This window comes from Pseudomonas sp. HP_12 (assembly GCF_055283955.1).
Window position 1 is genome coordinate 1 of sequence record NZ_JBTOQG010000002.1, and the last position, 56907, is coordinate 56907.

At 58.9% G+C, this 56907-nt stretch carries 53 protein-coding genes (1 of these 53 only partly in view); 20 read left to right on the forward strand and 33 right to left on the reverse strand.

The genetic code is table 11. The features are described from left to right. Positions 1-74: 74 nt before the first annotated feature. Genes fhuF through ACYASU_RS02385 form a run of 3 tightly spaced genes read right to left on the reverse strand, consistent with a single transcriptional unit; the run spans position 75 to position 3163 of the window. Positions 75-824: a siderophore-iron reductase FhuF gene (gene fhuF, locus ACYASU_RS02375; RefSeq protein ID WP_463581838.1), complete on the reverse strand. Its 750-nt coding sequence runs from the start codon at positions 822-824 to the stop codon at positions 75-77. Then, on the reverse strand, positions 782-2422 hold the full coding sequence (locus ACYASU_RS02380) for an ATP-binding protein (protein WP_463581839.1): 1641 nt from the start codon (positions 2420-2422) through the stop codon (positions 782-784). The genes fhuF and ACYASU_RS02380 overlap by 43 nt, the downstream gene beginning before the upstream one ends. A 3-nt stretch (positions 2423-2425) precedes the next feature. Next, complete coding sequence (locus tag ACYASU_RS02385) at positions 2426-3163, reverse strand: response regulator (RefSeq protein ID WP_463581840.1); 738 nt, start codon at positions 3161-3163, stop codon at positions 2426-2428. A 630-nt stretch (positions 3164-3793) separates the two neighbouring features. Between ACYASU_RS02385 and ACYASU_RS02390 the strand changes: the two genes are divergently transcribed. The 4 genes from ACYASU_RS02390 (at position 3794) to ACYASU_RS02405 (ending at position 9617) form a co-directional block, all read left to right on the forward strand. After that, complete coding sequence (locus tag ACYASU_RS02390; protein ID WP_463581841.1) at positions 3794-6709, forward strand: ribonucleoside-diphosphate reductase subunit alpha; 2916 nt, start codon at positions 3794-3796, stop codon at positions 6707-6709. Positions 6710-6897: 188 nt separating this feature from the next. Then, on the forward strand, positions 6898-7068 hold the full coding sequence (locus tag ACYASU_RS02395) for a YhfG family protein (RefSeq protein WP_282366739.1): 171 nt from the start codon (positions 6898-6900) through the stop codon (positions 7066-7068). Further along, the gene (locus ACYASU_RS02400; protein WP_463581842.1) at positions 7068-7676 is read left to right on the forward strand and encodes a putative adenosine monophosphate-protein transferase Fic; all 609 of its coding nucleotides are present in this window, start codon (positions 7068-7070) and stop codon (positions 7674-7676) included. The genes ACYASU_RS02395 and ACYASU_RS02400 overlap by 1 nt, the downstream gene beginning before the upstream one ends. Positions 7677-8369: 693 nt before the next feature. Further along, a complete protein-coding gene (locus ACYASU_RS02405) occupies positions 8370-9617 on the forward strand; it encodes a ribonucleotide-diphosphate reductase subunit beta (protein WP_037012114.1) in 1248 nt (415 codons plus the stop codon). A 343-nt stretch (positions 9618-9960) separates the two neighbouring features. Here the strand turns inward: ACYASU_RS02405 and ACYASU_RS02410 are convergent, their stop codons facing one another. From ACYASU_RS02410 to ACYASU_RS02430, 5 genes are all read right to left on the reverse strand, one after another. After that, positions 9961-11757 (reverse strand): hypothetical protein, encoded by a 1797-nt coding sequence (locus ACYASU_RS02410; RefSeq protein WP_463581843.1) that lies wholly within the window; start codon positions 11755-11757, stop codon positions 9961-9963. A gap of 11 nt (positions 11758-11768) precedes the next feature. Further along, on the reverse strand, positions 11769-12245 hold the full coding sequence (locus tag ACYASU_RS02415; protein WP_463581844.1) for an ABC-three component system middle component 2: 477 nt from the start codon (positions 12243-12245) through the stop codon (positions 11769-11771). Next, complete coding sequence (locus ACYASU_RS02420) at positions 12233-13264, reverse strand: ABC-three component system protein (RefSeq protein ID WP_463581845.1); 1032 nt, start codon at positions 13262-13264, stop codon at positions 12233-12235. The genes ACYASU_RS02415 and ACYASU_RS02420 overlap by 13 nt, the downstream gene beginning before the upstream one ends. Before the next feature lie 131 nt (positions 13265-13395). After that, positions 13396-14664, reverse strand: a complete 1269-nt coding sequence (locus tag ACYASU_RS02425; protein ID WP_463581846.1) for an McrC family protein — start codon at positions 14662-14664, stop codon at positions 13396-13398. Beyond that, positions 14661-16757, reverse strand: a complete 2097-nt coding sequence (locus ACYASU_RS02430) for an AAA family ATPase (protein WP_463581847.1) — start codon at positions 16755-16757, stop codon at positions 14661-14663. Before ACYASU_RS02430 ends, ACYASU_RS02425 begins: the two co-directional genes overlap by 4 nt. Positions 16758-17113: 356 nt before the next feature. Here ACYASU_RS02430 and ACYASU_RS02435 point away from each other — a divergent pair, with 356 nt between their 5' ends. Next, positions 17114-18088 (forward strand): restriction endonuclease, encoded by a 975-nt coding sequence (locus ACYASU_RS02435; RefSeq protein WP_463581848.1) that lies wholly within the window; start codon positions 17114-17116, stop codon positions 18086-18088. A gap of 388 nt (positions 18089-18476) precedes the next feature. Here ACYASU_RS02435 and ACYASU_RS02440 read toward each other — a convergent pair whose 3' ends face one another. Next, positions 18477-19730 carry a glycine hydroxymethyltransferase gene (locus ACYASU_RS02440; RefSeq protein ID WP_463581849.1) on the reverse strand — a complete coding sequence of 418 codons (1254 nt, stop codon included), beginning with the start codon at positions 19728-19730 and terminating at the stop codon, positions 18477-18479. 36 nt (positions 19731-19766) lie between these two features. Then, the gene (locus tag ACYASU_RS02445; RefSeq protein WP_463581850.1) at positions 19767-20492 is read right to left on the reverse strand and encodes a GntR family transcriptional regulator; all 726 of its coding nucleotides are present in this window, start codon (positions 20490-20492) and stop codon (positions 19767-19769) included. Positions 20493-20656: 164 nt separating this feature from the next. Between ACYASU_RS02445 and ACYASU_RS02450 the strand changes: the two genes are divergently transcribed. From ACYASU_RS02450 to ACYASU_RS02460, 3 genes are all read left to right on the forward strand, one after another. Then, the gene (locus ACYASU_RS02450; protein ID WP_463581851.1) at positions 20657-21868 is read left to right on the forward strand and encodes a pyridoxal-phosphate-dependent aminotransferase family protein; all 1212 of its coding nucleotides are present in this window, start codon (positions 20657-20659) and stop codon (positions 21866-21868) included. Positions 21869-21969: 101 nt separating this feature from the next. After that, positions 21970-23268 carry an MFS transporter gene (locus tag ACYASU_RS02455; protein WP_463581852.1) on the forward strand — a complete coding sequence of 433 codons (1299 nt, stop codon included), beginning with the start codon at positions 21970-21972 and terminating at the stop codon, positions 23266-23268. A 92-nt stretch (positions 23269-23360) separates the two neighbouring features. Beyond that, positions 23361-24125, forward strand: coding sequence for a 2-keto-4-pentenoate hydratase (locus ACYASU_RS02460; RefSeq protein ID WP_463581853.1), 765 nt, complete (start codon positions 23361-23363; stop codon positions 24123-24125). Positions 24126-24187: 62 nt separating this feature from the next. Here ACYASU_RS02460 and ACYASU_RS02465 read toward each other — a convergent pair whose 3' ends face one another. Beyond that, positions 24188-25864, reverse strand: coding sequence for an NAD-dependent malic enzyme (locus ACYASU_RS02465; protein ID WP_463581854.1), 1677 nt, complete (start codon positions 25862-25864; stop codon positions 24188-24190). A 670-nt stretch (positions 25865-26534) separates the two neighbouring features. Here ACYASU_RS02465 and ACYASU_RS02470 point away from each other — a divergent pair. Beyond that, positions 26535-27119, forward strand: coding sequence for a DcrB/PsbP domain-containing protein (locus ACYASU_RS02470; protein ID WP_463581855.1), 585 nt, complete (start codon positions 26535-26537; stop codon positions 27117-27119). A gap of 78 nt (positions 27120-27197) precedes the next feature. Here ACYASU_RS02470 and ACYASU_RS02475 read toward each other — a convergent pair whose 3' ends face one another. Both ACYASU_RS02475 and ACYASU_RS02480 read right to left on the reverse strand, forming a co-directional pair. Next, positions 27198-28367 (reverse strand): RsiV family protein, encoded by a 1170-nt coding sequence (locus ACYASU_RS02475; protein ID WP_463581856.1) that lies wholly within the window; start codon positions 28365-28367, stop codon positions 27198-27200. Positions 28368-28472: 105 nt separating this feature from the next. Next, the gene (locus ACYASU_RS02480) at positions 28473-29108 is read right to left on the reverse strand and encodes a LysE family translocator (protein WP_463581857.1); all 636 of its coding nucleotides are present in this window, start codon (positions 29106-29108) and stop codon (positions 28473-28475) included. 305 nt (positions 29109-29413) lie between these two features. Between ACYASU_RS02480 and ACYASU_RS02485 the strand changes: the two genes are divergently transcribed. Next, positions 29414-30493 carry a diguanylate cyclase gene (locus ACYASU_RS02485; protein WP_423574682.1) on the forward strand — a complete coding sequence of 360 codons (1080 nt, stop codon included), beginning with the start codon at positions 29414-29416 and terminating at the stop codon, positions 30491-30493. Between the two features lie 2 nt (positions 30494-30495). Here the strand turns inward: ACYASU_RS02485 and ACYASU_RS02490 are convergent, their stop codons facing one another. From ACYASU_RS02490 to ACYASU_RS02530, 9 genes are all read right to left on the reverse strand, one after another. After that, complete coding sequence (locus tag ACYASU_RS02490; protein WP_463581858.1) at positions 30496-31386, reverse strand: hypothetical protein; 891 nt, start codon at positions 31384-31386, stop codon at positions 30496-30498. Between the two features lie 536 nt (positions 31387-31922). Continuing rightward, complete coding sequence (locus ACYASU_RS02495) at positions 31923-32633, reverse strand: hypothetical protein (RefSeq protein WP_463581859.1); 711 nt, start codon at positions 32631-32633, stop codon at positions 31923-31925. Positions 32634-32822: 189 nt separating this feature from the next. Further along, positions 32823-33095 (reverse strand): LuxR C-terminal-related transcriptional regulator, encoded by a 273-nt coding sequence (locus ACYASU_RS02500; RefSeq protein ID WP_346627547.1) that lies wholly within the window; start codon positions 33093-33095, stop codon positions 32823-32825. A gap of 393 nt (positions 33096-33488) precedes the next feature. Continuing rightward, positions 33489-34808: an MFS transporter gene (locus ACYASU_RS02505; RefSeq protein ID WP_463581860.1), complete on the reverse strand. Its 1320-nt coding sequence runs from the start codon at positions 34806-34808 to the stop codon at positions 33489-33491. Between the two features lie 115 nt (positions 34809-34923). Beyond that, the gene (locus tag ACYASU_RS02510) at positions 34924-37095 is read right to left on the reverse strand and encodes a TonB-dependent siderophore receptor (protein WP_463581861.1); all 2172 of its coding nucleotides are present in this window, start codon (positions 37093-37095) and stop codon (positions 34924-34926) included. Positions 37096-37237: 142 nt separating this feature from the next. Continuing rightward, positions 37238-38503: a type II toxin-antitoxin system HipA family toxin gene (locus tag ACYASU_RS02515; protein ID WP_463581862.1), complete on the reverse strand. Its 1266-nt coding sequence runs from the start codon at positions 38501-38503 to the stop codon at positions 37238-37240. Further along, entirely contained in the window at positions 38503-38838 is a 336-nt protein-coding gene (locus ACYASU_RS02520; RefSeq protein ID WP_463581863.1) for a helix-turn-helix transcriptional regulator, read from the reverse strand. The genes ACYASU_RS02515 and ACYASU_RS02520 overlap by 1 nt, the downstream gene beginning before the upstream one ends. 169 nt (positions 38839-39007) lie before the next feature. Next, positions 39008-40174 carry a PQQ-dependent sugar dehydrogenase gene (locus ACYASU_RS02525; protein ID WP_463581864.1) on the reverse strand — a complete coding sequence of 389 codons (1167 nt, stop codon included), beginning with the start codon at positions 40172-40174 and terminating at the stop codon, positions 39008-39010. Between the two features lie 40 nt (positions 40175-40214). After that, positions 40215-40556 carry a hypothetical protein gene (locus ACYASU_RS02530; protein WP_463581966.1) on the reverse strand — a complete coding sequence of 114 codons (342 nt, stop codon included), beginning with the start codon at positions 40554-40556 and terminating at the stop codon, positions 40215-40217. 260 nt (positions 40557-40816) lie between these two features. On the opposite strand from ACYASU_RS02530, the gene ACYASU_RS02535 reads away from it, so the two are divergent. The 3 genes from ACYASU_RS02535 to ACYASU_RS02545 all read left to right on the forward strand — a co-directional run bounded on the left by ACYASU_RS02535 (position 40817) and on the right by ACYASU_RS02545 (position 43378). After that, complete coding sequence (locus ACYASU_RS02535) at positions 40817-41653, forward strand: AraC family ligand binding domain-containing protein (RefSeq protein ID WP_463581865.1); 837 nt, start codon at positions 40817-40819, stop codon at positions 41651-41653. Positions 41654-41707: 54 nt separating this feature from the next. Beyond that, positions 41708-42310 carry a LysE family translocator gene (locus tag ACYASU_RS02540; RefSeq protein ID WP_463581866.1) on the forward strand — a complete coding sequence of 201 codons (603 nt, stop codon included), beginning with the start codon at positions 41708-41710 and terminating at the stop codon, positions 42308-42310. 66 nt (positions 42311-42376) lie between these two features. Then, a complete protein-coding gene (locus ACYASU_RS02545) occupies positions 42377-43378 on the forward strand; it encodes a diaminopimelate epimerase (protein ID WP_463581867.1) in 1002 nt (333 codons plus the stop codon). Positions 43379-43384: 6 nt separating this feature from the next. On the opposite strand, the gene ACYASU_RS02550 is transcribed toward ACYASU_RS02545, so the two are convergent. The 7 genes from ACYASU_RS02550 to ACYASU_RS02580 all read right to left on the reverse strand — a co-directional run bounded on the left by ACYASU_RS02550 (position 43385) and on the right by ACYASU_RS02580 (position 48749). Further along, positions 43385-43822 (reverse strand): nucleoside deaminase, encoded by a 438-nt coding sequence (locus tag ACYASU_RS02550; protein ID WP_192171511.1) that lies wholly within the window; start codon positions 43820-43822, stop codon positions 43385-43387. 61 nt (positions 43823-43883) lie between these two features. After that, positions 43884-44378 carry a hypothetical protein gene (locus ACYASU_RS02555; RefSeq protein WP_463581868.1) on the reverse strand — a complete coding sequence of 165 codons (495 nt, stop codon included), beginning with the start codon at positions 44376-44378 and terminating at the stop codon, positions 43884-43886. Between the two features lie 288 nt (positions 44379-44666). Then, positions 44667-45218, reverse strand: a complete 552-nt coding sequence (locus ACYASU_RS02560) for a GNAT family N-acetyltransferase (protein WP_463581869.1) — start codon at positions 45216-45218, stop codon at positions 44667-44669. An 80-nt stretch (positions 45219-45298) separates the two neighbouring features. Continuing rightward, the gene (locus ACYASU_RS02565; protein ID WP_463581870.1) at positions 45299-46312 is read right to left on the reverse strand and encodes an ABC transporter substrate-binding protein; all 1014 of its coding nucleotides are present in this window, start codon (positions 46310-46312) and stop codon (positions 45299-45301) included. Positions 46313-46385: 73 nt separating this feature from the next. Further along, a complete protein-coding gene (locus ACYASU_RS02570) occupies positions 46386-46895 on the reverse strand; it encodes a sigma-70 family RNA polymerase sigma factor (RefSeq protein ID WP_463581871.1) in 510 nt (169 codons plus the stop codon). 117 nt (positions 46896-47012) lie between these two features. Continuing rightward, entirely contained in the window at positions 47013-47792 is a 780-nt protein-coding gene (locus ACYASU_RS02575) for a phosphate/phosphite/phosphonate ABC transporter substrate-binding protein (RefSeq protein WP_463581872.1), read from the reverse strand. A gap of 15 nt (positions 47793-47807) precedes the next feature. Continuing rightward, entirely contained in the window at positions 47808-48749 is a 942-nt protein-coding gene (locus ACYASU_RS02580) for a fatty acid desaturase (RefSeq protein WP_463581873.1), read from the reverse strand. A gap of 123 nt (positions 48750-48872) precedes the next feature. Between ACYASU_RS02580 and ACYASU_RS02585 the strand changes: the two genes are divergently transcribed. After that, positions 48873-49289 (forward strand): GNAT family N-acetyltransferase, encoded by a 417-nt coding sequence (locus tag ACYASU_RS02585; RefSeq protein ID WP_463581874.1) that lies wholly within the window; start codon positions 48873-48875, stop codon positions 49287-49289. Positions 49290-49400: 111 nt separating this feature from the next. Next, positions 49401-50231: a class I SAM-dependent methyltransferase gene (locus tag ACYASU_RS02590; protein WP_463581875.1), complete on the forward strand. Its 831-nt coding sequence runs from the start codon at positions 49401-49403 to the stop codon at positions 50229-50231. A 3-nt stretch (positions 50232-50234) separates the two neighbouring features. On the opposite strand, the gene def is transcribed toward ACYASU_RS02590, so the two are convergent. The 3 genes from def to ACYASU_RS02605 form a co-directional block, all read right to left on the reverse strand. After that, positions 50235-50774: a peptide deformylase gene (gene def / locus ACYASU_RS02595; protein ID WP_192171520.1), complete on the reverse strand. Its 540-nt coding sequence runs from the start codon at positions 50772-50774 to the stop codon at positions 50235-50237. A gap of 60 nt (positions 50775-50834) precedes the next feature. Then, a complete protein-coding gene (locus ACYASU_RS02600) occupies positions 50835-51833 on the reverse strand; it encodes a YihY/virulence factor BrkB family protein (protein WP_192171521.1) in 999 nt (332 codons plus the stop codon). A gap of 267 nt (positions 51834-52100) precedes the next feature. Continuing rightward, positions 52101-52292, reverse strand: a complete 192-nt coding sequence (locus tag ACYASU_RS02605; protein WP_192171522.1) for a CsbD family protein — start codon at positions 52290-52292, stop codon at positions 52101-52103. A 476-nt stretch (positions 52293-52768) separates the two neighbouring features. Between ACYASU_RS02605 and ACYASU_RS02610 the strand changes: the two genes are divergently transcribed. Then, positions 52769-53149, forward strand: coding sequence for a hypothetical protein (locus tag ACYASU_RS02610; protein WP_065992698.1), 381 nt, complete (start codon positions 52769-52771; stop codon positions 53147-53149). 62 nt (positions 53150-53211) lie between these two features. Here ACYASU_RS02610 and ACYASU_RS02615 read toward each other — a convergent pair whose 3' ends face one another. Next, on the reverse strand, positions 53212-54048 hold the full coding sequence (locus ACYASU_RS02615) for a CvfB family protein (RefSeq protein ID WP_192171524.1): 837 nt from the start codon (positions 54046-54048) through the stop codon (positions 53212-53214). Positions 54049-54431: 383 nt separating this feature from the next. On the opposite strand from ACYASU_RS02615, the gene ACYASU_RS02620 reads away from it, so the two are divergent. The 4 genes from ACYASU_RS02620 to ACYASU_RS02635 form a co-directional block, all read left to right on the forward strand. Continuing rightward, on the forward strand, positions 54432-54611 hold the full coding sequence (locus tag ACYASU_RS02620; RefSeq protein WP_037012170.1) for a hypothetical protein: 180 nt from the start codon (positions 54432-54434) through the stop codon (positions 54609-54611). Between the two features lie 186 nt (positions 54612-54797). Next, complete coding sequence (locus ACYASU_RS02625) at positions 54798-55283, forward strand: hypothetical protein (RefSeq protein ID WP_463581876.1); 486 nt, start codon at positions 54798-54800, stop codon at positions 55281-55283. 161 nt (positions 55284-55444) lie between these two features. Next, entirely contained in the window at positions 55445-56188 is a 744-nt protein-coding gene (locus tag ACYASU_RS02630; protein WP_192171527.1) for a TorF family putative porin, read from the forward strand. A gap of 63 nt (positions 56189-56251) precedes the next feature. After that, a protein-coding gene (locus ACYASU_RS02635) for a DUF6279 family lipoprotein (RefSeq protein ID WP_346627531.1) crosses the window boundary here: on the forward strand, positions 56252-56907 show its 5' portion. The gene runs 217 nt beyond the window's last position; the window shows 656 of its 873 coding nt (coding positions 1-656); it begins with the start codon at positions 56252-56254; the stop codon falls past the right edge of the window.

Sequence of the window (56907 nt, forward strand, 5' to 3'; positions counted from 1 at the left end):
AGCAGCTCTTTAGGGATTTTGGGTAGCTCGCGTAACGCAGGTTTCTTTTTGGTTGGCATACATGCACCTCTTACTCATGTTATGCCCGAACACAAAATTTCTGACACCCCCAATGGACAATGCTCACACCGCCCCACCCATTCCACCCGATAACTCCAGCAGCACGTGCGCCGCTGCCGAACCGTCTGCCCATCCCTTTCTATATAACTAACGGATTGGAACAACGGATTGCGCCGCCCATCCGGCCTCAGCCTTTCACGCAACAAGCCATACCCAGCACCAAGAGCAACGTCGCTCGCCGCGGACAGCTGCCGCAAGCAGGTTTCCAGATAATCCCCGGCGTTGCCCCACAGCACGGCCGCCGGGACATCGCCGTAGGCACTCAAGCGGTCGATCACCTGCTGCAGATTCTCCAGCAGCGGCGTGAAACGCTCGAACGGGTTATCCGAAGACGGCACCTGCGTCACGGCCCCGTCGAACCTCACCCCGTCCAGAAACCCCCGTTCATGCAGGGCGAAACTCAGCCGGTCCAGCCCCAGCGGCCACCCCATGCCATGGGCCAGACTCGCCACCATCACCGGCGGAATCAGCTGCATCGCGTAATACTTCATCCACTGCGACACCAGCACCGGCAACTGCTCCCTCACCAACTCCGGCCCATACACCTTCAGCAGCAAACGATCCAGAGCCTCATCCCGCAACAGCTCGGTCAACGGCAACACATCCCGTGTTTCATCGACCACGACCGTTCGGGCAAACCCGGCCAGCGCCCCGTCGAACATCACGTCTCCCCCTGCTGCCGGGGCCAGGCCAGGCTGAAACACGCGCCGCCGAGGTTCTGGCTGCGCCCGATCAGCGCGCGCCCGCCGTGCCAATGAATGATGCGGCGCACAATCGACAACCCCAGACCGTGCCCGCCCGACGCCCGGGTGCGGCTGTCGTCCAGGCGCATGAACGGCGTGAAGATCCGCTCCCAGGCACTTTCCGGCACGCCGGGGCCGTCATCCTCGACGTCGATGCGACAGCGCTCCTCACCCAGTTCATAACCAATCCGCACCTCCGACTCGGCATGGCGCATGGCGTTGCTCAGCAGATTCTGCAGCGCCCGGTGCAAGTAACGCGGCTCGGCCTCCACCCAATGCTCGCCGTCCGATCCGACACGATGCAGCGCATCAACGCACTCCCCACGCGTGACACTGATGTGCGGCCGCAGCGGCGCCAGTTCGGCAATCACCTGCTCGATCAGAGCGTCGAGGTCGATGCGCTGGAAATTCAGGGTCGGCGCGCCCTGCTCCAGGCGCGCGTAGGTGAGCATCTCGTCGACCAGCTTGTCGAGGTCCTGGATATCGCTGTCCATGCCGACCATGTATTTTTGCCGCGCTTCCGGGGTCGTGGCGTCGTTGATCATTTCCAGCCCGAAACGCAACCGCGCCACCGGCGTGCGCAGCTCGTGGGACACCGCACGGACCAGTTCGCGCTGGATCATCAGCGAACGCTGCAGGTGCTCGGCCATGCCGTTGAACGCCGACGCCAGCCGTCCGACCGAGTCCGCGCCCGCGGCGGGCACGCGGGTTTCCAGGCTGCCCTGGGCGATCTGCGTGGCCGCCGCTTCCAGCCCGCGCAGCCGATGCTCGAGCCGGCGCACCAGCAAATAAACCACCAGACCGATCAGGCACAAACCGAGAAAGGCGATGAGGATCAGCAGCTCCGGCGGATAGGGGTTCATCTGAAACAGCGGGCCGATCTCCAGCACCCACGGGGTTTCGCCGACGCCGGACAGCACGCGGATCGAATCGCCGCCCTTGCCCAGCGCCATCACCGTGTCACCCTCGTCGATGCGCCGACGCTGGTCATCGTCGACATCCAGCTTCTCCAGCCGGATCAGCTGCATGTCGAAGCCGAAACCCTTGCTCTGGCGCAACGCTTCCAGCCGCGCCGGCTGCTCATCGACCGGCAGACGCACCAGTTCGTCGAGCAACAGAAAGATAGTGGCGCGCGCCAGTTGCTCGCTGATCTGCCGCACCTCGCCGGTCAGCAGCAAGCCGCTGGACGGATTGCCCGACATCGCCGGCTCGACCTCCCGAAACACCTGAGCGGCATGGGGTCCGGTCTGTTCGACCACCACCTGCCCGCGACTCAACCGGCTACGGGCGCTGCCGTCCAGATGCGCGTGCTCGGCGGTTTCCAGTGTCAGCGGGATGCCCAGTAAGCGCTCCCACACCGCGAGGGCTCGGGTGCGTTCGATGCTGTCCATGCCGCGCAGGTTGTCGGCCATCAACGTAAAGGTGCCGTGGGCCAACTGCTCGCGGTACTGCTCGGCGCGCACGGCGTTGACCAGGTGCAGGGTCAGCACTCCAAGCAACGCCACCAGCACCAGAACGCCGAGCATGCCGCCATAAATGCGCAGGAAGATGGAATTCATCGGTCAGCCGTCGCACTTGGGGGATGGCAGTTGCTCGGCCGCGTGGGGGACGAACAGGTAACCCTTGTTGCGCACGGTTTTGATCAGGCGCGGGTGATCGGGGTCGTCGCCGATGCGCGGGCGGATTTTCGAGATGCGCACGTCGATGGAGCGGTCCTGGCCGTCATAACCGACGCCGCGCAGGGCCGTGAAAATTTCCTCGCGGGAGAGAATGCGCCCGGCATTGGCGACCAACAGCCACAACAGGTCGAATTCGGCGCTGGTCAGCTCGACGCTCTGGTCGTTGAGCCAGGCTTCGCGCAGTGTGTTGTCCACCACCAGCGCGCCGAATTCCAGCCGGTGCGGTTCCTCGGCGGGGCTTTCGGGCGCCTCGCTGCGCCGCAACAACGCATGAATGCGCGCGAGCAGCACCCGGGGATGCACCGGCTTACCCACGTAATCGTCGGCGCCCATGTCCAGGCCCTGGATCTGGTCACTGTCGTCGGTGCGCGCGGTGAGCATAAGGATAGGGCCATCGTAGTGACTGCGGACCTTGCGACAGATGCTCAGGCCGTCTTCGCCGGGGAGCATGAGGTCGAGGATCACCAGATCCGGCTGCTCGTCGATGATGCGCCGGGCCGCCCGCGCGCCGTCCCCTTCCAGGCTCACGCGCAGGCCGTTGTTTTCGAGGTAGTCGCGGGTGAGCTCGGCCAGCCGCTGGTCATCCTCGACGATCAGCACCTGCCAGGGTTGTGGCTGCACGGTGAGGCTCCTTGTTTTTTCTTGTTGATAGTGCTTGCGCATCGGGCTTTTGCGACAGCGTTAACGCCCGCTGAAATCCGCAAAAAATGATTTTGGCCGCCGACAAAGCGCTCATGCCAGACGCCATGCGGCCTACACGGGATTTCCCTGTTTCACACACAAATTACACACAGCTTTATCCACAGGTCATGCGTTGCAGTAAGTGTCCGAAACGCATATCTTGTAGCCCTTCGACGGCGGAGACCCTACATGTAGCGTTTTCGCCGAAATCACAAACACAAGTCGTGGCGCGATTTCAAGGTTTTTTTCTCGCGCGTTACCTGTGTACGAAGGGCTGAATAACCCCCGAATCTACCGCTCTGCCCCGCCAGCGCGAATGGCAGACCACCCAGCCTTGGGATCTGCGCGCAGCGGTACACGAGTTGCAACATCACATGCGCATTCTGCAACAGTTTTTGGGGTGACGGGCTCAAGTCCGGCACCCTTTTCGACTTCAACGCCAGGGAGGGTAAATCCACCTTCCCATTCGTCCTGAAGTCATGGCCTGACGTTTGTCAGTTCACTGCCGCAAGACGAAACGGTGGGCGTGCACTTGGCGCCCAAACAAACTTAGAGAACGTGGAGACACCCATGCAAACCGACACAACTCGCGAGAATCCGCAGGCCACCGCGCCGCAGACAGGTGCGACCCAGCAGGACCTGTCCGCCACCGCGCCGGGTCAGCTGCGTGTGATCAAGCGTAACGGCACTGTCGTTGCGTACACCGATGACAAGATCACCGTCGCCATCACCAAGGCCTTTCTCGCAGTTGAAGGCGGCACCGCTGCCGCTTCGTCGCGTATCCACGACACCGTTGCGCGCCTGACCGAACAGGTCTCCGCGACCTTCAAGCGCCGCATGCCGTCGGGCGGCACCATCCACATCGAAGAAATCCAGGATCAGGTCGAACTGGCGCTGATGCGCGCCGGCGAGCAGAAAGTTGCCCGCGACTACGTGATCTACCGCAACGAGCGCTCCAAGGAGCGTGCCGGTCGCACCGCTGGCGAAACCCCAGTGCAAGCGCACCCGTCGATTCGCATCACCGCCAAAGACGGCAGCCTCGCGCCGCTGGACATGGGCCGCCTGAACACCATCGTCACCGAAGCGTGCGAAGGCCTGGCCGAGGTCGATGCCGACCTGATCCAGAGCGAAACCCTGAAGAACCTGTACGATGGCGTTGCGCTGACCGACGTCAACACCGCACTGGTAATGACCGCGCGTACCCTGGTCGAGCGTGAGCCGAACTACTCGTTCGTCACCGCGCGCCTGCTGATGGACACCCTGCGTGCCGAAGGCCTGGGTTTCCTCGGTGTCGCCGAAAGCGCCACTCACCACGAAATGGTCGACCTGTACGCCAAAGCGCTGCCGGCCTACGTCGAGAAAGGCATCCAGTTCGAACTGCTGAACCCTGTGCTGGCCGAATTTGACCTGGAAAAACTGGGCAAGGCGATCAACCACGAGCGCGATCAGCAGTTCACCTACCTGGGCCTGCAAACCCTGTACGACCGTTACTTCATCCACAAGGACGGTATCCGTTTCGAACTGCCGCAGATCTTCTTCATGCGTGTGGCCATGGGCCTGGCGATCGAAGAGAAAGCCCGTGAAGACCGCGCCATCGAGTTCTACAACCTGTTGTCGTCCTTTGACTACATGGCCTCGACCCCGACACTGTTCAACGCCGGCACCCTGCGTCCACAGCTGTCGAGCTGCTACCTGACCACCGTTCCGGATGACCTGTCGGGCATTTACCACGCCATCCACGACAACGCCATGCTGTCCAAATTCGCAGGCGGTCTGGGCAACGACTGGACCCCGGTTCGCGCGCTGGGCTCTTACATCAAGGGCACCAACGGCAAATCCCAGGGCGTCGTGCCTTTCTTGAAAGTGGTCAACGACACGGCCGTGGCCGTAAACCAGGGCGGCAAACGCAAAGGCGCTGTCTGTGCGTACCTGGAAACCTGGCACATGGACATCGAAGAGTTCATCGAGCTGCGCAAGAACACCGGTGATGATCGTCGTCGTACCCACGACATGAACACCGCCAACTGGATCCCTGACCTGTTCATGAAGCGTGTCTTCGACGACGGCAAGTGGACCCTGTTCTCGCCGTCCGAAGTGCCGGATCTGCACGACCTGACCGGTAAAGCCTTCGAAGAGCGCTACGAGTACTACGAAGCGCTGACCGAGTACCCGGGCAAGGTCAAGCTGTTCAAGACCATTCAGGCCAAAGACCTGTGGCGCAAAATGCTGTCCATGCTGTTCGAAACCGGCCACCCATGGCTGACGTTCAAGGACCCGTGCAACCTGCGCAGCCCGCAGCAGCACGTCGGCGTGGTTCACAGCTCGAACCTGTGCACCGAGATCACCCTGAACACCAACAAGGACGAGATCGCGGTCTGCAACCTGGGCTCGATCAACCTGCCGAACCACATCGTCGACGGCAAGCTGGACACCGACAAGCTCAAGCGCACCATCGACGTTGCCGTGCGCATGCTCGATAACGTGATCGACATCAACTACTACTCGGTGCCGCAAGCGAAGAACTCCAACTTCCGTCACCGTCCGGTCGGTCTGGGCATCATGGGCTTCCAGGACGCGCTGTACCTGCAGCACATTCCTTACGGTTCCGATGCTGCCGTCCAATTCGCCGACCGCTCGATGGAAGCCGTCAGCTACTACGCGATCCAGGCCTCCTGCGATCTGGCGGACGAGCGCGGTGCCTACGAGACGTTCCAGGGTTCGCTGTGGTCCAAGGGCATCCTGCCGCTGGATTCGCAACAGATCCTGATCGAGCAACGTGGCCAGAAGTACATCGACGTCGACCTGAACGAAAGCCTGGACTGGGCGCCTGTGCGTGCTCGCGTTCAGAAAGGCATTCGTAACTCGAACATCATGGCCATCGCGCCGACCGCGACCATCGCCAACATCACCGGCGTGTCGCAGTCGATCGAACCGACTTACCAGAACCTGTACGTGAAATCGAACCTCTCGGGCGAATTCACCGTGATCAACCCGTACCTGGTTCGCGACCTGAAAGCCCGCGACCTGTGGGACTCGGTCATGATCAACGACCTGAAGTACTACGACGGTTCGGTGCAGCAGATCGAGCGCATCCCGCAGGAGTTGAAAGACCTCTACGCGACCGCCTTCGAAGTGGACACCAAGTGGATCGTTGACGCGGCCAGCCGTCGTCAGAAGTGGATCGACCAGGCGCAGTCGCTGAACCTGTACATCGCCGGCGCATCGGGCAAGAAGCTGGACGTGACCTACCGCATGGCTTGGTACCGTGGTCTGAAAACCACTTACTACCTCCGTGCCCTGGCCGCGACCAGCACCGAGAAGTCGACCATCAACACCGGCAAGCTGAACGCCGTTTCCAGCGGTGGCCACGGCCCGGACGACTCGGCGATCACCGCCCCGCGTCCAGCCGAAGCCGCACCGGCCGGTCCAGCACCAGTGCCGAAAGCCTGCGCGATCGACGAGCCGGACTGCGAAGCCTGCCAGTAACACCCGCTGGCAAGCGCACCTCTCTGTAGGCGCGCTTGCCCGCGAACAGCTCGCTCAATTGTAGGAGTGAGCTTGCTCGCGAAGCGGTTCTAGCAACACCGCGACCCGGGAGCCCAAACGCTCCCGGCCCTCGCTGCCCCTCCCCGGTTTCAGCTACACTCCCCTCTTGCCAAGCCAGGAGATCGCCCATGCCAGCTGCCTCGCTAGAGTCCAAAAAAGCCTACTGCGCCAGAACGCGCCGCTCCAACTACGCGGCCAGCCTGCGTTTGGAAGGTTTCGAGAGCTCGCCCGCCGACTCCGAACGCCGCCTGCCTTCCCGGGAAGAGCTGCTCAACAGCTACCGCAAAAAACAGGCCTGATGGTCGACAAATACGGCGTCGGACAAGACCCTTACTGTCCGCCCGGCAGCACCGTGCTGCGCAACCGTCTCGACCTCACCGATGCAAAAACCCTTGCCCAAGCCGAACGCGACCTGTCCGAAGTCGCCGCCGAAGCCATCGACTTCTCCCCTCCTCCCTACGACCTGCCCTACCTGCAAGCCATCCACCGCCAGCTGTTCGCCGATCTCTATGACTGGGCGGGCGAACTGCGCACCGTCGACATCTCCAAAGACCAGACCCACTTCTGCGTGACCCACCGCATCGAGCCCGAGGCCAATAAGCTGTTCAAGGTGCTGGCCGACGCGAACTGGTTTCAGGAGCTGGATCGGGGGAGTTTGATTGCGGCGAGTGCGGAGCTGTTTGGGGATCTGAACGTGATTCACCCGTTTCGGGAAGGGAACGGGCGGGCTCAGCGGATTTTGTTCGAGCACATCATTGTGAATGCGGGGTTCGAGATCAGTTGGTGGCCGGTGGAGGCGGAGGAATGGATACGGGCGAATGTGGATGCGGTGGGGTGTGATTACGAGGGGATGGTGCGGGTGTTTGAGCGGTGTGTTGGGGGGACGATTGGGGCTGATTGCAATTGATTGCAAAGAAGCTCGATTGGCGTGAACGAGCACGTGCGGAACGCCACTCGTCGCGATTAGGCCCCAATTTTTGCATCAACATTGCAGGCCGTTAAATGCCGATGCAATGGCGGCTGAAGCTGCGGCCCTTTGAATCCGCAACGATTACCGTCTGAAAGCAAAACAACCGCTTCTTTCGCCGCATTCGTAGCGACACATTGACGCCTGTCAACCGATTGCCGAGCGATCTGACGCACTATATGATGTGTCTCGCAACACGAAGACACACTAGATACGTGATCCAACCTGATTCAGTGGCCGTTTTCTCCAACGCACGAATCGGGAGTTAACGCAAAGGAAAATGACGGCAAATCGTCCCTCAAATTCCGTCACGGACGAACCTGCGCCGGGCAAAATCTGTATAATCCCGCGCTCATCCAGGGTACTCAAAATGACCGCTTGCACTCGCAAAACCGTCACTCTGAAATCAGCTTCCGTTGACTTGTTTCGCAGGCGCATCGCAGGCAACCCTCGCACTATGTTCGTCGATCGATCCGAAGCAGCGTTTAGCGCCTTTGTCGATCAATCACAGTAAGCACTAAGAACCGCCCAACCTATTCCCGTTGCCAGCCCCGCTATCAGCAACGCTGGCAACGCATACTTTGAAATCCACAGGCCGCGTAAAACCGGTCCTCTAGCAGGAGCCTCCTCACCATGCTGAGCTGGGACGAATTCGACAAAGAAGACGCCGCTGAACCCGCCAAAGGCGCCAACGCCGGCCACGCTTCCGAAGCCGCGATGGACAAACTCGACAGCGCCGGTGGTGCTGCTGCGCTTGAAGCCCGCGCCGTCAGCGCAAACGACTCCGACGCCATTGCCCGCGCCAAAGCCGCGCTGGACAAGCTGGACGTCGCTGAAGGTCTTGCCGAACTCGAAGGCTCCGCCGCCCGCGTCGCGGTCGACGAAAAACGCATGATCAACTGCCGCGCCGACCTTAACCAACTCGTGCCTTTCAAGTACGACTGGGCCTGGCAGAAATACCTCGACGGCTGCGCCAACCACTGGATGCCGCAAGAGGTCAACATGACCACGGACATCGCTCTCTGGAAAGATCCGGAAGGCCTGACCGACGACGAGCGCCGCATCGTCCTGCGCAACCTGGGCTTTTTCTCCACCGCCGACTCCCTGGTTGCCAACAACCTCGTGCTGGCCGTGTATCGCCTGATCACCAACCCTGAATGCCGCCAGTACATCCTGCGCCAGGCCTTCGAGGAAGCGATCCACACCCACGCCTACCAGTACTGCATCGAATCGCTGGGCATGGACGAAGGCGAGATCTTCAACATGTACCACGAGATCCCGTCGGTCGCCAAAAAGGCAGCCTGGGGCCTGAAGTACACCCGTTCGATCTCCGATCCGAAGTTTGAAACCGGCACCGTCGAAACCGACAAAGAACTGCTGCGCAACCTGATCGCCTACTACTGCGTCCTGGAAGGCATCTTCTTCTACTGCGGCTTCACCCAGATCCTCTCCATGGGTCGCCGCAACAAAATGACCGGCGTCGCAGAACAGTTCCAGTACATCCTGCGTGACGAGTCCATGCACCTGAACTTCGGCATCGACGTGATCAACCAGATCAAAATCGAAAACCCACACCTGTGGGATGCCGAAATGAAGGAAGAAGCAACCCAGATGATCCTGCAAGGGACCCAACTGGAAATCGAATACGCCCGCGACACCATGCCCCGCGGCGTACTTGGCATGAACGCCGCGATGATGGAGGACTACCTCAAGTTCATCGCGAACCGTCGTTTGAGCCAGATTGGGTTGAAGGAAGAGTATCCAGGGACCACTAACCCGTTCCCATGGATGAGCGAGATCATGGACTTGAAGAAAGAGAAGAACTTCTTTGAGACGCGGGTTATTGAGTATCAGACGGGTGGGGCTTTGAGCTGGGATTGATTTGATCTCGACTTAGTGAGCTGCATACGAAAGGGCTGCCAGAAATGGTGGCCCTTCCTCTATAAGATTGAGAAATAAATCACTGACAACGGACGACAATAAAAACGGCTAATGACTGACCCTTTAACTAGATTTTGTATATTCAATCGCACTACTGAGCAGTATAAATACCGCCGTGCATGACTCAAGCGTTCACGCGACATAGAAACTTATGTCATGTGTACAATACAACAGCGACGGCGGGGGTTTCTCCTAACCCCGACTACCGATACAGCTGGCTTCTGAATATTAAAATTCCGGAGTCATACGACTTTGATAAAATTTCATTCTACTCACGTTGATGTCAACCTGTGTAAAACCCCTTCCTCCCTACCCCTAAAACTCCGGAAAATTCGATTGGTCGAAGTACTTTTGCCGTCGCAGCATTAACAGGTTCGTTCTCCAGAACAATAACCTGACCGGGCCCATTCCAACTGGATAACCAACTGTAGAATGAGTCTTTAACTATGCTAGGCGCGATAGTGAGATCTTTGTTGTGGTTAGGGTCTGAATATGACTTGACCGGCGAGTCCAGCACCACGACGCCAAGATGAGGGTACCCAGCGTCTAATGCACAACTCATCAAACCCACAGAAAGCGCACTCAAGAATATAGCTCTCTTGCCCGCACCGTAACTCAGCCTTGCCCTGCCGTTGATCTTTATGTCGCAAGCAACGCTATCATAATCTACATTTGAAATATCTAAGAACCCCCACTCACGTAAAAGCTGATGTATTACGTTGTTGAGAACAGCCGCAAATGTTCCAGTGTGCCTGACCAATGCAGTCTTTTTCTTTGCTGGCACAAGCGACTTTAACCGACCAAGTTCAATGGTAAGCCTATCTAAATCTGAGAAAAGTTTTATTTGCTCGGTGTACTCTGATCTTTTCTCCGCGAGCTCTTTTGGGTTAACACTGAACTCAACCGCATTATCGCGAAGCGCTTTGCGCTCACGTGTCGAAATCTCTTCCAGACTCACCTTCAACTCATCAAGCTGAAGCAGACAATCGTCGACTATAACATCTTCACGTAGTTTTGCTTCAGCTAAGCCAAACCTCAAATCTAATATTTTTCTTACCTCCGCGACAATCGCAGCGTGCTGCCTTGCCGAGGCGTTAGGAGCAAGGATTTCAGCATCTAAATCGCCGCCAATATTAGAGCCACAAAGTACGCACGGGCAAACGGGCAATATCGAAAAGATAGCCACACCCTCGCTCACGACATGCAATCGTTCCAAATCATTAACGTACTTCTGATCTAACAGCTCAAATCGTGAGGACATTAGTTTCGAGTTGGCCAAGCGAGCCTCTGCATATCGGAGCTTTTTGAATGCGATGTTAAATTCTTCGCGAATACCTTTAAGATAAACTGATCGTTCTTTTTGCTGGGATGACAGCACATCGAAGGCTGCATCAACCTTATGTAGTGCGTTAACGAGCTCATCTGAAGTCAAGTCTGTTGGCAACTCTTTACTTATGCGATCAATGTCACGCTGGGCAGCTTCGATTAACGCTTGCGCCCTAATTTTTACGTCTTTTGACACCGCAAGAACTACTGACGAGTCATCCTGCCCCGTCAAGAAGAGATAAAATGCCGATTTCCTCTGAGTTTGTTCAGTGAAACCGCCTAAGTGTGGCTCCTCGCTAATCATCGCCGGTTGGGAAATCAACGACCAATGTCTTAAGTCTCCTCCAGTGACTGCGCCTTTCTTTGAGGCACTCCGCAGAATTTGCTTTTCCTGTGCTCCAGCCAACATCACCAGCAGGGCGCCGAGATCATCTTTTACCTCTGCTTCGACTGTATCTATAAATTCTAGAGCAACCGGCCACACTGATGTGGCCCCTCCGAATACCGAACGCCCGAAAGTGAAAACATCTGCTAGCCCGGTCTTGACTTCAAGGAAGATGGTGTCATACCCCGTGCCTTCAGGAAGTTCCTTGGGAACTTTATCCCCTCCCAACATATACCAAAGACAATCTCGAATATAGGACTTCCCAGTATCACTTGGCCCCCGTATGAGAGTAGCAAAATGCAAGAAATCCAACTCAGCATCCTGCTTTCCATCACCACGCACTAGCAATTTACTTAAAGATAAACTCATACATGCGCTCCTTAGCTAAATAAGTCCATTTCCGCGCTCCACCGCTTATTTGAATTAACTAGTAAATCAGCCAACTCAGCCCCGCCTAGTGATCCGTATTGCATTGCCGCCCAGCTACATCTATCCGCTAACATCAACGCGTAGTTGCTTCCAAGCGAGCCAACTATCGACCTTGAATTGTCACCAGCACTATAGGTCACCCCATCGGCTGAAAGCACGACATCTACAAGTCCTCTAGTGCTCATCAAATGGAGACCCGCTCGGATCAGCTCTCGTCGATTTAGAAACTCAGCATTTCGTTGGGGTACCGGGGTATGTAGGCTTCGCGGACCTTCAAAATCGCCAGAATATATCACCAGAAAGTCCAACATCACCAGCTTCTGCAAGTCAGCACCACGCGGATACAATCCGCTTAGAATATATACCATCCTTATACCTAGCTCAAATGGCGAATTGAAGACTGTGGGACTTAATTTTATTTTAGCCACTTTAGCTTCTCCTCATTCACAAGGTGGTGACACGCTCCTGGCAAGTCAGCCGGTAGGAGCTTATTGGATAAAGGATTATTAGCAACTTGTAGCACTGCCGCTGCTTGTAGAACCTTTTCCACTTTCTCAAAAGCTACCAACTCCTTAGGGCTTGAATTCAGCCGCCGCACACCATCGTGAACAGCGATTAATAAATTTTCAAACTCGCCCGGCATCACATCACGACTAAATCGCCTAAGACCTTCAGCGCTGTAGAATTCGCCACGGCAGCTTTCGAGATGATCACCGTAGGTGCTTGACGCCAAGACATCACCCATCGACATCAACTCACCCGCATCCTCTGAATAAACCATTACCAGCTGCGCTATATACATGAGCTCATCTTTAGCAGGATGCGGAGGCATCACTGGATTAGCCCCTCTAAGTGCCTCGATTCCGAAAAGACATTCATGAGCACTTGAGTTAAGCGAATGATAGGCAATTAAATCTTTTACGGGCATTTCCTTAATATTGCCAAAATCAAATTTTGCAACGGCGCTTACTACATCTTGCGTTAACGGAAAATCCTTGAGCTTGATCCCATTTTTACCTTCCTGCCAAGATTTCATGAATGCAGTTTTAAGTTTTTCGGGCGCAGCTATTAGGTCATGTAGCTTTGGAGAGGTGTTTTTAGGTGCACATACGAAGTAGTACTTGGGAGCAGGATAGGTACCTAACGATAAATGATGAAAAAACTTTGCCAGCTCTGGATAAAGTACAGACTCTCCAATTGCGCTGTTGTAGTGCTTAGCCTGATACAAATCCCAGCAACCCTCTGAGAGAGTCGGGGTATATCTGGCCTCTACATCTCTGCCAGCATCCCCTGCACCACCTATACGAGCGACAAAACAATACAGGTCACCATGATTCATCCTCGCTCGGCAGCTTTCCTCGATAAAGTCTTCCCAGTCTTCTGGGCTGAAGATTTGAACCAACGATGAAGGCGGATACTTTAGGTTGTTTATCTTTTTACCGGTCAATCCGATTTCTCCCTGAAATTCAAACGGCCCAAGCGAACTTAAAAATTACCCTAGGGCTGCCGCCGACTAGCAAGATTAACAATTATCTTCGCACTTGCATCACGGCCCTTTTCAGATCGGTTGCGAGAAATTCAGAAGGTCAAATGCATGGGACGCGCGGAGTGCAGTTTGCCACTATTGAGGTCAAATGGCACTACCCACATCCTGAGGCCCACAGAATATTGGAACACCGGTAACGGTTCCTCAAACGCTGCACGCATGGGATAAATCAGCAACAAGTCCCCTTGCCCTCCGAGGTATTTGTGCCCGTACGCAAACAGCTGATAACAATCCGGTTGACTCAGGCCATAGTTTTTCTGGCTGGCGTCGGCATATAGCCGCTTCCATTTCGTGTCCAAAACCCAGCTCTTATCGCCCTGAGTAATCATCAGATCCGGCCGCAGCTGAAAAACCTTCCTCCCCTCGTGCTCACAAAGGTATTCGCTCCGACGCTCAACATGCAGAGTCGCATCCGGCGGAAGGGAATCGCGAAGACACGCTGCCACATATCGCTCGAACAGCTTTTCCATAGGAAAAAGCAAGCTCATACCCTGCCAATCACCAGCAATCGCTAAAGGCGTCTTTTGCTGAATGATCAACTCACACCAAGGCTTTATGGGCTGGTAATGGGCCATAAGCCGATCGTTGCGCCACTGTTTGAAGTCCTGCTCGGTGTCACGACTGACGGGGATTCCCAGCAGCATTGAGCGCAGTTCGTGGGACAAGCGCCAGTTGCTTGGGTTTCGAGTCGCCTTGCACACGATGTCCAAAGCGGTTTTTAACAAACGGTTCTCAGCGCGGTCAGGGTGGAACAGGTCATGCCGAATCTGAAAGTGATGCTGACGCCCAGGTGGCTGACGCATCTGGCGAGCGGTATTGAGTTGGCCTCGTAGGTAACGCTGTTCCTCCTCGACACGTTGGTAATCGAAACGCAGGCCGCGCTTGATCAAATGGTCGAGGGTTTGCAGAAAGCTGCTCATCACCCACTCCGTTAACCGGGTATCAAAGCGCTGCAATGCAGTGGCGCCGACTTCCCGCGTGGGCAGCGTTAACGACTTTTGGATCATCCGCCTCAGCAATGCGCGGCTTTGCTGAATGCAATCTCCTTCCTCGAAATGCTTGGGGAGGATTTCGATACGAGTGCCGCAAGGGGTCTCCAGCACACCAACGTAATTATCGAGCTTTAGCCATCGCCGATCCTCGACCTGTACCAATGCTGCGCCAGCTTTGCTAAAGCGCGAGCTCAATTCACACAGCCAGTCGAACGCTGAAGCCGAGACATGTGCCCTGTCCAAACTTGGGTTCGGAACAGGACTGGTAGTCAGCCGGGCATATTCTCTAACTGTCACATCGACCTTCACGCTGATTGTTCGCTCAGCGATTTGATGACTTTACGACCGAGCATCCGGGTGTTCAGCGGCGTACCACTGCTTGTCAGCGTCGTAATTTTAAGCGTTTCAGCCAGATCGCGAAGAACAGGCTTTGAAGGTTTTACCAATACGCCGTTTCGCAGAATCTCAATAGTGCCGGAGTCTAATTGTCGGACCGTCAAATCGCCGGTACTCGCTTCCATCGCGTCGTAACGCGGCTGATCTGTTGCCTTGAGCGTGTGATCAATGATGCCGAGGTAGGCATCGATATTTTTGAACGCACCAGGATTTAGCTCCCAGCGTTCGCCGTGCTGACTGACCGTAACGCTGTCGCCAAACAGCTCGCTAATCTTCTGATCAGGCTGCAGCAGAAAACGATTTGTGGGCTCCTTACGATGGTCGTTCAGCACCCACTGAATCCGCTGCCAATCCTCGAAGAAATATTCCTGAAGCAACGGGATAAGCTGTTCCCGAAAAATTCCCTCCAACCGCTCAACAGTCGGCTCTGATTTCAGTGGCAAGAAGTACGCGTGCCCCAAGCAATGATCGCGATCAAGCAAAACCGAAATGCGTTCATTCATCACGCTGAGGAGCTCATCGATGTGTATGCCTTCAACCTCGACCTCATCCAGTAAATCTGGGTTGGGGGCTACCTCAATGAACGTGAAGCGTCGACGAAGGGCAATATCAAGTGCGGCCAACGAGCGGTCCGCGGTATTCATAGTCCCTATGAGGTGTACATCAGCCGGAACGCTGAAACGCTCCTTTGAGTAAGGCAATGTCACTTCCAATGCTTCCGGTGCGCCTGCTCGCTTGGAGGGTTCGATCAAAGTAATCAGTTCGCCGAAGATGCGAGAAATGTTGCCTCGGTTGATCTCATCAATGATGAGCACACGTTTGCTATCTGAAGGTGTGCCGGCCTCGCTTACTGGCGCCCCTTTCAGAACGCGGTCCACAAGCGCAGGCATGATGTTGTTGTAACCGTTGACGAGGTTAGGTTCGAGTGTCGTCCCGATCGCAGCGAGCTTCGGAAATACCCGCTTCTCGGCAATGTCCTCGAGCGTCAACTCACCTCGCCTTACATGCTCGGCCAGTTTCCGCAGCATGCTCATTCCGATTGGAAGCTCATTACCTTTTGGCTTTTTCAGCTCAAGCACATCCCCTGAGCAATAGGTCACAACGTAACCGCCGATCTTCTCGCCAGTGCGGAATAGGTTTTTGCCCAATGACCCTTGCGCGCCCAAATCTGCGTTTAGCAATTGGCTAAGCTTGGTTTTATCAATCGCAGCTTGCGCTAACTCATAAAGAGTCCGTTGGGTGAACTTCACGTTTGTGAGCTGCTGGTAAGGTAATGAAGTGCTATAGGTGCGGAGCCATTTAACAGGTCGGCATTGTGCGTAGTCGGCGTCGCGTTCCTCGGCAGAGAGACAACGATAATCGCCGATGACCTCACCGATTGCTCGGAACTTGGCGTTCCCGTCAGTGATTACTAACAGGTCTCCCGTTTTCATGCGAACCACGAAATCGGTCACGGCTTTCACAGCGTAAGCACCGCTTTGCATCGGCTGCCCAGCCGCTGCAAAACGGTCAGCGACGTCCTCGCGGCTTTTGCATCCGGCGAAATCAATTCTGTCGCCATAACCTAGCAAGGCGAAATTGGACGCTATGCAGTCGTCGTAGACGTAGGCGTCGCTCCCTTGCGTGTTGCCCAGTGACATCTTCCAGATTCTAGACTTGGAGATATCAGCAGATGCGGACTCCTCATGGGTCACCTTCGCGGTGGCCGGGGTACTGCACAAGCTTTTGAATATTCCATCAATCACGTCGTAAGTGATATGGCCGTCTTCATCGGTATCAGCCCGCAACCCCTCCACAAAGTCTTCGTAGCTGAAGCTTTGGTGGAAGGTGACAAATTTAACGTGTTCGGCGGCGACCAGCGCATCGAAACGCGCCTTTAAGGCCTCCCTGTTGCCGCGATTAGATTGCAGAAACGCAGGATCAAGGATCTGCAATGCGGCTTCCACGGTCGCGTAGGTTTTCCCTGTGCCAGGAGGACCAAAGAAAATTTGATTGAGCGAAGCCATGGGAGAACATCCTTGTAGGAGAATTCCTCAATCTTTGTCCATAAGGCCACTATCGGTAAAGCGCTAACCACCTTGATGCGGAAATAACTTTGTGATCACGACTGCGGTTTTGGGTTTGCTGCCGCTTCGCGCCAGATGGCGGGACAAGCCACGCTCCCACGGATGGCCTCAATCAAATCCTATAGCGTGGTCCCGGTTACTCACTTGAGTAAGACAAGATGAACTCTCTATCGCAACGAGCCAACTAGCCGATACCCTTTCATCAGCGTCACCCCATCGCGAGCAAGCTCACTCCTACAGGTCCAGCAGCGCTCACCAAACTTCCACCACAACGGACTCAATAAAAGACCACGGATATGGCCAAGAAAACCTCCAATCTAGAAGCCCTCATTTTTCTCGCCAGCAAGCTCCCATGGTGGATCAGCGCTGTTCTCGCCGTGGCGTCTGCGGTCTGGCTGCACTCGGTGGCCATTGCTCCGCTCCCTACGAACCTAGATCCGCGCCATTTCGACAAGATGGTTTCCGCGTCGGCCTTTAGAGGCATGGCCACGTTCGGGCAATTCTTTGTTCCCCTGATACTCAGCGCCGGCGCCATCGCCTCAATCATGGGCCGCCGCAAACGCCGCCATCTCCTCGAATCCGCCGCGACCACCAAAGGCAACCCACTGCTGAGCATCACCTGGCACGAGTTCGAATTACTGGTAGGCGAAGCCTTACGCCGGCGCGGCTATTCAGTACGAGAAACAGGCAAGAACGGCCCGGACGGCGGCATTGATCTGATCGCGCGCAAGGACGGCGAGACGTACGTGGTGCAGTGCAAGCAATGGCGTTCAGTGCAGGTCGGTGTGCCGGTGGTGCGGGAGTTGTATGGCGCGATGGCGGCTGAGGGCGCTGTCGGCGGTTTCGTGGTCACCAGTGGGACGTTCACCAAACCAGCGCGGGATTTCGCAGCAGGCCGTAACGTGCAACTGATCGATGGCACAGTGCTGAAGCAGTGGATCGCCGAGGCGAAGAAGCCCGGTCCACGGCCGACGGTCGAGGTGGTGCCAGAGCGCGTCGAGCCAGCCATCGTTGAGCCGGAGGTGGTGGTTACGCCAAGTCCCGCTCCATCTCCAGCTCCGGTTCAAGCGCCAACTCCAACAGCGACGCAACCCGCCACACGAGAAGCCGAGCCTGAAGCCACTGCGCCCCCCTGCCCGCACTGCCGCAAAACCATGGTGATACGTGTCGCCAGAACCGGCGCCAACGCTGGCGGGAATTTCTGGGGTTGTGTGGCTTATCCAAAATGCCGTGGGATCCGGCCGATTTTCGCGCCGATGACGGTGAAGTAAAAACCGCTGAATAGGACGTCAGCCCAAGCCTGACGTCTTGCCCACAAAGCCTACGCCCACAGCCAACTGATCAACGACCAGCGCACCGCAGTGCCGCCGCACCAGCAAAAGGCCAACAAATAACCCCGCCTGGCAAACCCAGAAAGTTCCCGCCCAACCCCCTCCCCGCACATAACATTTTCGCTAACAAATAGTTACCCGGGTTTCATTTGCCCCCGCCGCCCATCGTTCCTAAAGTGGCTTCACCCCATCGAACCCGCCCAGCGCAGGAACGATGGAAATCCACACCCAAGCCGGAGAACGTCAAACGCCTGATCAGCTTTTAGCATTTTGTTTCTGTCGTTCGCTGCGTCGTTGCTCCCGACGTGGTGCCTCCAAGCTCCAAACTTCAGCCGCTCCCCAGCGGCTTTTTTTTGCTCAGCATTTGCTGAATCCGACCTGCTATCTGCGCCGTATCAGCAACCGGCCGAGCATGCAGCCGACCGCAAGCGCCAACGTGCAAAACATCACCCAGCAGTCGCGCCACATCCACCATATCCAGCGCGTCCATCCCTTGCCGCGTGATGAATTGCGTCCCCAGCCGCAAAGCCTGATGCCCTGCGCGGGAAGGATCGACGCAGGTGCCGATGAGAATCCCCTGAGCTTGCAGCGCGAGCATCACAGCACGCGGATCAGCATCAAGTGACAGCGGCAGTAAGAGTTGATGGGTGTGCACCTCGCCGTCATTCGCCCCTATGACAGGCAAGCCCGCATCGACCAGCGCGCGATGCAGCGCCGCGCTGTTGCCGACAATGCTGGCGGCATATCCGCGGCCAGTGGCCTGGGCTTCGGTAAGGGTGACCGCCAAGGGAGGCAGCCGGCCAGCGTCGTAGTTGGCGAGCATCCGGGTGTCGAGCAGTTCGCGCAGAGCGATTGCATCGTCCGGGTCGCGGCCAAGCACCAGCCCTTGGGGTCGACCGGGCAGGGTTTTGTAGGTGGAGCTGCTGATGAGGTCGACGCCGGCGTCAAACGGATTGGGGTACGTGCCGCCAGCGATCAGGCCCAGCACGTGGGAGGCGTCGAAGAGTGTTTTGGCGCCGACCGCGCGGGCCGCGCTGACCACCGGGGCGATGTCGTCGGCCTTGATCATGACGCTGCGTCCGAGCACGACGAGCCTGGGGCGGGTGTGGGTGATCATCTCTGCCGCGCGCACTGCGTCGAGCTGGCAGTTGCGGCGGTCGAACGGCAGGTCTTCAACCACCAGACCTGCCAATTCTGCAGTGCCGCCACGGCGTTGGCTCAGATGCCCGCCGTGCTCGGCAGCGGGTGCCAGCACTTTGTCGCCCGGTCGGCAGTAGGCGTGGAAGATGGCCAGGTTGGCCAGGGTGCAGCTGGCCAGGCGGACTTCGGCCCATGCGGCGCCGAACAGGGTCATGGCGGCCTGACGGGTGAAGGTTTCAAGCTCGCTGACCAGCTCGGTGTCGGGCTGTTCTTTGTGACGGGTCGGGCCCATAGCCGGGTAGGCGCTGAGCGCGGGGGTGTAGGCGGCCATGGCGCGAGCGCTGGGGAGGTTGGCGCCGGCGTAGAGCATCAGGCGCTGGGTTTCCAGTTGCGGCAACCGGTCGGCGCAGGCGGCGAGCAAGGCATCGAGATCACGGGGCATGGTCGGCAGCTCCCTGAATGGCTAATCAACAATCAGTCAACGGCGAATGGAGTCCGGGTGCTCGGATTCATCCCTGACCAGCAGCATCAGGGCATCGCGTTTCTCCAGCAGGTGGTGGCGCAGGATGCTGCTCAGGCGCTTGCCGTCCCGGGCTTGCAGGGCCTCGATCATTTCTTCGTGATCGTGCAACGCGCGGTCCCATTTCGGGGCTTGGTGATTGGACAGAAAGCGTAAGGCGTGGATGCGCCGGTTCAGCGACAGGTAGACCTGACGCAGCGACGAGTTGCGCGCGGCCAGGTTGATCAGGTCGTGGATGGCGCGGTTGCGCTGGTAGTAACCCGGCAGGTCGTTCTGATTTTTGCTGACGACCATGGCGTAGTGCAGCGCCTTGATGTCTTCGATTTCCTGAGCAGTAATCCGCTCACAGGCCAGCTCCCCGGCGAAGGCTTCGATGCCGCTCATCAGTTCGAAGGTTTCGCGAATCTCCAGCTCCGACATGCGGGCGACGCTGGCGCCCCGGTTGGGGTTGATTTCGATCAGCCCCTCCACGGCCAGCACTTTCAGCGCTTCGCGCAACGGCGTGCGGGAGATGCCGAGGGTTTCGCACAGCTCGCGCTCGTTGAGCTTGGTGCCTGGGGCGAGCACGCCTTCGGTGATAAAGCCGCGCAGGTGATCGATGACGATGTCGTGCAGGCGCTGGCGTTCGACTTTGGGCATTGGCCGGGCGTCGGGCTGTGCGCTCATTTCTTCAGTATTTTGCATTCAAAAATCCTTCCTGGACCCGCTCTAGCGCCGAGTCCTTATTCGAAAATGCTCCAGTTCGCTGGGAAGATTAGCGTAATTAGGCCGTTTGACACAGCATCACCCTGTGCTAGGTTAATTTTGAATTCAAAATACAAAATTACAAAAAAAAAAAGGAGACACCGATGCTCAAGCTCGATTTCCACCCTGCCGGTCGCCACTTCCTTCAGATTCCGGGGCCTAGCCCGGTGCCGGATCGCATCCTGCGCGCGATGAGTTACCCCACCATTGATCACCGCGGCCCGGAGTTCGGCGCGCTGGGGCTCAAGGTGCTGGAAGGCATCAAGAAGATTTTCAAGACCGTGCATCCCGTGGTGATTTATCCCGCGTCGGGCACCGGTGCCTGGGAAGCGGCGCTGTGCAACACCCTGAGTTCGGGCGACGAAGTGTTGATGTTCGAGACCGGCCATTTCGCGACGCTGTGGCAGAAGATGGCGCTGAGCCTCGGCCTCAAGCCGCAGTTCATCGGTCGGCCCGGGATTGAAGGCTGGCGCGGTGGCGTCGATGCGCAAATGATCGAAGACCACCTGCGCGCTGACGGCGGGCATCGCATCAAGGCCGTCTGCGTCGTGCACAACGAAACCAGCACCGGCGTGACTTCGGATATCGCTTCCGTGCGCAAGGCCATTGATGCGGCGGGCCACCCTGCCCTGCTGCTGGTCGACACCATCTCCGGCTTGGCGTCCGCCGACTATCGTCATGACGAGTGGGGCGTGGACGTGACCGTTTCCGGCTCGCAGAAGGGCCTGATGCTGCCGCCGGGCATCAGCTTCAACGCCCTGTCGCCCAAAGCCATCGAGGCCAGTAAAAGTGCTGGCCTGCCGCGCAGTTTCTGGGCGTGGGACGAGATCATCGAGATGAACAAGACCGGTTACTGGCCGTACACGCCGAACACCAACTTGTTGTACGGATTATCGGAAGCGCTGGACATGATCCTCGGCGAAGGCCTGGACAACGTGTTCATCCGTCACAACCGTCTGGCAAAAGCCTGCCGCACCGCCGTAACCGCCTGGGGCCTGGAAATCCAGTGCGCCGACCCGAGCGTTTACAGCCCCGTGCTCACCGGCGTGATGACGCCTGAAGGCATCGACGCCGACCAGGTGCGCAAGACCATCTATGAGCGTTTCGACATGTCCCTGGGCACCGGCCTGGGCAAGATGAAAGGCCGCATGTTCCGCATCGGCCACTTGGGCGACTGCAACGACCTGATGCTGATGGCGACCCTCACCGGCTGCGAAATGGGCCTGCAAATCGCCGGCGTAAAACTGCAGTCCAGCGGCGTTCTGGCCGCCATGGATTACCTGGGAGGGCAATCGGTGCCGCTGCGACGCGACTGACGCCACACCTGGCTGCGGCACACCCGCAGCTTTTTTGACACATCTCACTATCCCGAATCATCGCGTTGTCAGCGAACACAATAAGAAACTGGAGATAGCACATGAAGTTTTTACGTCTGCGCCCCACTACGGTGGTGCTGTTCATGCTGTGCGCCATGTATTTCATTACGTACCTGGACCGCGTCAATGTCAGCACCGCCGCGGTCGGTTTCGGTAAAGAATTCAATCTGAGCAAAACCGAGATCGGCATCGTCTTCTCGGCCTTCGCGTACCCCTACCTGATCTTCCAAATCATCGGCGGCTGGGTCAGCGACCGCTTCGGCGCCAAGCGAACGCTGGTGGTGTGCGGCCTGATCTGGGCCAGCGCCACGGTGCTGACCGGCCTGGCCGGCGGTTTCGTCTCGCTGATCGTCGCGCGGATACTCCTCGGCCTCGGCGAAGGCGCGACGTTCCCCGCAGCAACGGCGGCAATGTCCCGCTGGATCCCCAAGGAAAAACGCGGCTTCGCCCAGGGCATCACCCACGCCTTCGCCCGCCTCGGTAATGCGCTGGCACCAGCAGCAATGATCGCGGTGATGGCCACCTATGGCTGGCGCGAATCGTTTTATGTCTGCGCGGCCACCAGCTTCGTCTGGGTCATCCTGTGGATGGCGGTGTTCACCGAGCATCCGAAAGACCACCCGCGCATCTCCAAACAGGAACTGGACACCCTGCCGCCGCCGAAAGTGAAGTCCAACATCGTGCTGCCGTGGGGTCGCCTGTTCAAGCGTATGGCCCCGGTCACGATCGTTTACTTCTGCTACGGCTGGACGCTGTGGCTGCTGCTCAGCTGGGTGCCGATGTACTTCATGAACATGGGCCTGGATTTGAAGGCCACGGCGATTTTTGCCTCAACTGTGTTCTTCGGCGGCGTGGTTGGCGACACCCTGGGCGGTATCGTCAGCGACCGCATTTATACGCGGACCAAGGACCTGAACAAGGCGCGCAGCCTGATGGTCGCCGTGTGCCTTGGCCTGACGCTGCTGTCGCTGGTGCCGTTGATGTTCACCAAGGACATGCACATTTCCCTGGCCTGCCTGGCCATCGGGTTTTTCTTCTCGGAGATGACGATCGGCCCGATGTGGGCAATTCCGATGGACATCGCGCCGGACCATTGCGGCACCGCGAGCGGCATGATGAACACCGGGTCGGCCATGGCCGCCATCGTCAGCCCGGTGGCCGCCGGTCTGTTGATCGACAAGTTTGGCAACTGGCAGCTGCCCTTTCTGGTCAGCATTGTTCTGCTGGCGATTGGCGTCGTGCTGTCGTTCCGCATGAAGCCGCAGAACCGGTTTGAATATGGGCAGCCGGCCGCGCCTCTGACACCGAGTGCGGAACCGGCGCCGGTGGTCAGTAAATAAAGCCACAACGGAAGCCGCCTTCGGGCGGCGATCTGATCCATGAAGCTTCAGCCCCGCACGCTGCAATCGAACCCCTTCACTGGAGAACCCTTTTGGACACTGACACCCAACCTTCGCGCCTGGCGCAGCTGATCGTCGATGCGCAGAACAAGCGCAGCCTGTTAGGCGAGCTGGAATTCGACCTGAACCCGACAGACCGCGACGCGGCGTACCTCACGCAACAGAAAATCCTGCGCTTGCGTGGCGTTGAAGCGGGCGGCTGGAAGATCGGTTCGAAATCCGCTGACGGGCCGATTCAGGGCTCTCCCCTGCCCCGCGACTGCCTGTTCCCGTCGACCGGCACGCTGGACCGCAGCGTCTATCCGCCGGTGGGTCTGGAGCTGGAAATCGCCTTCCGCTTCAACCGCACCTTCAGCCCTCGGGATGAGGCGTACAGCGACGAGGAGGTCATGGCCGGCATTGGCGAGATGGCGGCGTCCATCGAGGTGGTCTCCAGCCGGTTCGCGGCGTGGCCGAAGATCGAGCCACTGACGCAACTCGCCGATCTGCTTAACCACGGTGCCTTGGTGGTGGGTGATTTCGTACCCTACGACGCGTCCTTTCCCTTCGTTGAACCGACGCTTTCATTCACGCTGAATGGCGAGAGCGTTGTGCCGTCGAAGGTCGCCAATCCTGCGGGCGACCCGCGCCGGTTGTTGCCGTGGCTGGTCAACCATCACACCCTGAACGGTCTGCCGTTGCCCGAGGATTTCGTGATCACCACGGGTTCTTATACCGGCATGCACTTCGCCCAGGGCATGGGTGAGGTGCTGGGACAGATCGACGGGTTGCCACCGGTTTCATTGACGCTGGCCTGACGCTTTACCTCGCTGCCATAAAAAACCCGCCGATGTGGCGGGTTCTTTTTGCTGTGAAGCGTTTAGTCAGGGCGGCGAACATACGACCGGTAAACCGGCTGCCAGAAGTCCTTCTCGATGGCCGCTGTCAATTCCTCTTCCGATTGCGGTGGCGCCACACTGTCGCGCTGGGCCGCCATGCCGACGGCAAACGCGATGCGTTTGCTGACCGCTTGAACATCCCGCAACGGCGGCAGCATCTGTCCTGCCGCTGCGCATTCAGCCAGTGCCTGGGCCGACGCCATCAGCATGCCGTCGGTGACGCGTGTGGCCTTGCTCGCGATGGCGCCGAGGCCGATGCCGGGGAAGATGTAGGAGTTATTGCACTGGGCGATGGGAAAGGTTTTGCCCAGCACCTCGATGGGCAGAAACGGACTGCCCGTCGCCACCAGCGCCTGCCCGTCGGTCCATTGCAGGATGTCCTTGGGGTGCGCCTCGATCTGCGAGGTCGGGTTGGACAACGGCATGATGATCGGCTGCGGGCAGTGGCTGTGCATGGTCTCGACGATCTGCTGGGTGAACAGTCCGGCCTTGCCCGACACGCCAATCAGCACGGTGGGTTTGGCGTTGCTGACCACCTCAAGCAGCGAGGGCCAGTCAGCGCTGAAATCCCAGTCGCTGAGTGAATCGCTGGAGTGGGCGAGTCGCTGTTGGAAGTCGTAGAGGTCCGGCTGGCGATCGGTCAGCAGGCCTTTGCTGTTCAGCAGAAAGACCTGACTGCGGGCCTGGGCTTCGGACAAGCCTTCGAGCTGCATGGCGGCGATGATCTGCTCGGCGATCCCACAACCCGCTGACCCGGCGCCGACAAAGGCGACGGTCTGATCGGACAAGCGCTGGCCCTTCATCTTGCAGGCGGCCAGCAAGGTGCCGACGGTGACGGCGGCAGTGCCCTGAATGTCATCGTTGAAGCAGCAGAGTTGATCGCGAAAGCGCGCGAGCAACGGCATGGCATTGGTCAGCGCGAAGTCTTCGAACTGCAGAATGACTTCCGGCCAGCGACGCTGGACGCCTTCGACGAATGCCTGCACGAACGCGTCATATTCGGCGCCGCGAACACGCTCCTGGCCACGGCCGAAATACAGCGGATCCGCCAGCAGCGCCGGGTTGTTGGTGCCGACGTCGAGCACCACCGGCAGCGTGTAGGCCGGGCTGATACCGCCGCACGCCGTGTACAGCGACAACTTGCCGATGGGGATGCCCATGCCGCCGACGCCCTGATCGCCAAGGCCGAGAATGCGCTCGCAATCACTGACAACGATGACTTTGACGTTGTCTTTGGTGACGTTGTTGAGGATCTCGTCGATGCGGTCCTTGTCGGCGATGCTGATGAACAGGCCGCGATGGCTGCGGTAGATGCGGGAAAATTCCTGGCAGACCTTGCCGACGGTGGGGGTGTAGATGATCGGCAGCATCTCGTCGAGGTGGTCGTCGACGACGCGGTAGAAGAGTGTTTCGTTGGAATCCTGGATCGAGCGCAGGAGGATGTGTTTGTCCAGATCGGTCGCGCAGGCCTGATATTGATGATAGGCGCGGCTCGCCTGTTGTTCGATGGTTTCGACGCGTTCCGGCAGCAGACCCTGCAGGGCCAGCGCTTCACGCTCGTCGAGACTGAACGCGGTGCCTTTGTTGAGAAGTGGGGTGCCCAACAACGTGGGACCGGCTAAAGGGACTTGCAAGGTGCGATCAGTGGCATGGGTCATGTCTGTCTCCTGTGCTTATTGTATTTTGAATTCAATGTACACCTTTGGTTTGGAAAGCCAATGCGCGAATGGAAATCTGCGGTGCTTGAACTGGCCTCTTCCCGGCTGAAGCCGGTCCCACTAAACACCGCGTACACCCATTGAATTGGCTCATACCACATACCCTGTGGGACCGGCTTTAGCCGGGAAGGCGTCGGGTGTCTCGCTGCAAGTCGTGTGTTGTACATACCGGCCTCTTCCCGGCTGAAGCCGGTCCCACTAAATAACGCATACACCCCGGGAATTGGCTTATGTCGCACACCCTGTGGGACCGGCTTTAGCCGGGAAGGCGTCAGGCGTCACGCTGCACATCTTGTGTTGTACATACCGGCCTCTTCCCGGCTGAAGCCGGTCCCACTAAACACCGCGTACACCCAAGGAATTGGCTCATGCCGCATACCTTGTGGGACCGGCTTTAGCCGGGAAGGCGTCAGTCGTCACGCTGCAAATCGTGTGTTGTACATACCGGCCTCTTCCCGGCTGAAGCCAGTCCTACGTAGATACCCGTTCGCCCCATCGGACCGGCATTAACGATTGCCGCTGACACCCTCACCCTCACGACTATCAACCTGCCATCACCCTCAGGCAAAATGCCGGACCTATGTAGGAATTATCCCCAGGAGTGGTCGGAATGCGCTTGTTCAGTTTAAGAACCCTGCTGGTCTGCACCGCGTTGGCTTCATGCCTGGGCATAGTCGGCGCGCAGGCCGCGACCAAAGCCAAACCTGCGCCGAAACCTTCTGGCCAAAAAGTCGCGATGCTCGGCGGCAAATTTGCCTTCACCCTGCCGAAGGACTACGTCAAAGGCCCCATGGAAGAGATCGACGCCAAGGCCAGGGCTGCAGGCGTCACCGGCTCGCTGTACATTAACAAGCCGGCCAAGCGCGTGGTGATCATCACCGAAGCACCGCTGCCCAATGACCAGAAGGTCGGCGCCAACGACAAGCCAACCCTCGACGGCATCATCGCCGACACGCTGCAACAGCAGCAGTCCAGCTACAAGGACTTCAAGAAGCTGGGCGAGAAGAAAATCGTACGAAAAGGCCTCGGCATGCGGCAGCTGGATATCTCAGGCAGCGTAGACGGCGGTCGGGTGCTGAGCACGACGATTACCGCGGCCTACGGCAAACGCACGGCGATGGTGAACGTGATCTCCCTGGCGAAGGATGCCAAGGCCCACGCCGAGGTGGTCAAGGGTGTGACCGGCGGGAAGTGAGGGTTGCTGCTTTTCCGGCAGCGGTTGCAGCCGAAAAAGCAGCGATGTCAGATCATCAATCTGATCACGTGGGCCTGATCATTCCGGCAACGTCAGTTTGGTCCCGCCCGGATGCGCCTTGATCACGCTGTAAGGCACGGTCGACCATTCGGGACTTTCACACGCGCGCATGACGCGAGCGAAAGAGGGGCCGAACACGATGCCTTTCTCAGTCAAATACCACGACGGAAATTCCCAGACCGACGGATCCGTGTAGTCGCAGTCGTCCTCGGTAGCAGGCTTCACCATGTCTGCAGGGTGCGCCGCTTTTAACTGCTCAACGAGCCAGGGGGCGAAGGCTTTGCCGCGGTAGTCCGAATACGTGTCGAAACTCACACCACCTTCTTCATCACGTTCGTAATGAAACGGCGCGCCTTTGCCGACCCACACCACGTCTTCCAGCGTCAACTCTTTCCCCGTGCTGGCATCCAGATTCAGCGGCGAGTCGCCGAAGTCCGGGTGCGCGCCGCCGCAATCATAATCGGTGAAGACGCTTAGGCTCACGATGCCAGGCGTCAGCAAGCGCGGCGTGACCGTCTGCGCAAAATCACCACCGTTGCGACTGGCATTGAGCATGCACTGGTTGTAGCTGACAACCTCCTGCCACAAGCGCGAGCGCAGCTGCTGATTGATACGTGCGGCCCGTTCCGGCGCGTAACCCGACGTGATTTCAAACATCGAGACGCCCGACTCCGGCTCGACCCACCATTGCAGCCCGTGGCCCATGAACGTGGCTTTTTTGTCTGCCTTGAGCGGCAGGTGTGTGAGCCGCAGGTAGTCATAGGTCGACTGTTTGTAAATATCCTGCCAACCCGGTTCGGCGGAAGCATCCGGTGCGGTGACGGCGCGCTCGGCCAGTTGCACCTTGTAGGACTTGCCCTTGCTGCTCCAATCCCCGGTCCAGGTCGCGTCCGAATTCTTGTGAAGAACCAGCTTCGGCAACTTGGCTTCGTCGTCGTAGCTCAAGCCCTCAGTGAGCGTCAGATCATTGCCCATTGAGGTGCCGGAAAGCGGCAGGTCCTTGTGGTACTTCTCGTAGAAATAGCGGCCCGTCACGTCTTCAGCGCTGGTGAGATCCAGCTCGACGACGATGGGCGATTTACCCAAGGTGCCTGTCAGCACATGGACCGCATTCTCGGCGTGCAGGGTAAATGGCGCGATCAGCGCGGCGAGGCAGGTGATTCGCAAAACGGAGAGAGAAACAGGCATCAGACGTCCCTTGTGATGATGCTAACGAGTCGGGCCAGTAATCTCCCGAATCGCGGAGCGTCTGGCAAGGGCCAGCCGTGATTTCCTCGAAGCGTGACAGCGCGGTTACCGCCTGCCCTCGGCTGCCATCCGCACCGCGAACCCGAACAACACCGTGCCCATCAGCCAGCGCTGGACCGCCGCCCAACCGGGCTTCCGGGTCAGAAACACGGCGATGGAGCCCGCCGCCATGGCGACCATCGCATTCACACTCAGGCTCACCAGAATCTGCGCGCTGCCCAAGATCAGCGACTGGCTGAGCACGCTGGTGCCGTTGTCGACGGTGATGAACTGCGGCAGCAGCGACAGGTAAAGCACCGCCACTTTGGGGTTGAACAGGTTGGTCATCAGGCCCATCAGGAACAGCTGTCGGTTGCTATCCTGAGGCAAATCCCTCACTTGAAAAGGCGAGCGACCGCCCGGTTTCACAGCCTGCCAGGCGAGGTACAGCAAATACACGACACCCGCCATGCGCAGTGTGTCGTAGGCATACGGGACCGCCATGACCAGACCGGTGATGCCAAATGCCGCGCAGAGCATGTAGAAGAAAAAGCCGACTGCCACGCCGCCGAGGGAGATCAGCCCCGCCCTGCGCCCTTGTGAGATGGATCGCGAAATGACGTAAATCATGTTCGGCCCTGGCGTCAGCACCATACCGAGGGCTATCAGGGAAAAAGCGATGAGGTTCGAGAGTTCGGGCATCGTGGGCTCCTGCCGGCGTGACGGAATATGCATCCGGACCGCGCCGAATTGCCGCCCCATTTCAGCCAACCTTTGTAGAACGGTCTATACACAGATGCCCGGAAAACACGCCATGACAGACGACACCCAACGCTGAGCCAAACGACACATGCATCACCTCACCCTGTGGCGACAGCCGGCGTGAATTATTTGCTCAATAGTGGCAAAGGGCTCTTCCCAGCGTCCCGTTGGCGAGGGACACTCGGAGTCGTTGGTCGTGACCGATGTGGCAGTCGGGATGCAGCGCCACAACCCGGTGAAGCGCTATGAACACTTCGGTCCCAAAAGGTCTCTCCTTCGCCAGACGCATGTACCTGCCGCGCAGTATCGGTCTGGGTATTGGGTTCTTCGCGGTGGCTGCAGCGCTGTACCCTTCCCATCCGCCGGCTTGGGTGTGGATCGCCATGATCGCCCACGGTTACGGCTGGCCGCACCTGGCTTACCTGCTCGCCAAGCGTTCACGTCACCCGTACGCCGCCGAGCGCCGCAACATGATTTATGACTCGCTGGGCGGCGGCTTCTGGGCGGGGGCGATGGGGATCAGTCCGCTGCCCACCGTGACGGTGCTGTCAATGATGGCGATGAACAACATCGCGTCCGGTGGTTTGCGTCTGTTTGTATTGGGTTCGCTGGCGCAGGTAGCAGGCGCACTGGTGGCGTACAAGATATTCCTGCCGGCGTTGTTTCCGCATGTTACTCAGCTGCAAGTCTTCGCCTGCCTGCCCATGCTGGTGATCTACCCGATGGCCATCGGGCTGGTCTGTTATCGCGTGGCCGTGCAGCTGTCCAGAAGCAAGAAAGCGCTGGAAAAGCTCAGCACCACCGACAGCCTCACAGGCCTCATGAACCACGGCGCGTGGAAGGATCGACTGGCGCTGGAGTTCGATAAATGCCAGACGCTCAATCGCCAGCACAGCGTGGCACTGATCGACATCGACCACTTCAAGACCATCAACGACACCTACGGCCATATCACCGGCGACAACGTGCTCAAGCAACTGAGCAACGCGCTGTCCGCCAGCCTGCGGCAGACCGATCTGGCCGGCCGTTACGGCGGCGACGAGTTCTGCGTCATCCTGCCCGACACCACCCTGACCCAGGCGATCGAGATACTCGAACGCCTGCGGCGCACGGTCCATGAGCACGCCCACTCGGCCCTGCCCGATCTCAAGCTGAGCCTGAGTATCGGCGTCGCGGCGTACGGCGCGCACCAGACCGACGCCGGCATGTGGCTCCACGAAGCCGACATGGCGCTGTACGACGCAAAAAGCGCCGGGCGCAATCGGGTCACGCCAGCGCAGCCGTCCAGCAAAGCGGGGGCGCGCGAGGGTGCTGCGCTGGGGTGAGTTCAGCGCTTCATGCGCATCAACGTTTCGAACAACGTAGGGACATCCGTTTCCTTCAGGTAGGCGGCAATGATCTCGCGAAGGGAGCGTGAAGGCTCTCGATTAATAGGGGCCGTTTCAGCCGCTGATTCGCGCGTCGCAAGCGCGGCGCCACTATCAGGCGGCGTACCTTTTAGGAAAGGTACGCCGGTAGAAAGATCGTATGTTTGCTCTGAAACGTTCTTGATCCAGTTCTTGTGATCAAGGGCAAAATGATCAAACTGCCGGCCGAAGTCGGAAACAACTTCCCCTTTATCAGAGAACTTGCTGACGATCTGCTCCAGGAAACGAAAATTCAGACTGCTCATCGGGCTGTAATCGACGTCCAGTGCAAAACGCAGGAAGCCGCGATCTACGACTGTCGTACTGACTGCACTTCCATTCAATATTCGATGGGCCGTCCTGGCGCTTTCCTCATTGAAGGAATAAGACACTTCGTGCCCTTCAGTATCAAACCGTTTGAGAGGCCGCTGCGGGATGATTTCGCGTCCATTGTCCGATTTCCGGTAATAAGCAATGGACCAAGCCAGATCGTCTACGTAGGCAAGGTCGGCGCCTTCTACATTTGCGAATTCATAAACCGCAGAAAGTAGATCCCGATCTTCGGGCAACAGGAACAGTGTGGGGAATAACGTCGATAAGTTAGGATCGTATGCCACTGTGGCGGGCTCAACCGCATGCCCTTTGAAGAGTCGGGACATCATGAGTCCCCTTCCACTGAGAAAGACAGGCGACTCGGATTTTAGCTGCACATCACTAAGCGAGGCGCCTGCAGCCACCTTGATTTCGGGTTGGGCCACCCTCGGCAAATAAGCGGGGTGAACATTGATTTTTTCTGGGATTGAAATATTCATTGGAATACTCCCGGAGAGACCGTCCTCGCCTTGGCGAAGACGGTCTGCGTGTTATTCAATTACATTGAATGTGATCCTGTCTTGGCCGGAGGGGCGACTATTTCTTTGCCCTCCTTCCTTTGTCTTGTGACGGATGTTTACTCCCGCGCCTGGAAAAAAGCTTTCGCCTTGAAACTCATAACTTATGCCAGACGTTCCAGGCGCGATAGGAACACAAGGGGTCTCACCTTTATACACACGAAAACACAACTCTACTTCTTCGCCGACGCTTTCGGGATAGGATGTTGTACTCCACTCAATGGATACAACTTTTCCAGACAGCTGCCTCCGTGTCTCACGACTACCAATTGAGTATACGGAAAGACCCACCCCTCCCGGCACAGTGATTCGGTTTGGCGTATCCACCATTGTCACCGAATACTCCCCTGCCAAGGCTGACATTGATGCAAACATCAATCCCAGCGACAAATACCGTACATCCATATCAAATATCCTTATTATCTTTTCGCGTTAGCCCGGGACCAGGTGCCCGGAAATCATGGGAGCATTTCTGCCGAATTGTGAATCTGGTTGAGCAGTTCTTTAGGTGTGACTGTTTCAAATATCGCAACAAGGCTGTCGCCCAATATCAGCGGCCCATACAGCCCTTCTTCCCGATCCAGATGCGTTTGCTGCACGTCGCGATAGGCCTCGGGGTAGATGCTTTTTTCGATCGGCAGCAGGCGGTCGTAATGTTCGAGCAAGCCGCGAAAGACGATGCGCCGCTCGGTGACGCCGCGGGTGGTGGCGATGAGTTTGATGAAGAAATCCGAGTCGCTCTGGCGCATGGCTTCGTACGCGGCGTATCGCTCCGCCAAGGTGTACGCGTCGGTCTCGTTGAACACCACGCAGCACAGGTCCTGACGCGAGCGTGAGCCGAACGGGTTGTTCACCGCACGCCGGCGATTGCTCTGCGCCAGCGCGAAGGCCACCGCCCGTTCGGCCTCGTTCATACGCTCTGCGCTGCCAAGGCTGGAGAGATCATCCAGCGCAGGAGCCTGACGCCCCAGTCGCTCGACCTCTGCGCTGAAGGTGGCAAACACGCCATGGGGCCCGAGCCATTGCTTGTGCAGCTCGCTCAGTTGGTCTCTGGACAGCCGGCTTTGCTCATCGACCAATTGCTGAAACGCGGACGAGGCGTCCACATTAAAGTCTGCATCGATGCACGGTTGCTTCAAGGGCTCAGAGGTTGCGATTTGAAGGGTCATCGATTCCATCCTTATTATTGGTTGTTATTTTGGGTGCGCCATGGCGAGCACTTTTATTGAAAAAACAAAAAAGCACTGACAGCGAAGTAGTAACGCCGAAAACCGCGCATCGCGAAATCAACTTCACCGTAGCAAATCACGCTGCCGACGGATTGGAAGTTTGGTTATCAAATTGGGTTAATTATGCACTTACCGTTCAACGGAACAATCCGTCAGATGTAGGGGTGGGAGCAGTTTTTTCTTTCGCGGCGCCGTGATGTGCAGTGCAATGAGCTGTGCGCGGTTCTTCACCTCGTTCTTTCGCAGCAACGCTGAAACGTGGTCGCGGGCCGTGTAATCACTGATCCCCAGCCGCTGCGCGATGTCCTTGTTGGTATGCCCCTGCAGCAATAGAAGCAAGACTTCTTGCTCTCGGGGAGTGGCTTTATTCAACCGTTTGCGCTTGCGTTCTTCTTCCAACATTGGCCCTCAACCGTCTCCGCGACTTGCCGGCCATGGCATTACATCTGCCAGGGCCGTGACATTGTTTTTATTGATATTCAGGTTTTTAACGCTTTAATCATTTACACGGTCAAGCCCGGTTAATAACCGAACAATAACAAGTAAATTTTCCTACAGATATTTGCGAAGCATCCCTACTTAAACACGCAGACAAGGTATTCGAACACGCCCCAAGTGCAGGCCGTGTGGATATATAAAAGCGGGTCAGTTGTATAGACGGGGACAATAAACGCTGCAAATGATAATTACAATCATCTGTTACAAATCAGCGTACCAATCTCGTTTTGAAATGGCACGGATTTGAAACCCGCACCATTGACTCGACACGGGCGCCATTGCGACGCCCTCGCCCTTTCAGTTTCCAGCCTGCGCCACCCGTGGGTCATCGACCTGCATGCCCTTGCGCAGGCCGAAGAACATGGCCGTCACCAGACCGACCGCGCCCATGATCACGCAATAGCCGACGCACACCCACGGACTCCACGGCATCAAGGCGATCAGCGCCAGCGGCGTGGTGCTTGCCCACAGCGCGTAGCTGATGTTGTAGGTCAGCGAGATGCCGGAGACGCGAATATTCGCAGGGAACAGTCCGACCATGACCGAAGGGACGACGCCGACAATGCCGCAGGCCAGACCGGCCACTGCGTAGGCGAGACTCAACGGCAGCCAGTGACTGACCAGACTGGCATAGAGCACGCCAACACCGATGGGCAGCAACAGGCTGTACAGCACCACGCCGCGCCAGGCGCCAATGCGATCGACCAGCATGCCGGCCAACACGCAGCCGATGTTGAGGAACACGATGCCGACGCTGCTCAGGGCGAAGGTGTCGCTGGGGCTCATGCCGAAGCGCTGCTGCATCACCGTAGGCGTGATCACCACCAAGGTAACGACGGCGGAGGTCAGTACGCAGGTCAGCAACGCTGCCGGCAGCAGAGATTGCCGGTGCTGGCGTAGGACGGCGCGCAGCGGCAGTTCAGTCATGCCCTCGCGCTGGGCGTGCATCGCCATGAACACCGGCGTCTCGCTGAGCCAGCGTCGCAGCCACACACCAATGACGCCGAAGACGCCGCCCAGCAGAAACGGGATGCGCCAGGCGTAATCGAGGATTTCCGCGTGGCTGAACACTTTCGCCAGCCAGGTCGCCGTCAGCGCACCGATCAGGTAACCGAAAGTCAAACCGGCTTGCAGAACACCCAGCGCATAACCGCGATGGCCCTTCGGTGCGTGCTCGGCGACGAACACCCAGGCGCTCGGCACTTCGCCGCCAACGGCCGCGCCCTGAAGGATGCGCAGCGCCAGCAGGATCAGCGGTGCCCAGTAGCCGATTTCAGCGTACGTCGGCATCACGCCGATCAGCAGACAGGGCAGCGCCATCATCAGAATGCTGAGGCTGAACACTCGCTTGCGACCCAGTTTGTCGGCGAAGTGCGCCATCAGAATGCCGCCCAGCGGCCGCGCCAGGTAGCCGGTGACGAAGATGCCAAAGCTTTGCAGCAGGCGCAGCCACTCGGGCATTTCCGGCGGGAAGAACAGCTGACTGAGCGTCAGGGCGAAAAACACGAAGATGATGAAATCGTAGATTTCCAGCGCCCCGCCCAGTGCCGCCAGGCCAAGGGTTTTGTAGTCTCCCCGGCTGATGGGTTGTGGGCGCGGTCGAAGAATGGCTGTCATGAAAGACCCCAAATCACAGGTTGAAACGCACGCGGGTGCGACAAAGGCGCGCAGGATAACAAAGCTGACGGCTTGCGGGCGGATCGCTGACGGCTGACGCGTTTCAGCGGCTGATTTAAAAATTCACCGTCGCCGAAACCCGCGCCGTACGAGGTGCGCCGAAGAACAGGTAATCGTCCCCCAGGTATTCGCCCGCGTCGCGCCAGTAGCGCTTGTCGAACAGGTTGTCGACGGTCAGGCGCAAGACCGTGTCGTAGCCCTCGATTTTCGTGGTGTAGCGGCTGCCCGCGTTGAACACCGCGTAGTCATCGACTTTCACCGAGCCTTCGCGGTTGGCGTATTTGCTGGAGCTGTATTGCACGCCGCCCAACAGCGCCAAGCCTTGAATCGGCAGTGCGTAATCCGCTGACAAACTGCCGCGGAATTTGGGCACGTTGATCGCCTGATGATCTTCGTAAGCCGCCGTGCCGCTGTCTTCAACCCGCGCGCGAATGGCCGCGACGCTGGCCGACATCTGCAGCTGGGAGGTCACGTAGCCGTTGGCGCTCAGCTCGACGCCGGTGTTCTTCTGCTGGCCCTGCTGGACGAAAGTCAGGCTGCCGTCGTCCTGGGGTTTCGAATACTGATAGGCCTGACGGGTTTGAAACACCGCTGCGGTGAACCTCATGCGGCGCCAGTCGTATTTGACCCCGGCTTCCAGCTGGCGAGAGATCGTCGGCGCGAGGATTTCCCCGATGTTGCTGTCGAACACCGACGCCGTGCCGCCCAGGGACAAGCCTTTGCTGTAGCTGGTGTACAGCGAAACGTTGTCGATCGGTTTATAGATCAGCGCAGCCTGGGGCAGGAAGATCGAGCGCTCGGTGTGACGGTTCTCGCTGCCATCCTCGTTGTAGGCTTTTTCGTCGAGCTTCACTTCACGCCCGCCGATCACCGTTTGCCAATGCTCGTTGAAGCTGATGCGGTCGGTGGCGAAAAGCCCGTACTGGCGGCTGTCCAGGCGCCGTTCGGTGTGGCCCACGGACAGCTCCGACGGCGCGAAGGTTTCCGGCGTCCCGTGGATGTTGCCGGAGCCGACGTATTCGCTGAAATATGGCCGAGTGTCGACCGTGCGCCGGAACGCGCTGCTGCCGAACGTCAGCTCATGCTTGAGCCAGCCGGTGTCGAACAGGCCGGTCATCGACGCTTCGACTTCATCGTTGCGCCGCGTGTCGTCCGGGCTGCGGAAATCGTAGATGTCGTAGCCGCCGCTCGGCGTAAAGTGCCCGGTCAGCGGCTCGGCAGGGCAGTCGCTCTGGTAATAGCAGCCGTAGGCGAAAGCGCTGTAGTCGTCGATGACCACGCGGCTGCGTGACACGCTGAGGCTGGCTTTCCAGTCGTCGCTGAGGCGGTATTCGTAACGGCCGGTCATGTTCAGCGAGTCGATGCCCACCGGATTCGAGCCGCTTTGATAGCCCAGCAATTTGCGCGGCGAGGCGTCATGGGGCAGCTCCGTGCCGCCCAGCAATTGATAGCCCGGCACCGAGCGCTGTTCTTTGGTCTGGTATTCGACGTCGAGCTGCAGGGTGGACTGGTCGTTGATGTTCCAGTCGAAGGCCAGCGAGGCGAAATCCCGTTGGCCATTGGCGTGCTCGACGTAAGAGCGAATGTCCTCGTGGGCGACGTTGGCGCGCAGGCCGAATTGTTTCTCGCTGCCGAACCAGCCGCCGACGTCCGTGGCGATGTAGCGCTCGCCGTGCTCGTTGGTCGAGACCGTCACCGAGCGCACGTCTTCCGGGCGCTTGGTCTTGTAATTGATCACACCCGCAGGCTCCGACACGCCACTCTGCAGGCCCGACAGCCCCTTGAGCAGCTCGACCTGTTCCTTGTTTTCCAGTGCCACGTTCTGCTCACCGGTGATGCTGCGCCCGTTGATGCGGTAGCTGTTGGCCGCATTGAGCGAGAAACCGCGCACGACGAAATTCTCGTAGTAACCCACCGGCGCATAGCTGTCGCCCACCGACGCGTCGTTGCGCAGGACATCGCTGAGCAGCTTGGCCTGCTGGTCCTTCAGCCGCTCGGCGGTGAACACCGATATCGAGGCCGGCGTATCGCGCAGCGGCGCTTCGCTGAACCCGCCAACCGACGCGCTGCTCGCCTGATAGATCGACTCCTGCTCCCCCGTCACCCGCAGCGCATCCAGCGTCACCGGATCGGCTTCCTGGGCCGCCAGCCACGGCGAAGCGAAAGCGATACTCAGCGGCAACAGCCGACGGGTGAAACCGGCAGCGGGACGGGACGAGGTGATCATCGGCGGGTGAGTTCCTGGTGATGGGCAGTCGGGCAACGAGAAACGCAGGCCAGTTCGGCGGCGCCTCTTTTACGTTCTGCGCGGCGTTTTTACAACCGGGATTGATGTGAGGTGGGCCAGGTGTGATGAAGATCGCGAGGGATCATCCGATACGGAAGTCTGGATGCAGATCTTTCCAGTGCGCGCGCAATGCGGCTTTCTGGGTGTCTGGCATGGGACTATTTTCCAGCGCATCGGGCCACAGCGTGCGCGCGCTGTCGATGGTCGCTTTCAAGTTGTAAAGGACCGGTCGCCATGGAATGTCGCCGTACTCAGCCCATTTCTTGAAGTGCTCGAGTGACATGCCATACCAGCTTCTGGCCTTGGCCATATTCAAGGCGGGCTTGGTTTCGTCGGCAATGTAGGCCTTGGTCGTGACAATGTCATAGGCCGGTGAAAGCTCGGCGTTTCGGCCGTCGCGATAAATCATGCTCCAGTTCTTCAGGTGCGCATCGCCATTGCCAAGTAGCACATTGACCAGCAGCCGCCTCGCCATTTGTATTGCATCACGCTGGGCATGGAGCGAGCTCCGATACACCAGTTTCCCGACCTGATCGGAGCTGGCTTTGCGGTACTTATCATGTGCGTAGGCGAAGAATATCTGCGCGAAATCTTCGGCATGCACCCGCACGTTTCCTGGCAGACGGTCGAAACGACGTATGCCGTAAGCATGGGTTTCGTTCGGCAAATTGATATTCGGCAGCGCTTCAATGTCCGCCATCGGGATCAGTCTGATCTCCGGAATTTCGACACCGGCGAGCGCTGCCAGCGTCATGGCTGTGTATTCATTGAGCGGCACAAACGGGTGGATGGTCGAGGGCGTCTTAATGATCCAGTCCCCAGGCGCATCGGGATCACCGGTGATGTACCGCCCGTCTCTGTCACGCATGGAAAATTTCATCTGCACGCCAGCCAGTGAGAAATGCGCCTGGCTGTCTGGGATGTCGATGACGGTCGGGTCGATTTTTCCACGGTGCTGCAGCGCAAGCCCGGGAATAGCTGCCGCGTCCATTCGCTCTGCCTTCAAAGCGCCCGGCAAGTCGCGGCCCAGCCAGGTGAGCAGTGGAAACTCGTTATCGCGGTGGACCTTCATCGCTTGGGAGAGAAAGTCGCGCAGCGCTCCTTCCGGCAGGAGGTTGCTCAACACCGGATGCAGCTTATGGGCAGTGACGTAGGGATGCCGTTTGGCCAATTGCTGCGCAAACGCCACAGGGTCAGTGTGCGACAGCGTCAGCGGAAGTCTGGCTTGATTCTCGATGTACTCGGGCGCCAGCGTGAATACGTTTTTGCCATTGGAGTACCCCGCAACGTACCCCACACGCTGTCCCTGAAGGGTCAGCTGCAAAGCCGCTACCGTTTCATCAGCCATCAGAGATCACCCCACGGACTCTCGTCGGCCTCATGAATGAAATGCTCTGCACCTGAAGATTCATTCGCCTGCACCGCGTACGGGCGATCACTGTCGTGTGCTGCTTCGCTGTCGAGGATTCGCTGCACCGCCGCAAGCTTTGACTTGGGGACGAGAAGCAGCGAGGCATCAAGTCCTTCCGCGATCTGGTCAAGGGTCGTCAAACGCGGATTCCCACCCGCTTCGATCTTGCCGTACTGCTGACGCGTCAGGCCCGCACGCAGAGGTATCTGCTGTATCTGCAGGCCTAGCGCCAGGCGTCTTTTTCGGATTTGGTCCAGCAGGGTGGTTTTCATGGAGGCCTCACTGTCGAACAGTGAGTATGTAACGTATATGGCTCAGGTCAAGTCGATAGAGTCGTATATGGCTCATTGCGAGGGTAATGAGCCATATAAATTACATTCAATACTAAGGAGCCATATTCAGCTCATTAAAATAGAAATGAGCTGCATAGATTACATAAACCTACTGCTCTACCTTCAACCCAACCTTCAGCAACTTTCCGTCATCCTCGTCCGTCAGCACATACACGTACCCGTCCGGCCCTTGCCGCACGTCGCGGATGCGGGACTTGAGCTCACCGAGCAAACGCTCTTCATGCACCACCTTGTCGTCCTTGAGTTCCAGACGAATCAGCTCCTCGGACGCCAGCGCACCAATGAAGACGTTGTGGTCCCATGCTTTGAACGTGCTTGAGTCGTAGAACGCCATGCCGCTGACGCCCGGGGATTTCTCCCACACGTGGAAGGGATTTGTCACGCCCTCGACTATCTTGCCTTTGGACTCGGCAATCGGCTGGCCGCTGTAGTCGATGCCGAAGGTCGAGATCGGCCAGCCGTAGTTGCCGGCGCGTTCGATGATATTGATTTCGTCACCGCCACGGGGGCCGTGCTCGTTGGTCCACAGCGTGCCGGTCCAGGGGTTGAGCGCGGCCCCCTGCTGGTTGCGATGGCCGTAGCTCCAGATTTCCGGGCGCACGTTTTGCTGGCCGACAAAGGGGTTGTCCTTGGGCACGGTGCCGTCGGGGTACAGACGCACGACCTTGCCCTGAAGCTTGTCGAGATCCTGAGCCGTGGCTTTGTCGTTGTTTTCGCCCAGCGCGATGAACATATAGCCGTCGCGATCAAAGACGATGCGCGAGCCGAAGTGGTTGCCCACCGACAGTTTCGGCTGTTGCTGGAAGATACGGGTGAAGCCTTCCAGTTGGGTCATGTCTTCCGAGAGTCTTGCGCGCCCCGCCGCCGTGCCGCCGGTTTTACCATCGCTCGCGGCCTCGGAGTAGGTCAGGTACACCATGTGGTCCTTGGCGAAATCCGGCGACAGCTCGACGTCCAGCAGACCGCCCTGCCCCTGCACCCAGACCTTCGGCACGCCAGAGATCGGCGCCGACAGTTTGCCGTCGGGCGTCACCCGACGCAGGTTGCCCGTACGCTCGGTGACCAACATGCCCTGGGCGTTCGGCAAAAACGCCACCGCCCACGGATGCTGCAACCCGCCGACGACCTCATCGACGGTCAGCGTGCCGGTCTCGCTCTGGTAGGTCGCGGCAGTGGCCTGCACGGAGAGGCCCAGGAATGCGGAGGCGCATAAGGTCGCTAGCAAGGTTTTGCGGAGAGTTGTGGTACGCAACATAGGCGATTCCTTCGAAATGGAAGAGATGCTGGCGGTGGTTTCAGTTGCTGCGGCGTTCGGTATCGCTGGAAGGTCGAGCAGGTTGTTGCCGGGTCGGATGACCGTTGCCGACGCCACCGTTTTCAAGGGTGGGCGGACGGGCTTGAGTGGGGCCTATATTAGGCCCACCGACACGTGGTGCGATGGATTCGGTGCCCTGACGGCTGTTGGGGTTGGCGCGGCGGACGGCGCCGTTGTCGGGAACATTGATCGAGCGGCTCGGATATCCTGCGGCCGCCAGAAGCGGCGGCGAGTGCGCGGTGTGATCATCAGCCTGCGCCAGGCCAGCGGATAAGAGCCCGCCGAGCAAGACGACGGCGAGGCGTCGCGGAAAAGGGTTCATCATTTACCTTCTGTGGGATGGGTAACGATTCCGGTCTTTGATGGCGATCGAGCGAGTAGGTTCGCGCTGTCAGGGTGGATGAGCAACGTGTAGGACCTTTCGCTTTGTAACAAGAATAGTCGCCGCCCTGCCGGAACCGTCCCATGCGCCGACACTTCGTCGCCCGCTGCACAATTCTTCCAGACCTGCCGTAAGGGGCGCGGTAACGTATCAGGATTGACTGTTCTCCTATCAAAACCAGCCCCTTCCGAGGCCTCGCAATGTCCGACCGCAACTGGATCGAGCTCAAGCAGGACGCCGCGTCCGGCATCGAGACAGTGCGCGCGCATTTCGAGGGCCATGCCTACGATCCGCACTGGCACGACAGTTATCTGGTGGGCATCACCGAACAGGGTCTGCAGCAATTCAATTGCCGTCGACAGCAGCACAACAGCACGCCGGGCAAGGTGTTCCTGCTCGAACCGGGCGACATCCACGACGGCACAGCCCCGGAAGCGGGCGGCTTCACTTACCGCACGTTGTACCTGGACCCGCGCTGGCTGGACCGGGAGTTGCGCGCGCAGTTTGAAGAAGCGCCGGACAACGCCCAACTGAGCTTCGCAGCGACGCTGGCAGAAGACCCGCGCCTCGCCATCGCCACCGCCGACGCCTTCGAAGCGATGCACCATGATGAACTGCGCATCGTCCGCCAGACCGCGCTGGATCACCTGCTCGCCAACCTGACCAGTCACTTGCGCTGGCGCACCCTGATCGACCCCGATCCACGCCTGCCATTGGTGGCCCAGCGAGCGCGTGATTATCTGCACAGCCACTTGCATCAGGACATCGGCCTGGACGATCTGGCGCAGGTGACAGGCGTTGACCGCTTCCGCCTGAGTCGCGCGTTCAAGGCCGCGTTCGGCCTGGCGCCCCATGCCTACCTGATCCAGCTGCGCCTGACCCGCGCCCGGCATCTGCTGGCGCGGGGCGAGGCGCCTGTCAGCGTCGCGGCTGCGTTGGGTTTCGCGGATCAAAGCCATCTGGGCCGCTGGTTCCAGCGCGCCTATCGCATGACTCCGGCGGACTACCGCCGACGCTGCTCAAACGTTCCAGACTGACCGCCGACTGCGCGCCGATCATTGCTCCACGATCAATGACCGCCGAGTGGCCTTATGCAAACCCTCCTGCCCTTTCTGCTGTTCGCCTTCGTCGCTTCCATCACGCCCGGCCCGACGAACATTCTGGTGCTGACCAACAGCTCGCGCTATGGCCTATTGCGCACGCTGCCCATTGTCCTCGGGGCCTGCGCCGGCGCGGCATTGCTGGTGCTGATGGTCGGCACTGGGCTGGGGGATGTGCTGGCCCGTCATCGACAGGTGCAAACGGTGATGTCATGGCTCGGCATCGGCTGGCTGACCTGGCTGGCGTGGCAGATCTTCAGCGCGCCCGCCGAAGCAGTCGACCCGACGCAAACCCGCAGCGGTCCGACCCTGGGCTTGTGGGGCGCAGCGAGCCTGCAACTGGTCAACCCGAAAACCTGGATGATGGCGCTGGCCGTGGTCAGCGTCTTTGCGGGCACCGACGCCGACCGCATGCTGCGGGTGATGTGGCTGTCGCTGGCGTTCTTCCTGGTGTCGATCCCGTGCATGAGCGCCTGGGCCTACCTGGGCGTCAGCGCCGCCAAATTCTGCCGCTCGGCGCAGAGCATGAAGCGCTTCAATCAGGTAATGGCGGTGTTGTTGCTGGTATCTGCGTGGTTGACGTTGGTGGTGTGAATCGCGGGCGGCGACGCGTGGGTCGGCGTGATTTAATGCGCGCTGACTCCCTGATCCGGACTGACCATGGCTCGTTTCTACGACGCTCGCGGCAATATCTACGCAGTGATTACCCCCGGTGCCCTGCGCACCCTCGGCGTTCCCCTGCCCCAATCCCCGACGGAAGCCGCCACTCGCCGCCACGCCTGGACGGCTCAAGCCGTCGCAGTGATCTGTGACTGGCCTGCTGGCCAGCGCCCACCCGGCAGCAAATCTCATCGCTCGGACGGTCTTCTGGTCGGCCCGTTTCAGGACGCGGCGCCGTTCGACCTGTTGATCGTCAACACCGACGGCACCCTCGCCGAACGCAGCGGCAACGGCCTGACCATCTTCGCCCAGTCACTGACCGACGCAGGCCTTATCACCGGCAGCGCGCCGTTCACCCTGCGCGTGCATCACGACAATGCTGACTCGCCCAGCCCCGTTGCAACCCAGGCTGTGCCGGCAACGGTCGAAGGCGTGAATGGCTTCTGGCTGGACATCGGCGCGCCCGGTTTCGGCCCGCAGGCAGTGGGCGCGACAGGAACCGGTGTCGGCAGAGCGATGTTCAATGAGCGGGAGGTCAACCGGGTCGAGCGCGTGGCGGAATTGCACCCGGCATGGCAGACCAGCGTGTTCGTCAGGGTGGGCAACCCCCATTGCGTCACCCTGGTACCGGATGTGGATGATCTGCCCAGCTTCGAAAACCTTCACCAAACCGAGTTGAACGCTGCCCTGACCCGCATCGCTTTCGTCGCCGGCGAATCAGGAAGCGGCGACCCATGCTCTGGCGGGGTCAATCTGCAATGGGCCGCGCGCCTGGAAGCGAATCGAATCGCAGCGCGCGTGTTCGAACGGGGCGAAGGCCCGACGGCCTCATCCGGCACCAGCGCCAGCGCGGTTGCGTCAGCGGCCTGGTTCTGCGGCTGGGTTCAAGCGGGTTTGGTGGAAGTGGTGATGCCCGGCGGCACTGCGCCGTTGCGCCTGATCGAGCGCGACGGGCAGTTGCAGCAGGTGCAGTTGTTCGGGACGGCGCGAATCAAGGCCTGACGCTGACTACTCGCCAATGTCCTCATTCCATAGTTCAGGCTTGTCGGCAATGAACTGCTTCATCAGTCCGACGCAGGTCTCGTCGTGCAGCACATTCACCTCCACGCCACGGGACTTGAGCAGCTCTTCTTCACCCATGAACGTCTCATGTTCGCCGACGATGATTTTGCGGATGCCGTACAGCAGGATCGCGCCGCTGCACATCGCGCAGGGCGACAGGGTGGTGTAGAGCGTGGCTTCGCGGTAGACGCGGGCGGGCTGGCGGCCAGCGTTTTCGAAGGCGTCCATTTCGCCGTGCTTGATGGCGCTGCCTTCCTGGACGCGACGATTGTGGCCACGGCCGATGATCTTGCCGTCGTGGACGATGACCGAGCCGATCGGAATACCGCCCTCGTCCAGGCCCTTCTGCGCTTCATCAATGGCCGCTTGCATGAACGGGTCCATGGTCTCTCCTTTCCTTCGTGACGGGGGATGATCGAAAAAACGCTTTAGAACAAGCGCGCGCTCAAGGCTTGGCTTTTTTCAGCGCGTTGTCCAGCGCGGTGGACACGTAAACCTTGAGCAGCTCGCTGGAGCGGTCCTTCATGTCAGCGCCAACGTCGCGCTGCTTGTTGCGGAATTTGTTGGCGACGTCTGGCGCGGGGTCTGCGGCGTCCAGTGCTTGCAGCTCTTCGGGGCTGAACGATGCGGCATAAGCGGCGGCGAGGTTGCGGTCCCATTCCTGCTGATACTGCGGCTGCAGGCTTTGCAGTTCGTCCTGCACGATTTCCTGCGCCTTGGTGCGGCCGACGGTTTCGACGATCGTGGCGAAGGTCACCGTGTGGGAAGCGACTTGGTAACCCAGCCAGCCCAGGCTTTCGCCCAGATGCTTATCCTGCACGAAGGTCAGCGCGGAATCTGCGGCCACGGGCGCGGGCGCGGTTTCGCCGGCCAGTGTCACGTTCTGCAGCGCCATCAGGCCCATCAACGTCAGGCCGAGTGACGCCTTCATCATCGTCATTGCTGTCGATCTGCAATACCCCATGTCCTCTCCCGGCGACTTTTTATCGGTGATCAACGCTTTGATTGTCAGCTGGACGCTAACAGTTGAGGGGCGAGATATCCATCCCGGCTGCGCAGGGAAACGTGTAGGACTGGCTTTAGCCGGGAAGGTGTCGGATGTCACGCCACACAATCAAGAGTGCCTGCGCTGGCCTCTTCCCGGCTAAAGCCGGTCCTGGGGCGTCTTGAAAAAGCCGGTCCTACGGGGATCGCGTACTTTGTGGGACCGGCTTTAGCCGGGAAGGTCTCAAGCCAATTCGGCTGAGCCACCCAGCGCCCACTGCTGTGCGGTCATGCGGTAAATCCTCACGCCCTGGCGATGATACTGGCTGTGGACGAACCCACCGAACCCGAGTTTTTTGATCACATTGACCGACGCAAAATTAGTCGGCTGGACGATGGCGATCAGCGACGACAAGCCCAGTTGTTCAAAGCCATAAGCCAGAGCACCGCGCGCCGCTTCGGTGCCAAAACCCCTCCCCCAGAACCCGGTTGCGAGCCGGTAGCCAATCTCGATCTCGTGCTGCTCATCCACCAGCTCGGCGTTGAGACCGCAGAAACCCGCCAGGGTTGAGGTGGATTTCTCCACCACCGCCCAGGGACCAAAGCCACGTTCACGGTAAGAAAACCGACACCAGTCGATGAACTCGCCGGTAGCCTTTTCCGACAAAGCCCCTGCCACCGAATGCCGCATCACTTCGGCATCGCCCAGAATCTGCGCCAACGCCGGGGTGTCGTCAGGGGTGAGTTCGCGCAGGATCAGGCGTTCGGTATGCAGAGGAATGAATGAGGGGTTCAAGAAGTGTCACTCGTGCATGGACGGGATTGCCTGTGGGACAAGCGGCGGCCCGCTTGTCCCACAGTTTGAAGAGAAAGCGCTTACAGACCCGCCTTCACCTTGCTGGAAACCTCGGCCGGCACCCAGGCGGTCCAGACTTCCGGGTGATCCTTCAGGAAACTCTTTGCTACGACACTCGGTTCCTGACGCTTCTCGCTCATCTCGCCCAGGGTTTTGTTCAGCTGGTCGATGGGCAGGTCCACCTTCTCGAAGAAGCTCACCAGATCCGGGTACTGCTGACGGAACGGTTCAGACACGCCAATCGCCAGGTGTGCAGCGAGGGAGCTGGAGCCGATCGGGTTGGGATTGCTGGCGTCGGCAAGGGTTTTCCAGGCGGCTTCGTTGAACGGCGGCTCTTCCAGCTTGATCAGCTTGAAGCGACCCAGCAGCGGCGTCGGCGACCAGTAGTAGAACAACACCGGCTTGCCACGGCGGATGGACGATGCGACTTCAGCATCCAGCGCCGCGCCCGAACCGGTGCGGAAGTTCACGTAGCTGTCGTTGAGCTTGTAGGCCTTGAGCTTCTGGGTGTTGACGATCTCGGACGTCCAGCCGGTCGGGCTGTTGAGGAAACGGCCCTTGTCCGGGGATTCCGGGTCCTTGAAGACGTCTTTGTATTTGGGCAGGTCCGACACCGATTTCAGGTCCGGCGCCAGCGGTTTGATGCCGCGTTCCGGGTCGCCCTTGATGACAAACTCCGGCACCCACCAGCCTTCGGTCGCGCCTTTGACGATGTTGCCCAAGCCGTGGACCTTGCCTTCAGCCTCCGCCTTGACCCACGCAGGGCTGCGACCCGCCCACTCTTCGCCGATCACCTGAATGTCGTTCTTCGCCAGCGCCGCTTCCAGACTCACCGTGCTGCCGGGCAGTTTGTCGGTGGGATAGCCGTAGCCTTTTTCCACGATGGTGCGCAGGATTTCGGTGATCAGGCTGCCGCTCTCCCAAGTGATGTCACCGAAATGAATCGGCGCGGCTTTTTCCGCGCCGTACGCCGAGCCCGTCAGGGCAGCCAGTGCCAGCAGCGAGCCGCCCAGCAATTTTTTGATTGGTGTCATGGATGTCTCTCGTCGCTCGGGGATGGGAGGAGCTCAATCGGTTTGGCACAGTCGGCCGGGCACAGCACACGCTTTATTCCAGACAAGCGCGGCGGCAACAGGTTTCAGCCTTATCCATGTAGTCGCTCACCGAACGCTGCGAAATGCCCAGACGCGCGGCGATTTCAGGATAGGTCAGACCGCCGCGGCGGGAGAGCACAAAGGTTGATTTGATCTTTGCAGGCAGGCGGTCAAGGCGGCGATCCAGACGGTCAAGGATTTGCAGCGTAGCGGCGTGGCTTTCTGCGGACGCAAAAGGAACAGCGTCTTCCAGGGCCAATCCCTCCAGATAATCGCGCTCCTGATCACGCCGCCGCCAGCGCTCATACACCAGTCGCTGGGCGATAGTGGTGAGCAGCGCGCGCGGGTCGCGAATCGGCACAACGTTGGGCGAGGCCAGCAATTGCAGGAAGGTATCGGACGCGACGTCTTCGGCGCTCTGCTCGGAGTCGAGCAGCCGACGCAAGCGCAGGCACAGCCACGCGTGGTGCTGCACAAAGAGTTCGCTGAGGTAGTGGCGATGCATAACGTCGGCGCCAGCCATAAGACATCCCCTGCCCTGAAATTTTTATCATCGGGACTTTCCGAGAGGCCATGCTAGCAAGCGCGGTTATGCAGTAAAAATACTTAAAAGTGATTCTTATAGATCATCACGGAATAACTACAGCAACGGCAGACCAAGGGATATAGCCTGCTGCTGGTAGTCGAGCAGCACCTGGTAATCGGGCTCGCTCGCCGGTAACACTTCGCTGATCGCCAACACGTGGGCGACATCGGGGAGTTCGTTCAGCGCCTGATTCATGGCGGCGCGGATGGCATCAGCATCAGCGCCGAGGCGGGTGATGTAGGGCAGGCACGGCCCCTCCGCCGTACGCGCAATCACCTTTACCCCGGCGACCTCCTCGCTGGCGTCGCGGGCCAGGTAGTCGAAGGTCACGCTGTCGATGGCCGCCAGATCACCATTGCCCGCTTTGATCGCAGCAAGGCTGGCGCGATGACCGCCGGTGAGCGTGATGTCGGTGAAGAACCTGCCATCCTGTTGAAGTGGGGCTAATGCGTGGCGGAACAGGTTCATGCCGGAATTAGAATCCCGAGAATTCAGCAGGCCATGACTGCCCCTGAACTCGACCAGCGCCTGACGCGGATCGTCCTCACGGGCAATCAACAGGCTGCAATGATTACCATCGGCGCTATGGGGCAACTGATACACAGGACGCCCGACCACCTGAACCCTGCCCCGCAATTCCGTCATCAACGGATAGCCGCAGGTTTGCGTCAGCAGCAAGTGCGGCGAAAGCCACAGCGCTTTCAGATCCAGATCCGCAGCATCGAGACGCTGCACGCCAAGGATTTCCATTGTTCGTTTCAGCCACTGCCCTTGCGCCTGCTGAACGCGCGGCGGCGCGACGTACATCAACAGTTCGGCGAAGCCTTGGGCCATGTTCGATATTCCTGATCAGACGTAGGGATGTTGCGGGCTGTCGATAGGATTGAAGCTGTGCCGACGAAAGAGTTCCGCGTAACCGGCCACCAGGAATCCGCCGCTGCGTGCCAGCCACGCCTCGCGTCGCGCCCGATAGACGACGGGCATGTGATACCACGACAAGCCGGGCAAATCGTGGTGCACGAGGTGCAGATTCAGATTCAGGAACAGCCAGGCCCACGGCCATGAGGCTTCGTTGATCACCGTGCGCTCCTGGGGTTGCTCGCCCGGACGATGCTCGTAATAGGAGCGAACCATCGACACCGCCAGCGCCGGGACGCTGCAGAAGAGCACGTAATGCAAGGCCGAGATCGCGCTGTAATGCTCGGTGAACCAAAACATCAGCACCAGCAATCCACCATGGGTCGACCACATCGCCCAGGCCTGACGCTCGCCACGCAGCAATCGGCGGGTTTCGCCAATGATCAGACTGCTCAGCGCCAACGGCACGCCAAACACCAGACGCCCCGGCGGGGTCTTGTCGAGCCAGCGCAAGAAACGCATCACTTTGCCAGTCTGCTTCCAGTGCGACCGGCTCAGGTAGCGGCTCTCAGGGTCGCGGCCGGGCACGGTCAGGTCTTCGTCGCAGTGGTGCTGCATATGGGTGTCGCGATACAGGGTGTATGGGTACCACACCGCAAACGGCGCGTAACCGAGCACCTTGTTCAGTCGCAACGAACGCGTCGGATGGCCGTGCAGCACCTCGTGTTGCACGGACATCCACAGCACCAGCAGCGGGATCATCAACAGCGTCGTCGGCCACACGCCCAGGTGCGGGCTGGCAACCAGCAACGTCGGCCAGCCTGTGTACAGACCGATCAGCAGCAACCAGGTCGGCCATTCCGTGCGGCCCGTAAAGCTTGCGCGCAAACGCTTGATCTCTTCGCGCTGCGCGTCGTCCAGATAGTGGGGCATTGGTGGTTCCTGCATTCGGGCTGATAACCGGTTGTGCAACGACGCAGGAAAAACTTGTAGATCGATTGGTTATGACGGTAGAACCATGCGCCCAATCGACCCTTTATCCGACGCCCGCAGCCCATGCCCGACATCCAGTTTTCGCCCCTTCCCGACGTGCAGCGCCCGTTGCTGGAGAAGTTCTACCGCGCCCATCGCTCACCCATGCGCGCCAAGGGCGAGGCACAGATGTGGGTGGCGCACAGGTCGGAGATCGTGGGCGGTATGTGCTTGACGCCTGTTGCGGGTGGGCACTGGTTGACCGGGCTGTTCGTTGCGTCAGCCGAGCGCGGGCGGGGTGTCGCGGCGGGGCTGATCGCCGCAGCGCTGACGTCGGTTGAAGGAAACATCTGGTTGTTCTGTGAACCTGAGCTGAGCGGCTTTTATCAGCGACTCGGCTTCGTGGAAACATTGCAGCTGCCCCAGGCACTGGCCTCACGCCTGGAGCGTTATCGCCAGACCAAGCGATTGGTGGCACTGGCTCATTTGACTGGCCCGTAACCCAACAGCGGCTTAGAACCTTTCCTGCGGTGGACAAAACCAACCGTGCCATCGGAGGCCCCGCTTCGCGTGCTAGCCTCGCCGATCATTTCTTGGTCAGGCAGGACGCACATGAAGCCGGCGCTTATGGTTTTCTCCCTCGCGGCACTTTCGGCAACGGGCTTGGCAGTGGCGGCGAGTGCTGCGCCCGAATCCACTGTCAGTCACGAGCAGTTTGCGACCGTGCTCGGCGGCAACTGGCGGGTGCCGCAAAATGCGGCCCGCGATCAATACCGTCACCCTGAGCAGACGCTAACGTTTTTTGGCCTGCGCCCTGATCAGACGGTCATTGAAATCACGCCGGGCAACGGCTGGTACAGCGAACTGTTGGCACCGCTGCTCAAAGATAAAGGCCATTACGTGGCCGCCATCGTCGACCCCGCCATCAGCGATTACGCGAAGAAATCCGCCGACAGCCTGAAGCAGAAATACGCCGCCGACCCTGCCCATTACGCCAAGGTCGAGGTCGTGGCCTATGCGCCCCAAGCGCCGGTCTTCGGCAAGCCAGGCTCGGCCGACACCGTGCTGACCTTCCGCAACGTGCACAACTGGGTCGACGCCGGTAACGAAGCGGCGACGTTCAAGGCGTTTTACGAGGTGTTGAAACCGGGCGGGACGCTGGGCGTGGTCGACCATCGGGCCAAACCCGGCACCACCGCCAAAGACAACGAAAAGAACGGCTACCTGCCGACGGACTACGTCGTGAAACTGGCGCAGCAGGCAGGTTTCAAGCTGGCGGCCGAGAGCGAAATCAACGCCAACCCCAAAGACACCAAGGACTACCCCGACGGCGTCTGGACACTGCCGCCGGCGCTGGTCAAGGGTGAGCAGGACAAGGCGAATTATCTGGCAATCGGCGAGTCCGACCGCATGACCCTGCGGTTCATCAAGCCGAAGAACTAGCCGTTATTCGTCCGCGTTCGGGTCCATCCCCGGGAACAGCACTTCGATGAAGCCGAAGCGGCTGAAGTCGGTGATGCGTGACGGGTACAACCGGCCGATCAGGTGATCGCATTCGTGCTGGACGACCCGCGCATGAAAACCGCGGGCTTCACGCTGGATAAGCTTGCCGTCCGGGTCGAAACCTTCGTAGCGGATGTGCTCGTAGCGATCAACCACACCGCGCAGGCCCGGCACGGACAGGCAGCCTTCCCAGCCCTCTTCCAGGGTTTGCTCAAGCGGCGTAATCAACGGATTGAGCAGGATGGTCTGGGGAACGGCCTCCGCATCCGGATAACGATCGCTGCTCTCGAAACCGAAGATCACCAGTTGCAGATCAATGCCAATCTGCGGCGCAGCCAGGCCGACACCGCCGACGCTTTCCATGGTCTCGAACATGTCCTCGATAAGTGTCTTCAGCTCTTGCGAACCGAACATCGACTCGGGGACAGGTGGCGCGATGCGCAGCAAGCGCTCGTCGCCCATTTTCAGAATTTCGCGAATCATTGCGGGCCCTCTGCAACGGGCAGAGGCGCCACAAGCGGGCGCCGTCTACCTAGAGCGTGATCAGAATTTGTCGGTCTTCAGCACCGGCGGCGTTGGGGTGTAATCGTGGTCATGGCTGTGATCGCGGCCGAGACCCGAGACGTGCTGCTTGAGGTGCACCGTATTGAAATCGGCCGTGCCATCGCGCTCACCTTCTTCCTTCTCGCCTTTCTCTTTGCCCTCGGCTGACATGTGCTCGATCACCGCGTTCATCTCGGCGCCCAGCAACAACACCGCTGCCGAGATGTAGAAATACAGCAGCAACACGATGATCGCGCCGATGCTGCCGTACATCGCGTTGTAGTCAGCGAAGGTTTTCACGTAGTAGGCGAAGCCCAGTGAAGCGACGATCCACACCACGACCGCAAGCACTGAGCCCGGCGTGATGAAGCGGAAGCTCTGTTTAACGTCGGGCATGACGTAGTACATGATTGCCACCGCGACCATCAGCAGGATGATGATCAGCGGCCAGCGCAGAACTGTCCACAAGGTGACGATGAAATCTTCCATGCCAATCTGCGCGGCGAGCCAGTTCATGACCACCGGGCCGGTGACCATCAGCGCGGCAACCGTTAACAGCATGCCGGCGATACCGATGGTGTAGAACACCGACAGCGGAATGCGTTTCCAGGCCGGGCGCGCTTCGACTACGTCATACGCGGCGTTCATGGCGCTCATCATCAGGCGCACGCCAGCCGAGGCGGTCCAGAGTGCGATGACGATACCGATCGACAGCAAGCCGCCTTTGGATTGTTGCAACTGGTCGATCACGGGGTTGACCTGGTCGAGGGCCTGGGGCGGCAGGACCAGTTCGGATTGCAGCCGCAACCAGCTGAAAAAGTCCGGCAGGTGCAGGAAGCCGATCAGGGCAATCAGGAAGAGCAGGAACGGGAACAGCGAAAACAGCATCTGGTAGGCCAGTGCCGAGGCGTAGGTCGACATCTCGTCATCGAGAAACTCTTTGACCGTTCTGACCAACACTGTCTTGATGCTGAGCTGGCGCAAGTCCGGGAATATCATGGCGTCTCCTTCGCGACACAGATGTAGCCGAAGCACGGTTATTGATTAAGGCGTTTCTACAAGCGGTATGCATACGAGCGGGCAATTGCGTTGAAATTCCGTCAGTTGCCCGAACGGGCTGGCTTTTTACAGGGTGCCCGGGGTATTGGCTACATTTGATGTGTTTCAGGCGGTCGGCGACGCAAACGATAACGGCCATCGAAGGATGGCCGTTACTGTGATGCAAATCAGCTCGCCGGGAGCATGGCAGCCCCGGGCGCAAGGGATTTAGACCTTGTCGACGCCTTTTTTCACAGCGTCTTTAGCGTCGCCAACGGTTTGTTGCGCTTCGCCTTTGATTTCCTGCGCTTTGCCTTCGGCACGCAGTTTGTCGTTGTCGGTCACTTTGCCGACGCCCTGCTTGACGTTGCCTACCGCTTCGTTGGCCAAGCCTTTGACTTTATCGCCGGTGCTGCTCATAGGGTTAACTCCAGGGTGAGAATAAGTTGTCATTACCTCGACACTAGAACTGACCGGAGCGGTGAATCAGAGGTTCAATTATTTCGCGAATGGATTGAAATGGCGCCTTGAGGCTGGGTTTTCCATGCGCCTGGAGGGATCGGAATCCATCCTAATAACCAGCGGCAGGCACATCAAAAGCTTCCCGGCTGAAGCCGGTCCTTCGTGGGGCGACGCCGGTCGCACTGACGGCACGCGCTGCGTTTAGTGGGACCGGCTTTAGCCGGGAAGAGGCCAGTCCAGGCGCTGATGTTCGATCGTTCCCACGCTCTGCGTGGGAATGCATTTCGGGACGCTCCGCGTCCCCATGAAAGCCCGCGAATCGCGCCGGCCAATTTTGCCTTTATGTTTCCCCGAGAACCCCGGAGAATGCGCGACCGAACCGGCGGCGCTCAGGGCGTCGGGCCAGGTTGACGAGACCGTGATCCAGGAATGTTATGAAACTCGATAAGCAGCAGGCCATTGCGCGCCGTAATGAACAGCTCGGCGGCGCCGTGCTCGGCACCAATAACACCCACTTCGCCGTACTCGACCCCAAGCGCAATATCTGGTGGTTTGATTTGCCCATGAGCCGCCTGGCGGTGGGTCAGTACGAGTGGCTGCATCTGCTGTTGCACACGCCGAGCACGGACGAATTGATTCACCTGAAGGTGACCACCAAGTTCCTGCGCGATCAGAAAGACGCGGTGGTGGTTCGCAACGAAGGCAAGCGCAAGTCCACCGTGAGCCTGGAGCTCTCGGCTGACAAGGATTCGTACTTGAAGGACATGCGCCCGAACGGCGCAAACCTGAGCTTCGCCAGTTTCGTACAGAAGTGATCTGGCAAGGCTAATCAGACGACCGCAGCGCAGGTCATCCCGCGCTGCAGCCGAGTGTCACGTCAGACCAGTTCGATACGGTCGGCGTGAATGACGATCTGGCCCTGTTTGTACAGTGCGCCGATCGCTTTCTTGAAGTTGCCTTTGCTGACGCCAAACAGGTTGCTGATGACCTGCGGATCGCTCTTGTCGCTGACGGGCAATACGCCGTTGTTGTCACGCAACTTGCCGAGGATCTGCGCGTTGAGGCTGCTGGCAAGCTGCTCGCCCACCGGTTGCAGGCTCAGGCTGATGTTGCCGTCGCTGCGCACTTCCTTGATGAAGCCTTTTTCCTGTTTGCCCGAACGCAGGAACTTGAACACCTCGTTCTTGTGAATCAGGCCCCAGTGCTTGTTGTTGATGATCGCCTTGAAACCCATCGCGGTTTCTTCCGCCACCAGCAAGTCCACTTCCTGCCCCACGGTGTAGTTGGCCGGCACCTTGTCCAGATAACGATCCAGACGCGTGGTCGCGGTGATGCGGCGGGTGTGCTTGTCGAGGTAGACATGCACCACGCAGTAGTCGCCGGCTTTCAGCGGCTGCTTTTCTTCCGAGTACGGCAGCAGCAAATCCTTGGGCAGACCCCAATCCAGAAAGATGCCAATGCTGTTGACTTCAACCACTTTGAGGCTGGCAAATTCACCCACTTGAACCTTGGGTTTCTCGGTGGTGGCGATTAACTTGTCATCGCTGTCCAGATAAATAAAGACGTTGAGCCAGTCTTCATCTTCGCTGGGAATATCTTTGGGGATATATCGGTTGGGCAGCAAAATTTCGCCGTCTTGTGCCCCGTCCAGATATAAACCGAAGTTAGTGTGTTTAACCACTTGCAAACTGTTGTAGCGCCCGACTAAAGCCATGTCCAGATACCCTCGTTACGTGGGCGGCATTCTACCCGAATTCGGGCGGGCATTCCGGTGGCCATTTCGGATCGACATCTGCCGTCGGCATCGCCGCCCTGGAAATCAACGCCTTGATGAACCACGCAGCGCAGGCGGTGCCGAGCTAAAGCCATTCGTCAGGTCGTCGAGCCGGTCCGCCGCCTTGAACACCGGCCGTAATCGACGGAACGCCAGATTAAACATCGCAATTAAAACAGTCATTTAGCCGCTGCTTTCGGAAAATAATTGCGCTCATCCTTGCGCCCGCCACGCCTCCCCCCGTCCGATAATACCCAAGCAATTTCCGGTCAATTCCGATAGGATGGCCGGCCGTATTAAATTTATATAGGTCAATAGCAGCCATGCGTGTAAAAGCATCCAATTCGAAAGCCAAGCCAGCTCCTGCCGTTGAGACCAGCGATTCGATCAACGCACAAATTGCAGCTTTCCTGAAATCCGGTGGCGAGATCCAACAGATCGCCAAAGGTGTCAGCGGCCAGACCTTCGGCCCATCCAAACAGATCTCCCTCGGCAAAAAGTAAATTTTCTCCCGCCTCCGCGGTCGACATCCAGGCGCTTTGATCACAAAGCGCCAGGTCTATCGCTCCCTCGCTGTACAAAGCTCTGCTTTACTCTCGTCACATGACTGCTCCTCAATGCTGTTACCCATGGGTCATGGAAAAGAGCGGACGATGCCCTGATCTGCTGACGTCTCTGCGGAAACCGATATGAACAAACGGATGATCATTGGCGCCCTGCTCAGCCTCGGGCTCACCGGCTGTGCGACCCACGGATGTGACACCTCGATGCCAGGCAGCGCCTGCCGTGCCGACTATCTGCTGTATCAGAACGACATGCTCCAGGCCAAGCTGCTGATCAACGAACGCCGCGCCGAAAACGACGAACTCGCCAGCGCACTTCTTGAACGGGCAGCACGCGAAGACACAACCGGCGAAGCCGAGTTTTACCAAGCCATACTGCTTCTGCGTCAGAACGCCGAGCCAACGCTGATCGATGCCAGGCTCAACGATTCTGCAGATCGAAATTACCCGCTGGCCATCGCCCTGCTTGCGCAAAGGGCCGGAATGGACGATCAGGAAAAGGCACAGAAGTACCGCACCCAGTACGAAAAACTGGACGTAGCCACCAGCGGTTATCCGTCTTTTCCTCAAGCCTTGATCGTCGTCAATCAGCTGATTTCCCCCGCGAACTGATCTGAAAGCTCTGCGCATCTGCCTCGAATCGACCAATGGTCGTGAGATGGCGCCAATCGGCGGTATCCTTGCACCGCTCTAGCTCGCGGTTCTTGCCAGGCCATTCGGCTTTCGGATAGAAACCTTCGACCCACTCCTCTGAAACCTGAAAGGAGTGAAGCATGCCTTATGCTCGCTGTTTCAACCGTTGGACCGGTGCGGTGTTTACCTGCGCCGCCCTCATGCATCACGCCGCCAGCGCTCAGGTCATCGAGCGGGAGCTGGGCGACTTCAGCCTGAAGCTCGGCACCACGCCCAGCCGCACCATGGCTCAGGGCCTGGTGACACCGAGCGGTGCCGATACCAAGTTCCACGGCGGACTCGATCTGACCCACGACAGCGGTTTCTACTTCGGGCAATGGTCCCCCAGCGCAGGGCTGACGCCCGACACCGCGCTGGAAGTCGACTCCTATATGGGGTTCAAGAAGCCCTTCGACAAAACCCTCGGTTACGAGCTTGGCGTCATTCGCTACAGCTACCCGAATACCGACCAGCTCGACAGCCACGAGCTTTATGCCGGTTTCCGCATTTTCGACAGCCGCATCGGCACCGCCTTCAGCACCGACGCCGGTCGCCAGGACAGCACCGTGTTTCTCGACCTGGGCAGCATGATTCCCTTGGGCCTGGACCTGCGCATGCAGTACGGCAACCACCAGCTCGATTCGCCCACGATCATCGACGGCGGCGGCGTGGTCAACGCCTACAGCGACTGGTCGTTCAACGTGTCGCGCCCTGTTCTGGGCATGGACATGAACCTGATGTACAGCGGCTCGAGCCTGACCGGCGCCGATTGCAGCGCCTACAGCGGCCACAACACCCAGTGCGAAAGTACCGTTACCCTTAAGGTCGTGCGCTCGTTTTTCTGATGGGTTGAACCGCCATGACCTGACTTGCTCTATAACGGTGAGACGAACCGGCAAGGAGCTGTCATGGGCATTGTGTTGAAGACCTTTATTTCGCTGTGGCTGAGCCTGACGCTGTTGGCGGGGTGCAGTCAGATTGGCCTGACGTATCGGCATCTGGACTTCATCATTCCCTGGTCGCTCAACGACTACTTGGACATGAACGCTTCGCAGAAAGACTGGCTCGATGAGCGCTTGAAAGAGCACTTGAGCTGGCACTGCACCACTCAGATTCCCGGTTACCTCGACTGGCTGGACCGTCTGCAAGGGATGGTCGAAAACAACCAGGTCAATCAAGAGCAACTCAAGGCACGCACCGCCGAAGCGCGGCAAGCCATCGCCACCCTCTCGAAAGAAATCACGCCCTCGGCGGTCGAGCTGTTGCGTCAGCTGGACGATCAGCAGGTGGCCGAGATGGAAGCCGCATTCGCCAAGGACCTGCGCAAGCATGAGGACGAGTACGTCGACCAGCCGCTGGACAAGCAGATCAGTGAACGCGCTCAACGGATGGAGAAACGTCTGACGCCCTGGATGGGCAAGCTGAATGCAGCCCAACAGGCTCGCGTGATGCAGTGGTCGACCTCGCTGGGCGAGCAGAACCGGCTGTGGATCGACAACCGCGCGCACTGGCAGTCGCTGTTGCTGGCGGCGGTGAAACAGCGCAATGCCGGTGATTTTGATCA

Bases quoted from the DNA above. Each gene is read 5' to 3' on its own strand.
- ACYASU_RS02380 (WP_463581839.1), bottom strand. From the start codon at position 2,422: ATGAATTCCATCTTCCTGCGCATTTATGGCGGCATGCTCGGCGTTCTG.
- ACYASU_RS02390 (WP_463581841.1), top strand. From the start codon at position 3,794: ATGCAAACCGACACAACTCGCGAGAATCCGCAGGCCACCGCGCCGCAG.
- ACYASU_RS02395 (WP_282366739.1), top strand. From the start codon at position 6,898: ATGCCAGCTGCCTCGCTAGAGTCCAAAAAAGCCTACTGCGCCAGAACG.
- ACYASU_RS02400 (WP_463581842.1), top strand. From the start codon at position 7,068: ATGGTCGACAAATACGGCGTCGGACAAGACCCTTACTGTCCGCCCGGC.
- ACYASU_RS02405 (WP_037012114.1), top strand. From the start codon at position 8,370: ATGCTGAGCTGGGACGAATTCGACAAAGAAGACGCCGCTGAACCCGCC.
- ACYASU_RS02410 (WP_463581843.1), bottom strand. From the start codon at position 11,757: ATGAGTTTATCTTTAAGTAAATTGCTAGTGCGTGGTGATGGAAAGCAG.
- ACYASU_RS02430 (WP_463581847.1), bottom strand. From the start codon at position 16,757: ATGGCTTCGCTCAATCAAATTTTCTTTGGTCCTCCTGGCACAGGGAAA.
- ACYASU_RS02435 (WP_463581848.1), top strand. From the start codon at position 17,114: ATGGCCAAGAAAACCTCCAATCTAGAAGCCCTCATTTTTCTCGCCAGC.
- ACYASU_RS02440 (WP_463581849.1), bottom strand. From the start codon at position 19,730: ATGCCCCGTGATCTCGATGCCTTGCTCGCCGCCTGCGCCGACCGGTTG.
- ACYASU_RS02445 (WP_463581850.1), bottom strand. From the start codon at position 20,492: ATGCAAAATACTGAAGAAATGAGCGCACAGCCCGACGCCCGGCCAATG.
- ACYASU_RS02450 (WP_463581851.1), top strand. From the start codon at position 20,657: ATGCTCAAGCTCGATTTCCACCCTGCCGGTCGCCACTTCCTTCAGATT.
- ACYASU_RS02455 (WP_463581852.1), top strand. From the start codon at position 21,970: ATGAAGTTTTTACGTCTGCGCCCCACTACGGTGGTGCTGTTCATGCTG.
- ACYASU_RS02465 (WP_463581854.1), bottom strand. From the start codon at position 25,864: ATGACCCATGCCACTGATCGCACCTTGCAAGTCCCTTTAGCCGGTCCC.
- ACYASU_RS02470 (WP_463581855.1), top strand. From the start codon at position 26,535: ATGCGCTTGTTCAGTTTAAGAACCCTGCTGGTCTGCACCGCGTTGGCT.
- ACYASU_RS02475 (WP_463581856.1), bottom strand. From the start codon at position 28,367: ATGCCTGTTTCTCTCTCCGTTTTGCGAATCACCTGCCTCGCCGCGCTG.
- ACYASU_RS02480 (WP_463581857.1), bottom strand. From the start codon at position 29,108: ATGCCCGAACTCTCGAACCTCATCGCTTTTTCCCTGATAGCCCTCGGT.
- ACYASU_RS02485 (WP_423574682.1), top strand. From the start codon at position 29,414: ATGAACACTTCGGTCCCAAAAGGTCTCTCCTTCGCCAGACGCATGTAC.
- ACYASU_RS02490 (WP_463581858.1), bottom strand. From the start codon at position 31,386: ATGAATATTTCAATCCCAGAAAAAATCAATGTTCACCCCGCTTATTTG.
- ACYASU_RS02495 (WP_463581859.1), bottom strand. From the start codon at position 32,633: ATGACCCTTCAAATCGCAACCTCTGAGCCCTTGAAGCAACCGTGCATC.
- ACYASU_RS02500 (WP_346627547.1), bottom strand. From the start codon at position 33,095: ATGTTGGAAGAAGAACGCAAGCGCAAACGGTTGAATAAAGCCACTCCC.
- ACYASU_RS02505 (WP_463581860.1), bottom strand. From the start codon at position 34,808: ATGACAGCCATTCTTCGACCGCGCCCACAACCCATCAGCCGGGGAGAC.
- ACYASU_RS02510 (WP_463581861.1), bottom strand. From the start codon at position 37,095: ATGATCACCTCGTCCCGTCCCGCTGCCGGTTTCACCCGTCGGCTGTTG.
- ACYASU_RS02515 (WP_463581862.1), bottom strand. From the start codon at position 38,503: ATGGCTGATGAAACGGTAGCGGCTTTGCAGCTGACCCTTCAGGGACAG.
- ACYASU_RS02520 (WP_463581863.1), bottom strand. From the start codon at position 38,838: ATGAAAACCACCCTGCTGGACCAAATCCGAAAAAGACGCCTGGCGCTA.
- ACYASU_RS02525 (WP_463581864.1), bottom strand. From the start codon at position 40,174: ATGTTGCGTACCACAACTCTCCGCAAAACCTTGCTAGCGACCTTATGC.
- ACYASU_RS02530 (WP_463581966.1), bottom strand. From the start codon at position 40,556: ATGAACCCTTTTCCGCGACGCCTCGCCGTCGTCTTGCTCGGCGGGCTC.
- ACYASU_RS02535 (WP_463581865.1), top strand. From the start codon at position 40,817: ATGTCCGACCGCAACTGGATCGAGCTCAAGCAGGACGCCGCGTCCGGC.
- ACYASU_RS02540 (WP_463581866.1), top strand. From the start codon at position 41,708: ATGCAAACCCTCCTGCCCTTTCTGCTGTTCGCCTTCGTCGCTTCCATC.
- ACYASU_RS02545 (WP_463581867.1), top strand. From the start codon at position 42,377: ATGGCTCGTTTCTACGACGCTCGCGGCAATATCTACGCAGTGATTACC.
- ACYASU_RS02550 (WP_192171511.1), bottom strand. From the start codon at position 43,822: ATGGACCCGTTCATGCAAGCGGCCATTGATGAAGCGCAGAAGGGCCTG.
- ACYASU_RS02555 (WP_463581868.1), bottom strand. From the start codon at position 44,378: ATGACGATGATGAAGGCGTCACTCGGCCTGACGTTGATGGGCCTGATG.
- ACYASU_RS02565 (WP_463581870.1), bottom strand. From the start codon at position 46,312: ATGACACCAATCAAAAAATTGCTGGGCGGCTCGCTGCTGGCACTGGCT.
- ACYASU_RS02570 (WP_463581871.1), bottom strand. From the start codon at position 46,895: ATGGCTGGCGCCGACGTTATGCATCGCCACTACCTCAGCGAACTCTTT.
- ACYASU_RS02575 (WP_463581872.1), bottom strand. From the start codon at position 47,792: ATGGCCCAAGGCTTCGCCGAACTGTTGATGTACGTCGCGCCGCCGCGC.
- ACYASU_RS02580 (WP_463581873.1), bottom strand. From the start codon at position 48,749: ATGCCCCACTATCTGGACGACGCGCAGCGCGAAGAGATCAAGCGTTTG.
- ACYASU_RS02585 (WP_463581874.1), top strand. From the start codon at position 48,873: ATGCCCGACATCCAGTTTTCGCCCCTTCCCGACGTGCAGCGCCCGTTG.
- ACYASU_RS02590 (WP_463581875.1), top strand. From the start codon at position 49,401: ATGAAGCCGGCGCTTATGGTTTTCTCCCTCGCGGCACTTTCGGCAACG.
- def (WP_192171520.1), bottom strand. From the start codon at position 50,774: ATGATTCGCGAAATTCTGAAAATGGGCGACGAGCGCTTGCTGCGCATC.
- ACYASU_RS02600 (WP_192171521.1), bottom strand. From the start codon at position 51,833: ATGATATTCCCGGACTTGCGCCAGCTCAGCATCAAGACAGTGTTGGTC.
- ACYASU_RS02605 (WP_192171522.1), bottom strand. From the start codon at position 52,292: ATGAGCAGCACCGGCGATAAAGTCAAAGGCTTGGCCAACGAAGCGGTA.
- ACYASU_RS02610 (WP_065992698.1), top strand. From the start codon at position 52,769: ATGAAACTCGATAAGCAGCAGGCCATTGCGCGCCGTAATGAACAGCTC.
- ACYASU_RS02615 (WP_192171524.1), bottom strand. From the start codon at position 54,048: ATGGCTTTAGTCGGGCGCTACAACAGTTTGCAAGTGGTTAAACACACT.
- ACYASU_RS02620 (WP_037012170.1), top strand. From the start codon at position 54,432: ATGCGTGTAAAAGCATCCAATTCGAAAGCCAAGCCAGCTCCTGCCGTT.
- ACYASU_RS02625 (WP_463581876.1), top strand. From the start codon at position 54,798: ATGAACAAACGGATGATCATTGGCGCCCTGCTCAGCCTCGGGCTCACC.
- ACYASU_RS02630 (WP_192171527.1), top strand. From the start codon at position 55,445: ATGCCTTATGCTCGCTGTTTCAACCGTTGGACCGGTGCGGTGTTTACC.